Below are 41,223 nucleotides of genomic sequence, written 5' to 3' on the forward strand. Positions count from 1 at the left end.
CTAAAACCATGTAAGCTTGTAATTTTGCTGCCAATGGTGGAAGTTTATAAGTTTGCTCCAAAAACGCACTATAGCAACAAAAAAGATCTGCATTATTTTCATGATTTTTCGTCTTCATTATACCATTAATCCTCATTTTACACAAATGTAACTTATTATAGTTCGTTTAATACAGAACTAAATAGCTTTTGTTTATTTATTTATAAATAGAATTTATAATTTAACGTATATTGCATTATTTAATGAGGTTAATATTTCGTTTATTTATGTTTCCTATTAAAAGAAGTTTATTAATAAGTTTAAGAATTATTAATGTTATTTTTTTTTAGCTAAAATTCTAGTTTTAAAAACATTCAAAAGTTTTATCATAATTTCTTCTAGTCATAAATTGATCACATAACTGATAAAAATATCCTTTATCACCAAGCTGTAAAATCTTGTGAATAATGAATATTATAAATGAATCCAAAAGATAAATCAAAACTTTAAAAAATCGATTTATAAAACAAACATTGTGTAATTTATAACTATAAAAGTGAAAATTTTGAGAAGTAAAAAAACCTTTTTTTGTGTAACATAATAGACTTTTACAGATTTTACTTCTAGATAAACGAATCTTTTTAAAGACTTCTAAAAGCATACAATCGACCGTTAGAAAGTTTTCAAATTCATGTAATTTATTTATTATGAATTAGAAGATATTAAAAGTAATGATGAATGGTTATAAATGTTTTTATATTAATTATTTAAGTTATTTATTTTAGTTTTTATAAATGTCCTTAATTCATTTTTGTCTAAATTTAATTCTTCTATAATCTCATTAACTGAAAGAACATACATTTTTTCACTAATCAATTTATTCAAAATAGTTTGATCAAGTATTTTCTCAGACTTAAATACAGCATTTACAAATAAAGCTCTAATAAAATATTCATACTTATTATTATTTTCACTATTGTCATCCGAAAGAAAATTATCTATTATTATATCTATTTCAGAATTTGATTTTCCTTCAAGTGATTTCTTTAAAAACTGATTGTAAGAATATTTCGTAGAACCACCTAGCCAAGTCGCAAGTCCTTCATCAATTATTGGATTAATTTTATCTTTGGTCTTAAAATTTAGTAAATAGTGAATAATTTCATGTTTATAAAATAATGAATGGTTTCCTGCAAAAATTTTATTATTAGAATAATTATTAACATAATTTATATACTTATTTATACCATAATAAAAGTATCCATCATTTAAATTGCTAGATGCTAAAATTGTTAGATTACCATTTTTCAAAGTTTTATTAGATATTGATAAAGCTTTAGATTTTTGACGAATATATTTTTTTATTTCTAAAATTTCACCTTTATTATTACTGAGAATATGGTTACTAATTATACTAATACCTTCATAATTTCTTTTATTGATATTTGGAAGTAAATCTATATTTTGTTCATCCAATAAAATTAAATTATTTTTAAAATCTACTGGAATATAAGTGTTTACATAAACGATATTTATAATTTTATTATTGATTTCAACAGATTCAATTACATCCATTTCAAATACAATTACATTATTCTTTATATAATATGTAGTAGGTATATAACTATAAAAATTTTGAGACAAATAAGGATTAAATACTATACTTATAAATTTTTCGAAATAATCATTACTTGAATTCTTTACAAATGCTGACTTATCTTTTTCCAAAATAAATTTTCTTAAAACTTCCAAAGCATTATAAGCTTTAGAATCTTTCTCTTCATAAAAACCTAATTGTTGTTTAATATAAAAATCATTGAAATATTGAGCTTTAATTTCATAATTAGCTAAAAAAAATAGAAAAAATAATGATAAAAAATATTTGATAATCATATATAATGTTTCTTCAATACTTGGTTTAAGTAAAAGTAAAAACAAATATAAACATCTGAAATTCAAATCAAACAATTTAACATTAAAATAAAATATTTTTATTTTTTATATTATTTTTTTTACTAATTTGCATTATAGCATTTTAACACTTAATCATTATGACAAAATTTACATTACCACTTACAATGTTTATCATTGCATTATCAATTTCTACAAATTTAAATGCACAAGACACGAATACAGATAATCATACTATAACAATTTCAATCCCTGAAGTTGCTATATTAGATATCGAACCAGCCGCTACAAAAAATATTACTTTAGGTTTTATAGCTCCAACAGAAGCTGGAAATCCTATTGTTCCTAGTTCACCAAATAATTCATTGTGGCTAAATTATTCTTCTATAAAATCAACAGATAATCCTACAAGAAATGTTTCTGTGAAATTAGGATCTGTTATACCTGGAATAGATATTAATGTAACTGCTGGAGCTGCAACAGGATTAGGCGGTGGAACATTAGGAACCCCTTCTGCTCTACTAACGTTAAGTGCCGCAGATCAAACTATTATTTCAGGGATAGGAAGTGCATATACTGGAGATGGAGCTACAAATGGTCACAACCTAACTTATGCATTAGTTGCTGGTGGAAGTGCTTCAAATTATGAAGATATTGAAGCTTCTGCTTCTACAGTAGCAATGGTAACTTATACTATATCTGACAATTAAAAAATAATATTTTAAACACAATTAAGAGAAGATTTTATTTAAAATAATCTTCTCTTTTTATTATATAATTTTTATCTAAAAGTAATTATGAAAAAATATTTATACTTTTTTATAGTATTATTTTTCACGTTTACATCTTTAAATGCAGGAATCGTTGTATTAAACGGACTTACACATACTTATAAGGTAGAAAACGGTAAGGTCTATAAAGGAAAAATAGAAATAGAAAATACAAGTAATAACACACAAAATGTAAAACTATTTTTACAAGATTTTTCTTATAAATCAGACGGATCTATAACATATACTAATCTACATACAAATAAAAGATCCAATGCAGAATGGATCAAATTAAATACCAATCTCCTTACATTAAAAGGTAAAGAAAAAACAGAAATTTTATATGAAATTAATATCTCGGATAAATTAATAAATGTAGGTAGTTATTGGAGTGTAATTATTGTAGAGCCTGTAGAAGATATCAAACCTAATAATGATAAGTTTGGCGTAAACATTACTTCTATCGTAAGATATGCAATACAAATTATAACAGATTATAAAACAGATAATGCTAATACTGATCTTAAATTTGAAAACATAAAGGTAGAAAAAGAAGAAGGTAGAAAAATATTAAAAATTGGAGTGATCAATAATGGAGACCTATACTGCAAACCAATTGCGTCCATTGAACTATATAATAATAAAGGAGAAAAAGTTGGTACTTATTCTAGCTTAGCAATGGGATTATTGCCTAATAATTCAAAATCCTTTTACATAGATATAGATAAAGTTTTACCTGAAAAATATAATGCTGTAATTATAGCAACTGATGAAGAAGAAAATTCTTTTGCTATAAATGTAGAATTAGAAATAAAAAATGATTAAAAAGTGGATAATTTTTATAATTAATATTCTATTTCCGGTAATAATATTTTCTCAAGAATTAATTGATAATTCTAACCAAAAAGATAATGTATTATTACCTGGAACATCTACATCTATTTCACTTATATTAGAAAATATAACCACTGAAGATAATTTTTACGATATCAAAATTAGTTCATCTACTCAAAATATTTCTCCTATTTTAAAAAGTGATAAACTGAGAATTGTATCAAAAGAAAAAAAAGTTTATGTTGTTCCATTAAAAATTTCAACTGAAACTACTGAAGGAAAATATAAAATAAAACTAGAAGCTATTAGTCAATTAGATCAATCTAAAATTATAAAAGAAACTGATATATATATTTCAGAGAAAAGAGATATTTCTTTATTAGTAGTAGAATCGCCTGATTATGTAAAGGCTGGAGAAAAAATTAGTATTAATTTTTTGGTTAAAAATTTAGGTAACATAGATGAACATCTTTCTTTAGAAAGTAAAAATGCTATTATTGATAAAGATACTTCTATTGTTTTAAAACCCAAAGAATCTAGAGTCATTACAATTTACAAAACAACTGATTCTGAATTAAAACAAAATGAAATACAAAATATTAATTTATCAGTTTTATCAAAAGATAATCCTAATAAAAATACTACAGTTTATTCAAGTGTAAAAATTATTTCTACTAAACCTGAACAAAAAGATATATATCATAGATTGCCAATATCAGCATCAATATCACAAATAACTATGGAAAATATGAATAGATATAGTGATGGTTTTCAAGGAGAAATATACGGAAGGGGTTCTCTGGATGAAAAAAATAAAAATCGAATTGAATTTCGTGCTTTAACTGCTAATCCTGTTGAATTTAACTCTTTTGTTCAATATGAAGAATATTTTTTAAATTATAAAAATGATCATTTTTTTGCCCATATAGGAGATAAAACTTACTCAGCTTCCTACCTAACAGAATATGCAAGATATGGTCGTGGTATAGAGATACAATATAATTTCAAAAAATTTGAAATCGGAGGATTTTACAATCGTCCAAGATTCTTTCGTGATATAAAAGACGAATTTAATATATATTCTTCTTTCAAAATTCGTAAAAATTCTGAAATAAAAATTGGATATCTTTATAAAACACCAAAAATAGAAGATGATAACTTTAGTAACATTCCTTTAAACTCAGATGCAAACATTCCATACATAACAGGAAAACTAAAAGCTTCAGAGAATATAACTTTACTTGGAGAAATTGCTTATAGTAAAACAAAAGAACTAGTAGGTAATGCTTATATGCTTCAAGGACAAGCAAGATTCAAAAAAATTGATGGATCAATTATATATATGAGATCTAACCCAAAATTTGCTGGTTATTTTACAAATACAAATTCTGTAAATGGTAATTTAAATTATAAAATAGCTGAAAAAATAAATTTTTTCGCTAATTATATAAAAGATGCAAAAAACTTTGAAAGAGATACTTTGCTTTTAGCAGCGCCATACAGAGATTTTTTTCAATATGGTATACAATATAATTATCATTCAAGTGGTTCAATTTTATTTTATAATGGTTTTCAGAAATATCAAGATCGTTTAGAACCAAAGCAATTTGATTATAATGAAAAATATTTTAAAGTAAGTATTAATCAACAATTGGGGATTTTTAAAATAAATATTGATGCTCAAATTGGTCAAACTGATAATTATTTAACTGGTTTTAAGGGAAAATCAAGCTTTTACACTAGCACTATTACATTTGATAAATTTAGAACTTCATTTAATTTATTTGCTAGTTATGCAAATACATCTAGATATTTACTAGAAAGTCAAAAACAATTTTTTTATGGAGCAAGAGTTATAAGTCATTTATCTGATAAAACTAATTTTAGTTTATTTTATCAAAATAATTATTTACCAGAAGAATACTACCAATCAAGAAATCTTTTTGAAATTATATTTCATCAACAATTATTTCCGGGGCATGAAGTTGATCTTTCTGGAAGATATGCACTACATCGAGGTCAATTAGGAAATAAAGATTATATTTTCTCTTTAAAATATACAATGCGTATAAATATTCCTATTAAAAAAATAGCAGAATATGTTACATTATCAGGTAATATTAATAGACAAAATATTCAAAAAATTGATGGAATAAAACTTACTCTTGGTAATTATATTTCAATCACTGATAAGAATGGAAATTATACATTTAAAAATATTATTCCTGGTGATTATTTTTTGGAAATAGATCGATCTACATTAAATATTAATGATATTACAACTATTCCATTACCAATATTATTATCACTAAATAGTAGAGATAATATTTTTAATTTCGGACTTACAACAGCTGCAACTATTTATGGAGATTTAGAATTTTTTGACAAAAAAAATAATAGTAGCGATAAAAAAGAAAGTGTTATCGTTGAAGCATCTCATAACGAAGAAATTTTTAGAAAAATAGTAGTACTTGGAGAAAAATTTAATTTTACTTATTTACGTCCTGGAGATTGGAAAGTTACAATATATAGAAATGGTTTAGATAAACGATATAAAATAGCAGTTGATACATTTCAATTCAACCTGAAAGCTTCCGAAGAAAAAGAAATTAAAATTAAAATATCAAAACAACAAAATGAAATAAAGTATCAACAAGAAACTATTAAAATAAATTATAATACTCATAAGAAATAGATAATGAAAATATTAAGCCATTTCATACATATAATTTGTTTGTATTCATGTCCTATTTTTTCTCAAACAACAACAAATCTAACTGCTTCTGTAACTTTACCTGTCGTAAGTTTATTAGATATAGAACCAAGTGGAGCTATAACAATGAATTTTTCTGCTCCATCTGAAGCTGGTTCTCCTTTAATAATTCCTCCTAGTAATACAACAAAATGGATTAATTATACTTCAGCTATTAAATCTGGTGGGCTTACAAGAAGAATTACAGCATCTATTAATCATACAATTCCTGGAATAGATATTAAATTAAAAGTTAATTCTGCGATTGGCTTAGGAGGAGGTGTATTAGGAAATCCGACATCTCAGATTACACTTAATACAGTTGCTACTAACATTATAACTGGAATTGGTGGAGCATTTACTGGAAATGGAGTAAATAATGGCCATCAACTAATACTTAGTCTTACTGTCAATAATTATTCTAGTCTTACTAAGATTACTAATACACCTATTATTTTAACCTATACAATTACAGAATAACAAATGAAAACAATATATTTATTATATCAAAAAAAGATATTTTTAATAATAATTCTATTAATATCTAATTTTTATTGTTATGCTCAATCTTTAACAGCTACAGGAAGCTGGACAGGAACTTTACCAACTATTACAGAAGCGGGAAGCAACTATTCAGGAACCTATGAAAGTGCTACAAATCAAATAATACTATCTACAAGTGTTCCTTTATTATTAGGGAACGCAAAAGTCTCTGTTCGATATGAAGCCAACCCTAAATGGGATAATTCATTAATTCTATCCGCAAGACGAACAAGTAACGGTACAACTTTATGTGTTTTATGTACAATTACAGGTGGTACAAGCTATCAACCAATTGCATTAACAGATATTGAACTTTATAGAATTAGAGCTGTGCTAGCTCTTGCATCATATTCAAATATTAACATTCAACTACAATTAAGTGGAGTTTCTGTTACATTACCAGCTGATACTTATCAAAGTCGAATTGTTTTCACTGTAAGTGCTATCTAAAATAGATGAAATAAAAATATATAGTATTTGTTTTTTCTTTTTATATCATAACTTTGTAAAGATTTTAAGCAATACAATGTCTGATTATTTTCAATACTTCAAACAATCAATTTCTGAGATAGAAATCCCTAAAAAATTTGATTATCCATTTTATTATGAGCCGACTAATTTAGCAAAATTAGCAGCTGAAGAATTACAAAATTATTTAGAAAACCAAGTCGATTTTGATCATAATTTTGGTTTATCAACTATAGAAAATTCTATTCCAATTGGTAAAATGTTTGGTGTTTTAGTTGTAAAAAATAAATTCAATGAAATTGGATATATTGCTGCAGTTTCTGGAAAATTAGCAAACACAAATCATCATAAAATATTTGTTCCTCCTGTATTTGATATGTTAAATACACAAGGTTTTTTTCTTGAACAAGAGGAACGTTTAAATGAGATTAATGCTATTTTAGAGAAATTAGAAAATAATACTGAATTCATTCAATTAAAGAATTATTTAGAAAATTTTGAATCTGAATCTAAAGAAAGAATTACTGTAGGAAAGCAACTTTTGAAATCAAACAAAAATGATCGAAAAAAACAAAGAGAATCCTTTAGCTTATCCTCTGATACAAATGCTTTCAAAGAATTTGAAGAAGATTTGATCAAACAAAGTTTAAGAGATAAATATGAGTTTCGAAAATTAAATGAAGAAATTGAATCGACTAGAAATGAAATTTTAGAAAAAATAAACAATTATAAAATTGAAATTGAATCTCTAAAAGAAGAACGAAAAAATAAATCAAACGCTCTTCAAAATCAACTATTTGATCAATATCAATTTCTTAATCAATTTAAAGAAAAAAAAGGATTAAGAACTATTTTTGAACAAACAGCTTTTCAAAAACCTCCAGCTGCTGCAGGTGAATGTGCAGCACCAAAATTATTGCAATATGCTTTTCTTAATGACTTACAACCTATTTGTATGGCAGAATTTTGGTGGGGAGATTCTCCAAAATCTGAAGTAAGAAAACATAAACATTTTTATCCTGCTTGTACAGGAAAATGTGAGCCTATTTTAGGACATATGTTGAAAGGACTTGAATTGAATGAAAATTTACTTTTGACTCAAAATTCTAATATTAAAGAATTAGAAATTTTATACGAAGACAATGATATTGTTGTAATTAATAAACCAGAAGAATTTTTATCTGTTCCTGGGATTGAAATCAAAGATTCAGTTTATTTAAGAATAAAACATAAATATCCTAATGCGACAGGACCAATTATTATTCATCGATTAGATATGTCTACTTCAGGAATTTTAATTTTAGCATTAAATAAAGAAAGCCATAAACTTCTACAACAACAATTTATAAAAAGAAAAGTAACTAAAAGATATATTGCCCTATTAGATGGGAATGTTACTAATGATGAAGGAATTATAGATTTACCTTTACGTGTTGATTTAGAAGATAGACCAAGACAAATGGTTTGTTATGAATATGGGAAGGCGGCAAAAACTCGTTATGAAGTAATTAAAAGAAAAAATAATAAAACATTAATCTATTTTTATCCCATCACAGGTAGAACGCATCAACTACGTATGCATTCATCACATCAACTAGGGCTTAATACACCAATTATTGGTGATGATTTATATGGAACAAAAGATAAACGATTACATTTACATGCTGAATATTTAGAAATAATGCATCCAACAACAAAAGAAATTATGAAATTTCAGGTTGATGCTAATTTTAATCTCTAATTTTGTGACAGAAAAATTAAAATGGAAGAAAAAGAATTAACAATAAGAGATGTAATTTTTCGTGATATGGACACATTAATTATGTCTAAACTAAAAGATGGAGATAATATCTCTATCAACGATTTGATTGACATTTCATCTTATTTAGCAGCAAGTTTATTTCGTCAACGTTGGAAACAAAAAGGAGAATTAAACCAAGAAGAAGTTAATGTAGTTTTAGGAAATATCGGAGATTTTTGTAGTAATAATTTTGGTGAATATTTTACTCAAGAAGATTTTGATAAAATTGTAAAAATTTCTCAATTACTTTTACAAAAACCAACTTTTGATGATGATTCTAAAAGCTTTTTTGAAGATATACTGAAGAATAATAAATAGATATAAAGTTTAAAAAATATCCATGAACTAATTCATGGATATTTTTTAAACTTTTAATTTCTTACTTTAAATGTCCACATAAATTGAAATTCAGAAACTAAATCTCCAGCTTCATCTACACCCCTACTTGTAACATTTAACGTTACTCCTTCATTCGTTTCTATTGCTTTAGTTATAGCATCTTCTATTGCTAATCCATCAGTACATGTGAAAACTATTTTGCCTACAGCTTTTTTTACAAACTTGGATTGCATACCTAAAACAAGCATTGAAATATTTTTTCCTGATTTTGTAATCTTATCTTGAGCCATCAAGCCAGAAGAAAATTCTGCAGCCATTCCTTGTACAGCCCAAAACATACTTTTAAATGGATTTTGGTTAAGAAAACCTAATTTTACTCGAATTGACAATTCATTTTCTTGCCACGATTCTAATCTTACTCCAGCTATCCAAGCTATTGGTATTTGGGAAGTAAGAATGTTTTTAAACAATTTTTTATTCATTATAAATAAAAATAATTAATGATTCTATGATTTTGAATACCTAATATAACAAATCTAAACGTTATATTTGCTAAAATTTTTTATTAGTAATGACAGCAGTAATCATTATCTTCGTCATACATTGGTATGCGTCTTTATTTTTCCAAACTTTTTTTCATCATAGATATGCATCTCATGCTATGTTTACAATGTCTAGAGCTTGGGAAAAAACATTTCATGTTTTATCTTGGATTTTTCAAGGGTCATCTTACTTAAGTCCATATACTTATGGCGTTATGCATAGACACCATCATGCGTACGCTGACACAGAGAAAGATCCTCATTCTCCTCAATTCGATAGTAATTTCTTTTCTATGATGTGGAGAACAAGAATTGTATATAATCAAATTGATTTAGATAAAGTAAATGTACTCGCTAAATTTAAAAAAGGTGTTCCTTCTTGGAGAGCTTGGGATAAATTTGCTGGAAATAATGCTGTAAGATTAGCATGGGTATTAATTTACATTTTAATCTATGTGGCTGTTGATGCTCCATTATGGACATATTTTGTTTTTATTCCATTACAAGTTTTAATGAGTCCTCTTCATGGTGTTGTTATAAATTGGTTTTCTCATAAATTAGGATATCGTAATTTTGATGTTGGTGATACATCTACTAACTTAATGCCGATAGATTGGTTAATGTGGGGAGAATGTTTACATAACAATCATCATAAATTTGGTGGAAGACCTAATTTTGCAGTTAAAAAATGGGAATTTGATCCTATGTATCCTTGTATTTGGGCTATGAGTAAACTTAATATTATTCAGTTCAAAAAAGGTAAATTAGACACAGACTATATGTAAAATAAAAAAGATTCACTTCTAGAAGTGAATCTTTTTTATTTAAAGAATAATTTAGTTTTTTTTCTATAAACTACACTTTCTATATATTTTCTAAAAAATAATTTACGTGTCTTAATTTCATAATTTTTATTAAAAATTGAATTCATTTTAGGTAAATTAGATATATCTAAACCTATTATTAATTTGAAAAATAAAATCATTAATTTGGTAATATTTTTTTGCCATTTAGATTGATTTTGTATAAAATCAACATAAAACCAAATTCCATTATTTTTAAGCGAATTATTAATTTTATAAAACAAATTTTCTGCGATATTTTGAGAAAAATGATCAAATAAAAATGTTGTCATAATTACATCATATTTTTCTACTAATGGATAATCTAGAATATCTGCTACGATATAATTTATTTTTAAATTTGAGCATGATTGTTTTTTAGCTAGTTCAATCATTTTAGGAGAAAAATCAATATAATCAATTATTATATTTTTATTCAAATTATCAATCTCAGGAATAAATTTACCAGCTCCTCCTCCTATCCAAAGTATTCTATCATTTTCTTTTATAAAGTCTAAAATTGTAAAATGAGCAAGATGTTGTCTGTTCATAAAAAACAAACTGCTAAGAAAATGATAATATGGTGCGATAAAATTATAATTCATTATTCAAATAAAACAACACTTAGTATACCACAGATAGCTTTTAGGAAAATCATTCCATCAATTGCAATTAAATAATAAAGAATTGGCTTTGGTCTATTAAGTTTAAAAGAAAAAATTGCTAAACCTATGATTGGAATTAACATAAATAATATTCTATGTAAATATAAATTATACAATATTCCAAATAATAAAAAACTAAGAAAGCCAATAAAAATTAATGGTAATATAATTTTATTTAATGTAAAATGATAACCATATTTCACCACAAATGTTTTCAAATTTCTATTGCTATCATCTTCATAATCTTTTAAGTCAAATAATATGGCATTAACTAAACAATACATAAAAGTCTGTATAAAAAGAAAATAAAATTTTGCATCTAATGGATAATGTCTATTATTTTCTAACATTAAAAATAATACAGGTAAAAATACAGTTGTAATTGCCCATGTCCAACCAATTAAAAATGGTTTTAACCACATTGTTTTCCTTAAAGAAATTCCTATATTAAAATCATAATATCCAAAAGCAAAAATACCTGTAAGTATTAAGACTAATATCCACTTCCATGACATTATATCTACATGATCTATACTTTTATTAAAAAGTTTAATCCCAGAATATGTAAAGCATATTATTAAAAAACATGCAAAAAAATCTATTTTTTTTCTATTATCAATATAGAATTGAATTCTAATATTACTAGAATATTTAAATTTTTTAGGAACTCTGTAAGCATATAAATAAAATAACACTGTAGCAGAAGTAACAAATAAATAATATTCTAAAGAATTGATTGGTAAACCTATTTTTATTACAGTTTCTATATTAAGAGCTAAGGATAAAAAAATCAAGAAAATATTAGAAAAATAAATACTTGCTATTGTTTTACTCCACACTTTTGCATTCATTCTTATATTTTCTATATAATTTTTTCGTTTACTTTAATCTTTATAATAATTTCAATAATTAAAGGTTGTTAAAATTAATGGTATTTTAATAATTTTAAAAACAACCTTATTACTTTATATTTTCTTATTTTATGAATAAAAACTATCAATTCGAACTAAAATTTTAATTCAAATTACATCACGTATTTTTTTTAATTTTTATAAGTTCTTTTGACTGATTGTACTCCATCAATATTTTTCAAATCAAGCATTACTTTCTCTAATTCAGATTTATTTTTTACTGAAACTGTTATTTTTCCATCAAAAATACCTGCATCTTCTGATAAATTTATACTATGAATATTCAGAGAATTATTCTTAGAAATAACCAAAGTAATATCACTTACCATTCCAGCTCTGTCTAATCCTTCCATCTCAATCAAAGCCTTAAATTCCCTTTGTGAAGAATCAATCCATTTAGCTTTTATAATTCTATAGGCATAATTAGCTTGTAAAGAAACCGAATTTGGGCAATCAACTTTATGCACTTTAATCCCTTTGGATACAGTTATAAAACCAAAAACTTTATCTCCTGGAATTGGATTACAACAACTTGCCAATTCATAATCTAAACGTTCTTCATCATTCCCAAAAACTAAACTATCTAATTTTGATTTATCTACTACATTAACCTCTTCTTTTTTAGCTGTTGAAAATGTTGATTTTCTGAAACGATTTATTAATCCTGTAAATCCAGAGTTTCTTTCAGCAAATTTTCTTAAATCATTGTTGTTAATGATTCCCATTGCAACATTATAAAATATATCTTGACTAGAACTTAATTTAAAATATTGTTGCATTTGGTTGACTGTATTCTCATTAAAATCAACTTTAAGATGTCTTAATTTTCTTAAAATAATTTCTTTTCCTTCATCTGCAATTTTACGTTTATCAGAATTAAGAGAAGCTTTTATTTTACTTCTAGCCTTACTTGTAACAACATATTCTAACCATTCTAATTTTGGTTTCTGCTGTGTTGATGTTATAATTTCTACTTGATCTCCACTTTGTAATTTATGAGAAAGGGGAAATAATTTTCCATTCACTTTTGCCCCCAAACAATGATCTCCTACATTGGAATGTATTGAGTAAGCAAAATCAAGAGAACTTGCTCCTTTTGGTAAAGAATGTAAATCTCCTTTAGGCGTAAATACATAAATTTCTTTAGAATACAAATTAAATTTAAAATTATCCATAAATTCTATTGCATCCTTTGTATCTTCTTGTTCTAACATCTCACGCACTTGATGAATCCATTCATCAACTTTTGTGTCATCATCAGATACATTTTCTTTGTATTTATAATGAGCCGCTATTCCCATTTCAGCAACCTCATCCATTCTTTCAGAACGTATTTGTACTTCTACCCAGCGAGCTTGTGGTCCCATTACAGTAACGTGTAAAGATTCATAACCAGTTGTTTTAGGTTGAGAAATCCAATCTCGCATACGTTTAGGATTTGGTATAAATAAATCCGTAATCATTGAATATATTTTCCAAGCTAAAAATTTTTCATTCTTTTTATCAGAACGATAAATAACTCTAATAGCAAATAAATCAAAAACTTCTTCAAAAGGAATTCCTTGATTAACTATTTTCTTATATATGGAATTAATTGATTTAGAACGGCCTTTTATCTCAAACTCTAATCCTTCAGCCTTTAACTTTTCAGAAATTATTTCACAAAAATTATTAATATAGGCTTCACGTTCTATTTTTGTTTCTGTTAATTTATGTTCTATATTAAAAAAAGCATCTGGTTTAGTATATTTTAAACTAAGATCTTCTAATTCAGATTTGATATTGTATAATCCCATTCTATGAGCCAATGGAGCATATATAAAAACTGTTTCAGAAGCAATTTTTAATTGCTTATCTTCTCGCATACTATCTAGTGTACGCATATTATGAAGTCGATCAGCAATTTTTATTAAAATAACACGTACATCCTCAGAAAGAGTTAATAATAATTTTTTATAATTTTCGGATTGAATTGAAATATCTTGACGATTCAATACAGATATTTTTGTTAATCCATCTATAATTTTAGCGATCTTAGGTCCAAAAAGTTTTTCTAAATCCTCTATCGTGTAATCAGTATCTTCAACAACATCATGCATCAATGCTGATGCAATAGAAGTAGCTCCTAGACCAATTTCATCTGCAACAATTTTAGCAACAGCTATCGGATGATAAATATATGGTTCTCCCGTTTTTCTTCTTTGATCTTTATGGGCTTCAACAGCTAAATCAAATGCTTTACGGATTAATTTTTTATCATCATCTGATAATGTGACATACGTATTTTTTAACATCTCCTTGTAACGTCTAGCGATCTCGATGTTTTCTCTTTCTAATTGTTCTTCAGTAATTACGTGAGGAGTATTCATTTTCTTCGTTTTATGGTAATAGTAAAAAAATAAAATGAGCCAAGTAAAACTAGCCTCATTACTAGAACTAAATATACAATTTTTCTTACTATTTAACAAAAAAAACAATCTCTTTGTTACAAGGTAAAATAAGCAAAAAAATATACCTTATTGATTAACTAAATTCATTGATTATAAAACTGGTATATAAAATTAAATAAACATAATAAAAAAATATGATTGTCTAATTTTTGAATACATTTTGTTTTAAAAATAAAAAAAAGGTATAAATTTGTCAAACTAATGAAGTTTTTACAACACATATTACGTTTACCATTTTTTAGCACTTATTATTATACAATTTTTGCTCGGGTAGACTATGTGTATACTTCGTATTAAAATTGTACGTAAAAATTTAATCATAATCTACAAGCCCGAGCAAAATGCTCGGGCTTTTTTTATTTAAAAAATAATGAAAAACTTAAAATTATTAAAAGAGAATACATCTATTATTCTACCTGAAAATGGCTTAATTCAAAAATTAGAATTAGCAACACAAGAAAAAAGAAAACTTAGAATTAAACTTGGTTTTGACCCTACTGCACCTGATTTACATTTAGGGCATGCAGTTGTACTAAAAAAACTAAAAGAATTTCAAGATTTAGGACATCAAATTGTAATTTTAGTCGGTAGTTTTACAGCACAAATAGGCGATCCTACAGGTAAAAATAAGAGTAGAAAACCTCTAAATCTAAATCAAGTTCAAGAAAATGCTGAAACATACATCAAACAACTTTCAAAAATAATTGATGTTGAACAAGCTGAAATTATGTTTAATTCAGATTGGTTGAATCAACTTCCCTTTTCTGATGTTTTACAGTTATTATCTAAAGTTACTGTAGCACAATTAATGCATAGGAATGATTTTAATAAACGTTTTACAGAAAATACACCAATTGCTATGCATGAACTTGTTTACCCTATATTACAAGCTTATGATTCGGTTCATATAAAGGCTGATATAGAAATGGGAGGAACTGATCAATTATTTAATTGTACGATGGGAAGACAGTTACAAGAAATTTATAACGAAAATCCTCAAATTGTAATTTGTATGCCTTTATTAAGAGGAATTGATGGTAAAGAAAAAATGAGTAAGTCATTAAATAATATTATTGGTTTGACTGATGAGCCTAATGATATGTTTGGTAAAACGATGTCTATTCCTGATGATTTATTAAATGAATACATCAATTTGGCAACTGATTTTAGCATTGAAGAAAAAGAAAACTTAATTCAACGATTGGAATATGAAAATCCTATGTTAATTAAAAAAATTATTGCTAAGAATATTATCTCTCAATATCATTCAATAATTGATGCAGAAGAAGCAGAACAATATTTTAATAATCAATTTCAGAAAAGAAATAATGAAAACAGGATATTTGAGTCAATAAAAATTTCTGATTTATTAATAAACGAATCAACGCTTCTAGAAATATGTCATCAATTAAAAAATGATGTATCAAAAACTGCTATACGTCGATTAATAGAAAGTGGAGCAGTTCAAATTAATGGAATAAAAATAACTGATCCTACAAGTGTTATCGACTTAATCAAAAGTACAAAAGTAAAAATTGGTAAAAGAAATTTTTACGAATTAGTATAAAAAAAAGATCCATTTTATTTTAATAAAATGGATCTTTTTCTTTTTAGCTAACTTTATTAGGATAACTAGAAACTCCTTCTAAAACTATTCGAGGATTATTTTTCAATAAAACTATCAATTGTCTTAATTTTTCGGCATTCTGATCTGTATTAAACATGTCATCATGCATTAAAATTACTAAATGATTTTTTTCAAATGTTCTATTATGATCTAATCGATGAACTATACCTTCATAAATTTTTTCTGGGTTATCTAACTGATGAATATTTCTACTCCATTCATAATCCCATCCAAAAATATAATAATTATTTTTAGCTAATAAATCTGCTGCAGGATCAGCATCTTTTAAAATATCTCCTTTCTTTTTAGCATCTACTCTCCAAACATTACGAGCTGGTAAACGAACATATTTTGTATGAATATCTAATGTTGTTTCATTTTTTAAAATATCATTATAAACTCCTTCTGCACTACTATAAAAATGTTTATATTTATTATTTGCATGAGAAAAAGTATGATTTGCTATATCAACATTTGGATTTTGTTTATAATCTTCTACATGTTGTTTTAACTCTTTTGTAAAAGCATTATACCCTACTAAAAATACAGTTCCTCTGACATTTTCTTCAGTTAAAATTTTATTGATATTCTTACTTCCTTTAAAAGGTCCATCATCAAACGTTAAATAAACATATTGTTTTGTAGAATCTAATTCAACCTTCTTTAGAGTTTCAATTTCTTCTTTTGGTTCTGTAATTGTATCTTCATTGTTGGAATTAGAAGATAATGTATCTGTTTTAACTTTATAAACAGAATCTTTATGATCTTGTAAAATTTCATTAACTTCTACAGTAGGTTTTTCTTCTAATCCTTGTTTCTGGTTAGAACTTTCATTTTTACAAGAAAAAATAAAAAGTAAAAAGCTTAATAAATAAATGCTTTTTAGACGATTATTGATAGTAAACATTTTTTAATATTAGGTTCGAGATTAATTATTTTGTTTTATTTTTTTTAAAATTGATCAATATATCCTTGTATAATTTTCAATACTCCATCTTCATCATTAGAAGGAGCAATAAAATTAGCTTCTTCTTTTACTAAAGGATGAGCATTTTTCATAGCAAAGCTATATTTTGCCAAATGTAGCATTTCTATATCATTCATAAAATCCCCAAAAACCATTATTTCTTCTGGCAAAATATCTAATTTTTTTATTAAAGCATTTAATGCAACACCTTTGTTAGATTTTGTATTCATAATATCTAACCAAACTTCTCCAGAAACAACTACTTTAACCCCATTTTCTTCGAATTCTAAAAGTTTTGGATATACATTTTTTTCTGAACCTTCAGGATGATTTATAGCTATTTTAATAAATTTTTCATTTTCTATTTTTGTTAAATCATCAACTTGAATACTTTTATTGTAATAGTTTTTAAAAAATTCTAAAAAAACAGGATCCGTAGATTCTACATAAGCTGCATTTTTACTTGCTAAAACTATATTTGCTCCTTCTATTTTTCTAACTCTTTCTATAATTTTATTAACTAAAATAGAGTCTAATTCATCAACAAATATTTCTTCGCCTTTGTATGTAACATAAGTTCCATTTTCAGCAATAATTGCCAATTCATTCTTTATATCTTCAAAATAACTAATAATACTATAATATTGTCTTCCACTTGCCGGTACAAAAAGAATATTAAGTTCCTTTAGTTTATTATATATTTCTTTAAATTTTGGACTAAGAGTATGATCTGAACGCAACAAAGTTCCGTCCATATCTGTCACAATCATTTTTATATTTTGCATAATAGGTTTATATATGTAGACTAGTCTAAATAAGTTTTTAAAGGTAATTAAATTTCAATTTTATATTAGTATATTTTCTATTAATCTTAGTTATTTCATGAATTCTAATTTATTTTTAATTTATAGTTTTCTTTTTTTAGTTTCATTAAGCATTTTTATGACTGATAGATAATAATTTACAAGAAATTATAAATTTTATAAAATGAATGAAATTAAAGTATATTTTTGTTAAAAAAATGGATGTTATCAAAAGTTCAATTTAGACTACAATTTCTTGTATTGCTTTGGGGATTTACAGGAGTTTTTGGAAAATTAGTCACTATGAGCGCTTTACCAATGGTTTGGTATCGTTTACTTATTGCTGCAATTGCTGTTTTTGTATTTATGAAATTTCAAAAACAACAATTTAAAGTATCAAAAAAAGAGTTATTTACTCTTATGGGAATTGGTGGAATTGTAGGATTGCATTGGTTTACCTTCTATTTATCCATTAAATTATCTAATGTTTCTGTTGCATTGAGTACACTTTCAATGGGAGCATTGTTCAGTGCAATATTAGAACCTATTTTTTTTAGACGAAAAATAAACTTACTTGAAATCATATTAGCGATTGTTGTATCAATCTGTGTCATCGTTATATTTAATGCAACACCAGAATATAAAATGGGAATTATAATTGGTGTTTTATGTAGTTTTTTATCTGCTTTATTTGCTGTTTTAAACTCTAAATTGGCTAAGTCTATAAAACCTACCAAAGTAACTTTTTACGAAATGATTGGCGGCTTATTTACATTATCAATTATCATATTATTATTCCAAAATGATGCAATCTCAGAAATAATAAACATTAGTTGGTCTAATCTTGGTTGGCTAGTTTTACTTGGGGTTATTTTTACTGCCTATGCTCAAATAGAATCTGTTGATCTTTTAAAACATGTTAGTGCTTTTACTTTAATGCTAAATGTTAATTTAGAACCTATTTATGGTATTATATTAGCTAGTATCATATTTGGAGATGCAGAGCATATGAATATTGTTTTTTATATTGCAACTGCAGTTATGTTATCATCTATAATTATTAATGGCTTACTAAAAGCAAAATTTGCAAAACCTGCCCAATTAAAAAACTAAGAATTAAGAATTAAAACTTTATTTTTAATCTATATTAATCTTAATAAAAACAATGCCATAAAAAGATTAAAAAACTAACAAAATTCATTGTCAAAAATTAATGTTTGTATTAATGAGTTTCGTTATATTTGTGAGATATAAAATAAATATTAAATCAAAATAAAAACGATATGAGTTCTTATGATGTAGCCGTAATAGGTGCTGGACCTGGAGGATATGTTGCTGCAATCCGTTGTGCGCAATTAGGATTTAAAACTGCAATTATAGAAAAAGAAAATTTAGGTGGTACATGTCTTAATGTTGGATGTATCCCTTCTAAAGCTTTATTAGATTCTTCTCACCACTATTACGACGCTGTTAATCACTTTAAAGAGCATGGAATTGAAATTGATGCTCCTAAAGTTAATTTTGCTCAAATGATTGCTCGCAAAGCTGGAGTTGTTGATACAAACGTAGCTGGTATTAAATACTTAATGAGCAAAAATAATATTGATGTATTAGAAGGTACTGGTGCTTTTAAAGATGCTACTCATATTGTTGTTACAGCTAAAGATGGTTCTACACAAGAAATTGAAGCTAAAAATACAATTATAGCTACTGGATCTGTTTCTTCTGAATTACCATTTGCTCCAACAGATGGAAAAAGAATTATTACGTCTACTGAGGCTTTAGCTTTACCAGAAGTTCCTAAACATTTAATTGTTATTGGTGGTGGAGTTATTGGATTAGAATTAGGTTCTGTTTATTTACGTTTAGGTTCTGATGTTACTGTTGTTGAGTATGCAGATCGTGTTATTCCAGGAATGGATGGTGCTTTATCTAAAGAATTAACTAAAGTATTGAAAAAACAAGGAATGAAATTCCATACTTCTACTGGAGTTACTTCTGTTGTAAATAATGGAGATGATGTAACATTAAAAGCTACATCTAAAAAAGGTGAAGAATTAGAAATTACAGGAGATTATGCATTAGTTGCTGTTGGTCGTCGTGCATTTACTGGTTCTTTAGGTTTAGATACTGTTGGTGTTGAAGTTGACGAAAGAGGTCGTATCAAAACAAACAATCACTTACAAACTAATGTTGCAAATATTTATGCTATTGGTGATGTTGTTGCTGGTGCAATGTTAGCTCACAAAGCTGAAGAAGAAGGTGTTTTAGTTGCTGAGCAATTGGCAGGGCAAAAACCACACATTAACTATAACTTAATTCCTGGTGTTGTTTATACATGGCCAGAGGTTGCTGGAGTTGGAAAAACTGAAGAGCAATTAAAAGAAGAAGGTGTAGAATATAAAGTTGGTTCTTTCCCATTCAAAGCTTTAGGACGTGCTCGTGCTTCTATGGATACTGATGGTTTTGCTAAAATTTTAGCTGATAAAAATACTGACGAAATTTTAGGTATGCATATTATTGGTGCTCGTGCTGCAGATTTAATCGCAGAAGGTGTTACAGCAATGGAATTCCGTGCATCAGCAGAAGACTTAACAAGAATGTCTCATGCTCACCCAACATTCTCTGAAGCTATTAAAGAAGCTGCTTTAGCTGCTACAGATAATAGAGCTATCCACTCTTAATAGAAAAAAATCTATATATTAAAACCCAGTAAATAATGTTTACTGGGTTTTTATCTTTAAGTTATTTTAAACTTTTTAAAAATTATATTTATTTTTTTGGCAATCACTTCGAGGTGTGCTTTTTGCTATATTTTTTACAAACAATAAAATCTATTTTTTTAAAGAAAAAATTGTTTATAAAAGGATGCCGCGCCACTAATTTAAAAGATTTAAAAAAAGCTATATATTTTATTTATTTTTAGTTTTAGAATTAATCTCCTTAAATAAATTCAAAAAATCATATAATATTAAAGCTAAAATTTCATAATGTGCAATATTTTGAGGAGAGTTATGTACAAAATTGATTTCATAATTATGATAAAATAAAATTCTATCTTCTGAAATATGAATTCCATTATTATGAATTGTATTGCGGATATTAGATAAAACCATCATTGCAGTCCAATTTTCATTTTTTTTGAGTTCTAATTTTTTAAAAATTTTGACTTAATATATCATAAAGACTTTTTTTTTCTATATTTTTCTCAGGAAATAATTCTTTATGAACTTCCCTAAAAAATGTTTCAATCATTGAAGATAAATTATAAATAAAAGAAGTTTTAGTTTGCAAAAAATAATTATTTAAAACTTCATTATAATCATATTCTGAAGCTGTTGGTAAAATTTTATCAAATTTTAATTTATCTGTAAGATTATCATGAAAATTTTGAAGATTTAAATTCAATAAAATTATTGTTTTATCAATTCTATTTAACACATGTCCTTTATAATCAGTTTCACTTAAATTATTTTTAAAATAAACATTTTTAAAATCAAATCTTATTTTCTCAAATTGATTAATTACATGTAATGAGTGTTGCTTCACAGAATTATTTATAATTAATTTATCAATCATAAATGTTATGTACTTTTTTAATTATTTGACACATATTTTCAATAATAATAGTAATGAAAATTCCGACCATAGGGAACGCGCTAAAATTATAGATATAATAAAATATTATCTTCTCGAAAATTCTTTCATTCTCTTTTTATTTCTACTATCAAGTAACGATGCAACAGCCCAAATAGCAGCTGGTAACCAAGCAATAACTGTTATTTGTAAAATTAAGCAACAAATAGCTTGTATTATTTTTCCTCTCAAGAAAAAAGACAAACATGGAAATAAAACAGCTATTAAAATCATAATTTTTTTGTATTTTTAAGTATATCATTATATGTAAAAACCTGAACTCCTTTAATATTCATTTGCTCATCTACATTTACTATTCCTTTTGCTAATTCACTTGCTTTTATAGCTTTATATTTAGCCAAAGCACCTATTAAAAAAATATTAATAAAAGGATATATTTTTGCTCCTACATCTTCTGCTAATCTTTTTTCTTTTCTATTTCCTATCAATAAAGAAGGCTGATATATATTCAGAATAGGAATAGGTAATTGGGTTAAAACAACTTCAGCTTCTCCCTTCATTTTTAAATAGAAATTAGATGAATTTTCATTAGCACCAATCGCAGAAATGTAATGAAATTTCTCTAAACCTTTACTTAAACATTGTTTTGCTATAGCAAGAGGAATATCAACTTCAATTTTTTTATATAATTGCAAATCTGGTGTTTTTTTTCTAGTCGTACCCAAACAAGAAAAAATACTATCTATCTTATTAAAAGAACTTAAATCAATCGGAGATTTAAAATCAGTTATAATTTCAACAATTTTTGAATGTTGAATTCCTTGAGGTTTTCTTACTAAAATTATCACTTTTGAATAAACTGAATCATTCAATAATCTATCTAATACAATAGAACCTATTAAACCTGTACTCCCTAATAATAAGACTGTTTTTTTCATTATAATTCCATTAATAACCAAAACCAAGCTCCATTAACATCTCCTTGGTCTAACAATTTAGCTGCAATTTGATGCCTTACTTCAATTGGTTTAAATTTTTCTATTTCTAATCGTTGCTTTAATTGTTCCTTAAAATTTTCAACCATCTCCTTTGTTGGTGTTTTTTCTTGATTCCCTAACTGACCAAGATGATTACCAGTCAAATAATTAGAAAATTTTATTTCTTCTGGTAAATTATCTACTCCTATTCCTATTGTTCGTGTTGGTTTAGCCACCTCAAAAATAGATTCAGGAATAACTCGACAATAATAATCATCTCCCAAACGAGCAACTAAATCTAAAGTAAAAGGAGATACATTATTCTCATCATCCAAAAAATTTTCCTCGACATGAATTTTAATAATCTCAGCTATCACTAAATTTGCTGCACCAGGTTCATTAGAAATAGAAACAACCTCTCGTACTTTACATTCCATTTGTATTGGACTTTCTTTCACTCGAGGAGGTTTTACAAGATCTGATGGAATTGGTGTTAAACCAGCCTTTTCAAATTCATTTACTCCTTTCTTATACTCTACACTTGTTAAAGATTGTTGTTGAACAATATCATAGTTTATTATATTAATTACACATTCTGGATGCTCTAAGACATTATCAAGTGTATGTTTTTTTGCTCCATCTCTCATTTTATTTACAGGAGAAAATACACAAATTGGTGGTGTTTGCCCCATTAAATTAAAAAAGGAAAAAGGACTTAAATTTACATTTCCTTGTTTATCTATAGTACTTGCAAAACATATAGGGCGTGGTGAAATGGCATGTTTTAGTAATCGATTAAACGATTCAGTATTGGGATCAAAAGATTTAGTCATTTTTTTATAAATGAATTGTGTTATTATTTCTAAAGATAAAAAAAAATATTAAATCAATCATTTATATGGCAATCCCTTCGGGCACGCTACCTGTTACAATCTTTTGTAATTAGTCATTAAGCTAAAGTCGAGATGCATCTAATTACAAAAGGATTTTCACTACTATCGTTATTGCTAAATGGGGTTTTATAAGGGAATGAGGATAAAAATTTATATTTCCATACAGACTTTTTTTAATGATAATATATGATCTGAATCAATTTGAAAATGTCTTGTTTCCATATTTCTAAGAAAACATTTTGCTTTTAAATAGGTATAACAAACATATTTATTTTTTTCTTTACTCTTCTTTTGAAAATCAGATACCGTCATCTGTTTATATTGTTCATCGAAATAAATAATATCTTCTAAATAAATAATTCGATCTGTAATTCTTCCAAAATTATCTTTGTACTTAATTTTATATAATTCGTTTTTTGAGAATAACTGTGGCTCTAGTCGTGTATAACCTGATTCATGAATTCCAAGTAATTCGTTACTATATAACTCAGATTCAAATTTTTCAATTTCTTTAAATAATTTAAGATCAATGAAATCTACTTTTTGCGTAAGTAAACTTTTAACTTCTACTTTATAGATATATGTATTAAAATAAATATTCTTTACCTCAATAATATCATCAATTTTTTTATCACTGGTAATTTTTATTATGTCAAATTTATATTTTTCTTCATTCTTTATATTTTCTAGTAAAGACTCATGATTTTCGACTTCTTTTACAACACAAAGTGGTAAAATATCTTCAGAAAATTTATCTTTTATAGAATTATACCATTTTACTTTAAAATAATATTTTGGTTTTACTTGTTCGCCAGTTTTTTTAGAATATAATTTTTTATCTTCATTTTCTTCAATACCTATAACCTCAAGTAAGGGTGGTAAAAAATCTAAATGATGATTCTTTTTTTGAGATAATGTGTTGTCTATTTCTAAATTTGATTTTCTTTTATTTAGTTCTAAATCAACTGATTTTAAGATGACTTGTTTACCAATCCATTCTTTTAAATTAGATTCTGAAAATTCAATTACTTTTTCTTCTTTTTTAATTAGTTTTAGCTCTTTATGTTTAAACCATTTTTTCTCGAATATTCCAGATTTCGTATTATAATAAATGCATTGATATTGAATATCTTTTTCACCTGTTTCTTCCTTATATTCACTAGAAATTAAAACTTCAAAAACATTTAAAATTGGAGGTGTATATTCTGCTTTAGCTTGGATGTATATATCAGTACATTTTTCTGTGAAGGGATGTGTTTTTAAGGTAACAAGATTTCCTACTTTATAGGTGATGTCACTTTGTCTCATATAGTTTATTTTATATGTAAATATAATACTATATTTGTAAACTTGTTCTATGAATGGGGAACTACAATTAGTCAGGATAGCAAGTTATTTTCGATAACTACTTTGCCAAATAAAGTTGGAAAGGAAAAGGATTTTCATCCCGATAATTGTAACCTGATACAGGATACCATACAAAAGATTTATTTCTGGAGAGATAACTTCAGATTCTTCTAATGTACAAAGAATTATTGAAATAAACAAATGCATTAACTTTATAATTAAACTTTGCTTCATTGCTTTAGGGTTTGCAGTTGATTTATTAATTTTAGGAAAAAATACAATGACTCAGTTAATGGGTACTTATCCGACGTTTGTGTATGTAGTTCAATTCCATTTATTGTTTAATTCATAGAACAAGTATTTTATAATTTAAATGTGGAAAAACCAGACTGGCTTAAATCAAAAGGATATTTACATATTACTCCATCACTTTCTGTCGAAAATGACTGGAAAAAATATTATGCATTAATTACAGATGAAAAATTAGTTGAGAAGTATGCCTTTTATCCATTAATGTATAATGAGATTAAAGAGAGAAAATACAAAAAAATAGATCCGTCAAAACATAAGAATAATCAAAAAACTGGAAGAACTCATCGATTTATAAATAATGATGGTACATTTCAACAGACTGCTAAAAAGAGGCCAATTCATTATGCTTCTCATTTCGATGCTTTAATATACGCTTACTACTCTTCAGTTCTTTACAATAAATATGAGAAAATTTTAAAAAATGACACATTTCTAAATGAAAGTATTATTGCTTATCGTCGTATAAAACTACCTAATTCCGAGAAAGGAAAAGGAACAATCCACTTTGCAAAAGAAGCTTTTGATGAAATTATAAGTAGAGCTGAAAAAGAAAGTGTAGCTGCTCTAACTTTTGATATTGAAAATTTCTTTTCGGGTCTTGATCATTTATTACTCAAACAAAAATGGTGTGATGTTTTAAATGAAAAAGAACTACCTAAACATCATTATAAAGTATTTAAAGCGTGTACTAAATTTAGATATGTACATCGTGATGATTTGAGAGTTCATAAAAATAGAGGAAAGAGGAGAGCTGGTTTTGATGAAAAAAAACTAAGTGAGATTAGACGTCATAAGGGATATAAATCATTCTTCTATGATAATAAAGATTTCAGAAATGCTATAAAGAATAAAGAAATCACGGTTTATAAAAACTCATTTTATAAAATTTTAGATAATGAAAAAAAAGTGAATATCGGTATTCCACAAGGTTTACCAATAAGTGCAACTTTAGCCAATATTTATCTGTTAGATTTTGATCAATTCATAATTAATGAATTAGTTAAGAAGCTTAATATTTATTACAGAAGATATTCTGATGATATATTAATTATCTGTAAACAAGATGAAGTAGAATTAATTAAAAAGAGTATCATTCAAAAAATTGAAGAATCATTTTTGAAAATCAGTGAAAGTAAAACAGAACAATTTATTTTTAAAAAATTAGCATTTAATAAAAAAAAGGAAACACGCTTAACTTCGATTAAGATTGATAATCTTAAAGAAAAAATTAATAAACCTTTAATTTATTTAGGGTTCGAATTTAGAGGGTATAATACAACTATAAAATCTACTAATCTTGCTAAATATTACAGAAGAATTATTTCTATTGTAAAAAGAAGAGCAAATAGAGCGAATAAATTAGAAAATACTAATCCTTTCAATAAGAAAGCAGTATTTAAAAATCAAATTAAAAAATTATATAATAGCCCATTAGATGATATTGATTCAGAAACTCATGAAATAAAACAGAAGTTTAGAAGTAGAAGTAAATTCTATTTAAAAAATAATGGAGAATTCGATCTTGAACTTTGTCAACTACCAATAAAAAATCAATCTAATTATATCAGTTATCTTAGAAGATGTGATAAAATTTTTAAAAATTCAAGAGATCAATCATTTTTAAAACAAGTTAAGAAAAGACACTATATTGTAAACTTAGCAATAAAAAAACATCTAAATGATAAGCTTTAAAAAACCTCCTAACTTTAAAGATTAAGAGGTTAATATATAATTTATAGAATTAATCTTGAAAATACTCAGCTTGTTTAAAATGAAGTAACTGAAGTAATGTTTTCATTTTTTTCATTTCAAAACCAGCAGCTTTTGCATGCTCAATTGGTTTTTCATAAATATACTTCAATTCCATTTCTCTTTTATTATCATAATCTAATTTCATACTTGGGTTATATGGTTTCATACGATCAGTTGTTTCAACAATTTTATCTACCTCATCATCAGGAAGATTTACACCACAAGCTTTGGCTGCACTAACAGTTTCTCTCATTAATTCGTAAATCATTTCTCTTGTATGGATATTAGAAAGTAATTTATCTGTCGTACAATTTAAAATAACACAAGTTCCATTAAATGCCATATTCCATATAAGTTTCTGCCAACGTATATACTTTAACTCATCTGTATATATAGCATCAATATCAGAAGTTTTGAAAACCTTAATTAAATCATCAACCAAAGGAGTTTTTTGATGATTAAAACTTCCTAATTTTAATCTTCCCAATTCTAAATGATGAATATGACCTGGTCCTATTTTATTTGAAGCAATAAATGCCAAAGCACCAATAATATTATTTTTTGGAAATAGTTGAGCAATTTCTTCCTCTACTCCTAGTCCATTTTGAATAATAACTATTAATGAATAATCATTGATTATTTTCTTTATATTTTTAATAAAACTATTTTTAGTCGATTTCAGACAAATAAGAACTACATCACAAATTGGCATTTCATTTATATCCTTATAAACATGTATATCTTTTAGATTAAAAGTTCCATGTATATCTGATTCTATTGTTAAACCGTTTTTTGCAACATAATCATAATCGCTATTTAATAAAAAATGTACATCATTTCCATTCTTCGCTAACATTCCTCCGTAAAAACCACCCAATGCACCAGTTCCAATTACTGCAATTTTCATTTTTTTATTATTTAGTATTCTATGATTTTAAAGGTAACTAATAATAGCTTAGAGCACAAAATACTATAGTGAAATTTATCAATTTATTTAGAAAATAATGCAATAAAGATTTTGTCTACTAAAATTTAAAATGTATATTTATACATCTAAATCTCTGATAAAATGGTGGATACAGTTCGTCAGTTTAATCAATTATTTCAATTATATCAAAAAGGAGATCGTTTTAATTTATACATTAATGATTATCCTAAAGGAGATTTTGTGCGTTTATTTTTTAGTGATGAAATCGAAAATTTAAACTTTTCTTTCATTAACTCATCAACAGAAAAAGCTCAATTAGTAAAGAACAATCATTCATCTACATTTCAAAACTATATTGATTTGATTGATTTAAATATTATAAAAATTAATGAATTTTCTGGTTATTTTATTAAATATGATTTCTATTTTTATTTAAAAGAAAATACACTTGTTTTAAACTACATTCATCGTGATTTTCTTTCTCAACTAATCGATATTCTTTTATATGAGTTGGATTGTAATTTTATTAGTCGATTAAAAACGGAGTTGTTAATTAATCTTGAATACGATTAAGTTAATTTTTTAATCACGACACTTTATGGCTTAATTCATCTTTTTATTTGCCTAAAAGCAAAAAGATGAACTTCGATAGAATTAATGAAAAATTAAGTATTCTTGCTGATGCAGCTAAATATGATGTATCATGTTCTTCTAGTGGAAGTAAAAGGCAAAACACAAAAAATGGTTTAGGAAATGGTCATTATTCTGGAATTTGTCATTCTTTTACAGAAGACGGAAGGTGCGTTTCTTTACTCAAAATTCTTTTAACAAATCACTGTATTTATGACTGTGCTTTTTGTGTATCTCGAAAAAGTAATGATATAAAAAGAGCTGCTTTTACAGTACAAGAAGTTGTCGACTTAACAATTAATTTCTACAAACGTAATTATATCGAAGGTTTATTTCTTAGTTCAGGAATTTTCAAAAATGCAGATTTTACAATGGAACGTTTGCTTTTGATTGCTAAGAAGTTACGTTTAGAAGAAAATTACAATGGTTATATTCATCTAAAAACTATTCCTGGTGCAAGCCCTGAATTATTGAGAGAAGCTGGTTTGTATGCAGATAGAATGTCGATTAATTTAGAAATGCCGACAGAAAAAGGATTGAAATTAGTTGCACCAGAAAAATCTCACGATGATGTAAAAAAACCTTTGGGGTTCATTAACCAACAAATGACAGAATTTAACACTGAACGAAAATTAATTAAATCTACTCCTATTTTTGTACCAGCAGGACAATCAACACAAATGGTAATTGGTGCAACACCAGAAAATGATATGGAGATAATGCACACTGCTAATCAATATTACAACGATTATAACCTGAAACGTGTATATTATTCTGGGTTTATTCCCATTAATCATAATGATACAATGTTGCCATCTATTGGTACACAACCGCCATTGCTTCGAGAAAACAGATTGTACCAAACAGATTGGTTAATGCGATTCTATCAATTTAATGTCAATGAGATTTTGAATGTGAATAATCCTCATTTAGATACTGATATTGATCCAAAATTGAGTTATGCTTTAAGAAATTTACATCTTTATCCTATAGATATTAATAAGGCTGATTATCATCTTATTCTTAGAATTCCTGGTATTGGTGTAGGTTCAGCAAAAAAAATTATGCAAGCCAGAAAATTTGGAAACATATATGCCTATCAACTTAAAAAATTTGGAATTGCATACAATAGAGCGCGATATTTTATGAAATGTGCAGATGATAATTACCATATCAAAGATTATTTACCATCACAAATAAAAAATAAAATATTGAGTACAAGTAAAAGCAAATATTTGAAAAACATTCCGAATCAATTAAACTTATTTGATTAATGGAAAATTATGTTTTTGATGGTAGTTTTGAAGGATTCCTAACTTTAATTTTTGATTTTTATACTAGAAAACCTAAAGCTATTAAAGTATTTCCTGAATATATGTATCAAGCAACGATGTTTGATGAAAAATATAGTGTCATTTCTGATAATGAAAAAGCTAAGCGAGTTAATAAAGCTTTAAAAAACAAATTAAAACCTGCTAATTATCGTGCAATTCAAGCTGTATTTTTATCAGAAGAATTAGAAGCTTTTCAACAATTATTTTGTTATTGCTGCCTTATTTTAAATAGCAACTCAGATGTACAAAATAATTATGGGAACGAACATGTATTGTATGTCATACAAATGAATCGCTCTGTGAATAGAGAAAAACATCATCATGAAGCTTTTATTCGTTTTGAAGAAATTAGTAAGGATATGTTTTTTGCTAAAATTGAACCTAAATACAATGTTATTCCATTAATTATTAGTCATTTTAAAAATAGATATGCCAATATGAATTGGATTATTTACGATTTAACAAGAAAATATGGAATTATACATGATCGAGAATTAAAAAACATTCAAGAAATAAAAATTGATTTTATTCCAAAAACATCTAATTTACCAACAGAATACACCAATATTGATGAACATTTGTACCAAGAGTTATGGAAATCATATTTTAAATCAACCAATATTGAGGCACGTAAAAACACACGATTACATGTTCAACTTTTACCGAAACGTTTTTGGAAATATTTGACTGAAAAATAGTTTTATTTTAAAGTTGATATAAATTTTTAATTAATTATTGATATATCTATTTATTAAAAAAAACATCAAATAAATTTGATGTTTTTTTTTAATATTTTACTTTAAAATTTGTTTAAATTTAGATTTAAACTTTGCAATTTTTGGTCCCACTACAGTAGAACAATATTGCGTTTCAGGATTTTCATTGTAGTATCCTTGATGGTAATCTTCTGCTGGCCAAAATTTATCTAAAGGCTCTATTGTTGTTACAAATTTATCTTCATACAATTCTCCATTATCAAATTGTAAAAATGATTCCTCAGCTTGAATTTTTTGTTCTTCTGATGTATAAAAAATACTAGATCTGTATTGTGTTCCAATATCTTCACCTTGTCTATTTAGTTGAGTTGGATTATGAATATTCCAAAAAATCTCTAACAAATCTTTGTATGATAATACCGTAGGATCAAATGTTATTTCTACTACTTCTGCATGATTTGTATCTGTATCACAAACTTGTCTATAAGTTGGATTTTCTACATTTCCGCCTGCAAAGCCAGAAATTGCTTTTTCAACTCCATTAATTGAATTATATATTCCTTCGACACACCAAAAACAACCTGCGCCTAAAACTGCTACTTCAAATGCCATAAATAGTGACTTTTATTAATTTTTAAAACTAGAATAATTTAGTATATACAAAATTTGTACAAAACAAAAGCGCCCAGAATTTCTTCTGAACGCTTAACAAATATATAATATTTTTACTTTTTAAATAATATTGCTGTAAAAAATATTTTTAGGATCTTGAGGATCGATTAAAATATCAACCTCATTTCCTTTTTTCAACATATCATTTGTATTTACATCTCCAGAATATTCAAATTCTGTATAATAAATCTTTTTACTATCTGGGTGTGTATAAAAAACTTCAACCACATAATCTGGAAGATTATTCACACCAAGTAATGTTCTTTTTATGTCTATAACCTGAGCTTTTACTTTTAAACCTTGTTTTACTAATCTATTATAATTTCTATAATCAAAAATAAACTTAAATCCTAGATGTATTATTGCTAAACTAGTAATAAGCAAAAAGAGACCTAATATTTGATAAATAATCATATCAAAATTTAATAGATAGCAAAGGATAAATAATCCTAACCCAAATGTGACACATGCTATTCCTATTAAAAGTTTCATTTTATATTGATTTATTATGCGTTTTTCATAAATCGTACCAAATGAATATTTTAAACAAAAAATATTAAATGAAACTTTATTTTTAATTAATAAGCAGCAGTAAATCTTTGCTTAATAAATTTTGCATTCTCAACTTCATCAACAATTACTAAAGCAAGATCTTCTACGGATAAAATACTACGTCCGTCTTTATCAAAAACAGGAACATCTTTTCCTAAACGATATAATCCTTTTCTCACTCCAGAAGTACCTTGATGCATTTCTGGTGCAGGAGAAAACATTGTCCAATCTAATTGATTATCTTCTTTTAAAATATTGTAATAATCTCTAGCAGCCAAAGCTCCTGGCTTTATTTCTTCAGGAAATCCTGGAGCATCTACAATTTGTAATTTTTTTTCATCATTTACATACAAACTACCAGCTCCACCTATTACAATCAAACGTTTTACTCCTGCTAATTTTGTTGCTTCTTCTATTGCCTTTGCCCCTTTTAAAAAATCATCATATAAATTAGGATTTTGCCAACCAGCATTAAATGCACTTACAACAACGTCAGCGCCTTTTAAATCTGTAGCTAATGCTTGTACATTATTTACATCCAAAGCTACTTTTGCTACATTTTTATGATCTGTAATTTTATCTACACTTCTTGCAAATGCTTTGATTGAAAAATTACGATTAATTAATTCTTGTAATATATGTGAACCTACAAAACCTGTTGCTCCGATTAACGCTACTCTCATTTTTCTATAATTTTTATATTATTCGTCTATAAATTGATCTGAAAACTGTTTTAATGTTCTATGGTTTAATTCTTGAATCAAATTTGATTCAGCAGCATCAAATAAACTTTCAAGATTTTCATTCATCATTTTTCCAACTGGACAAGCAGGATTGGTTTGATTCATTTTTCCGAAAACATTTTCATGATTTACTAATTTATAAACATCACCAAGTAAAATACTTTCTGGATTTTTTGACAAAAAACATCCTCCATCTTTTCCTTTTTTAGAATCTATATAGCCTGCCTCTTTCAATAATTTTATTTCACGACGAACTACTACTGGATTTACATTTATACTTCCTGCAATAAAGTCAGAAGTAATTAATTGTCCCTGAAATTTCTCTGCTAAAACCAATATATGTATTGCTGTAGCAAATCTTAGATTATTCATTACTATATTATTATATAACAAAGATAAGTATATTAATATTGTAACAAAAATTATTACATTATTTATTTACATTTTTTACCTAAATTTGTAATAGACTTTCTTATTAAATGGAGAATTATAAAAAAAATCTGAAGAGCCTTATAGAACTTAACGACATTGAATGGTCGAAAATAGAGGATAAATTAGTTGAAAAACATTATAAAAAAAATGAATTTATATTAGTTCCAGGCGAATATTCCGAAGATTATTATTTTGTAGAATGTGGAGTTATTCGTTCCTATACAATTGATGATAATGGTAAAGAACATGTTATACAATTCGGAACAGAAAATTGGTTTGTAAGCGATAGAAATAGTGCTATTTGTAAACAACAATCAAAATTTTATATTCAGGCTATTGAAGATTCTACATTAATTATTTTAAACAATGAAATTAATAAATTAATCACAAGTATTAATCCTAATTTTTTAGTTGAACAAAATAAATTAATTCAAAATCATGTACGAAGTCTACAAGATAGAATAAACTTACTTTTGAGTGCTACAGCAAAAACAAGGTATTTAGAATTTATACGACTTTATCCCAACCAAGTAAATAGAATTCCACAATGGATGATTGCATCTTATCTTGGAATTACACCAGAAAGTTTAAGTAGAGTAAGAAAAGATATTGCAAATGGATAATTATAGTTTCGAAATTTTTGTTCCAGAGAAAAAGAAAAAAAGTTCCAAAGGAATAGCAAAAGTGATTATCTCTTTTCTAATTGTAACAGTAGTTAGTTTTATTTGTTTAGAATTAGAAATCTTTAAAAATCAAACGTATTATTATATTTTTATTGGAATTTTAGCAACATTAGTTGCTTATTTTAATGGATATTTCAAAAAACCATCTACAGAACTACTTGGTACTTCTGATGGAAAAATAACTTTTGAAAAAAAAGGAATTACTATAAAAGATGAGTTTTTTCCTATTAAGGATATTTATTCTATTATTATAGATAATGATGACTACAAAGGTAAAAAGATAAAAGAATTCGGAGAATTTGAAACTGAAAAAGGTTCTAATGGAGTAAGTAATTTGTTTACACTAAAAACAAAAAATAATAAATTTATTGAAGCTTATTTTAAACAAAATTCACTGAACGAATTTCAAAAAATTGAAAACATATTAATTGATTACTATAAATCTAATTTATTGTCGGAAGATGATCTTATTAGTATTTTAAACTATAAAAGTGATATTGATAAAATAGAATTAAAAAAGAAATTGAAATAATAAATTTTAATATTCTTCAATAGATTTAGAACAAACATAAAAAAATGATTTAAGTAAAACTTAAATCATTTTTTTATTATTTAAAAATATTGAATACTAAAATTATTTAGCTATCATTATTAGTTTTTTATTGACAAATTCTAAAATTCCTGCTTTAGATAATTCTCGCCCATAACCAGAATTTTTAACTCCTCCAAAAGGCAATTCAGGACTAGAAGAAACTTGTTTATTTATGAATACCATTCCTGAGTCTATTTTTCTTGCTATTTTTTCAGCATTTGCAACGTCTTCCGTGTAAATTGATGCTCCCAATCCATAAGGAGTATCATTAGCAATTTGTAAAGCTTCATCAATATCTTTGACTTTCCAAATACAAACTACTGGTCCAAAAATTTCTTCATCATAACCTTTCATTCCTGGTTTTAAATCAGTCAAAATTGTTGGTTGTAAAAAGAATCCATCTCTATCTAATCTTTTTCCTCCAGAAACTAGAGTTGCTCCTTTTTCTACTGAATCATTAATTTGATCTAATAGCCCATTCATTGCATTTTCAGAGCTTACAGGTCCCATATCTGTATCAGGGAGAGTTGGATCATCAACTTTCATTTGATTTACATAAGCTGTGATACGCTCTAAATATTCATTATAAATACCTTCCTGAACTATTATACGTTTAGATGATGTACAAGCTTGTCCAGCATTACGTAAACGACCATTAATAGTACCATTCATAACTTTTTCTATATCAGCATCATTTAAAACAATCATAGGATCTGAACCTCCTAATTCCAATACTGATGGTTTTACATGTTTACCTGCAATACTTGCAACTTGTGCTCCAGCAGCCTCTGAACCTGTTAATGAAACACCAACAATTTTAGGATTCTCTATTATTTTATCCGTGTCTTTACCAGACATCAATAAATTTTTATATAATCCTTTTGGAGCTCCAGCATCTATAAAAAGTTGTTCCAAAGCAATACCACATTGCGGAATGTTGGAAGCTGTTTTTAAAACAACTGTATTTCCTGCCATAATATGTGGCCCTGCGAAACGAGCTATCTGCGAAAATGGAAAATTCCAAGGCATAACACCTAATAAAACTCCTATTGGTTCTGATACTACATATGCTGTACCTTTTTGAGTTTCTAGTGTTGTATTAGCCAAAAATTCTTCTGCATTATCAGCATAATATTCTATAATATTTGCACTATAATCTATTTCTATTTCACTTTCACGCAATGGTTTTCCCATTTCTGTTGTGATTAACGAAGCTAAATGAGATTTTTGTTTACGCATTTCATTTGCAACACGTTTCATAATAACCTTTCTTTCTTCATAAGAAACAAATCGCCATTGTTTATATAATTCGTTTGCCTCGTCTATATATTTGTTTATTTCTTCGCTTGTGTAGGCTTGAAATTCTTTTTCTACTTTTCCTGTTGCAGGATTTAATGTTCTAATTGAACTTGCCATATCACTATAATTTATATCTACAAATTTGTGTCAATTCTTGTTCTAAAAAAAGGATTTAAGATAAATAAAATTAATAATCATTAATAAACTATAAATTTTGATTACAAACTAATTTTATAAAATGAAAAAACGTTCAAAATATATTTTGAACGTTTTTTTATATACTTTTTCAGAGATTTATTCTTCGTCTTCGTCGTCTTCTTTCATTGTATGATAAACGTTATTCACGTCCTCATCCTCATCAAATTTTTCCAATAACTTTTCGATATCAGCTTTTTGTTCCTCTGTTAATTCTTTTGTAGTTTGAGGAATACGCTCAAATTCAGAAGAAATAATTTCATATCCACCTTCTTCTAAAGATTTGAATATTGTTCCATAGTTTTCAAAAGGTGCTATCAAAACAATTCCATCTTCATCTTCAAAGACTTCTTCTACTCCAAAATCAATCATTTCGAATTCTAATTCTTCCATATCAACTCCTTCTGGTTTTTGAATCTTAAAGTTACTGATATGGTCAAACATAAATTCCACAGAACCTTGTGTTCCTAATTGTCCATTACATTTATTAAAATAAGAACGAACATTAGCTACCGTACGATTGTTATTATTTGTAGAAGTTTCAACTAAAACAGCTATTCCATGAGGACCATATCCTTCGAAAATTACTTCTTTATAGTTTTCTGTATTTTTATCTGATGCTTTTTTTATTGCACGCTCAATATTATCTTTCGGCATATTTGCCGCTTTAGCGTTCTGAATTACAGCACGAAGATGAGAATTTGAATGCGGGTCAGGTCCACCAGCTTTAACTGCCATTACGATATCCTTACCAATCTTAGTAAATGCTTTAGACATTGCTGCCCAACGTTTCATTTTACGTCCTTTTCTAAATTCAAATGCTCTTCCCATTTCTAATTTCTTTTAAAGTTGCAAATTTATTCATAAAACAAAAAAAATCCAAGTATATACTTGGATTTTCATTCACTATATTCAAGATTTATTTCAATCCGTGATATTTTAACATTGGTTCTATAGATGGAGCCTTCCCTCTAAAGTTTTTATAAATTACATTTAAATCGTCAGAATTCCCTTGAGAAAATACTTTCTCACGTAAAATTTGACCATTCTTTCTTGTCATTCCTCCATTTTCTAATGTCCATTCATAGGCATCGTGATCTAACATTTCTGCCCAGATATATGCAAAATATCCAGCTGCATACCCTCCTCCAAAAATATGACTAAAATAAGATGAGCGATAACGTGGTGGAACTTGTGCTAAATTTGTTTTATTATCAATTAAAGCTTGTTCTTCAAATTTATCTACATCAGTTATTGTAGCATCAGTATTAACTGTATGCCAAGATAAATCTAAAGCAGCAGCAGATAATAATTCTGTTAATGTATAACCTTTGTTAAAGTTAGAGGCCTTTTTCATTTTTGCAACCAATTCATCTGGAATCACTTCATTTGTTTGATAATGTTTTGCATAATTCTTTAAGATTGTTGGCTCCGTTGCATAATGTTCATGAAACTGAGATGGGAATTCAACAAAATCTCTCGAAACACTTGTTCCTGATAAAGTTGGGTATTTTTGATTTGCAAAAAATCCATGTATAGCATGCCCAAATTCATGAAAAGTAGTAATTACATCATCATAAGAAATTAAAGCAGGTTGTCCATTTGCAGGCTTTGTATAATTTCCTACATTATAAATCACCGGTTTTGTTCCAAATAAATGAGATTGTTCTACAAGATTGCTCATCCAAGCACCTCCTTGTTTAGAATCTCTTTTAAAATAATCCGTATAGAATAACCCTAATTGCGAACCATCTTCATTAAACAATTCATATACTTTTACATCTTCGTGCCAAACAGGAATATCTGTTCTTTTCTTAAATGTGATTCCGTACAATTTATTTGCCATAAAGAAAATTCCATTTTCTACAACTGAATCTAGAACAAAATAAGGTTTCATTTCATTCTCATCAATATCATATTTTTCTTTACGCACTTTTTCAGCATAATAATTCCAATCTGCAGCAGTTAATGTATTTTTTGCATTTTCTCTTTTTGCTAATGCCTCAAATTCTGTTGCATCCTTTTTTGCCATAGCAGTTGCAGCAGGAATCATTTGGTTCAATATACCTTTTGCTGCTGTAGGATTCTGCGCCATTTGATCTTGCAAATTCCATTCAGCATAATTATTAAAACCTAAGAGCTTTGCTTTTTCTGCACGTTTTTTAACCAAGCTAAGAATTGTAGCACGTGTATCATTTTCATCTTTCTTTTCTGTTCTAATCCAAGCTGCATCAAATAATTTTTTACGCGAAGCAGAATTAGTCATATTTTGTAATTCTGGTTGTTGTGTCGTATTTAATAAGCTAATTAAATAAGTTCCATCCGCTTGTTTAAAAGATTCTAAATCAGCATCACTTAAACCTGCTAATTCAGCTTTTGTAAAAGTAACCCCACCAGCTTTTGTACCTTTTAATAATTGATTAGAAAATTTAGTTTCAAGAGAAGCTATTTCTCCATTCAATTTCTTTAACTGATCTTTTTGAGCTGACGACAAATTTGCCCCAGCCAATTCGAATTTCTGATAATATACATCCAACAAACGAGCCGATTCCTTATCCAAATTCAATTCAGCTTTTTTATCATGCAATGATTTTACACGTTTAAAAAGTTTATCATTTAAATAAATTGCATCACTATGTGCTGCAAATTTTGGAGATAACTCCTCCTCTACTGCTTGCAAAGTTTCATTTGTATTTGCACCAGTCAGTAATCCAAAAACATGACTAACTCTTGCTAACAATTGACCTGATTTCTCCATTTCGACCAATGTATTTTCAAAAGTAGGTTCAGCAGAATTGTTTGCAATTTTTTCTATCTCTGCCAATTGCTCTATCATTCCTTGTAATAAAGCAGGTTTAAAATCTTCATTTTTTATTTTAGAAAAATCGGGTGTATGATAAGGCAATTGACTTTCTTTGAAAAATGGATTCTCGCTATTCCACATTGTATTTGTTGTTTTTTGACTACATGAATTTGCTAAAATCGATGATCCAAGCACCATTCCGTAGAAGATTTTTTTGTTAAACATTTAGTACATTTTTATATAAAAACGAAGTTAAGGTTAATCTTCAAAAAATTCAAACCAAAACAACTATTCACATTATAAACTTTTATACAGCTACTTTTATAAAAACGCAACAATTGTTATTCTTTTTTCAATAAATTAAATTGGGCGTTCGAGCGGGCTTTTTGTTACAATCTTTTTAGATTGGAACGGAAAACCCGATCGAAGGGAACGTCATTATAATATTTAGATGTTAGAAATGTAAGTCTATTAGACGTATTTATAAATTATATAAAAAATTGCCAGCAAGTTATTGCTGGCAAAATGTAGTTAGTTTTAGTTAGTAACACCCACAACCTTTTCCTCTGTATCGTTGTCCAAATTCTAATTTTAGTTGAATTCCATAAGCCATTAATTTTGCTGATTCCGAAATTCTATTTGTTTTTAAAATACTATTCAGTTGTCTATCACTATAGCCATTATCATTGTAATTAATTAATGGAACATCTTTTTTTATTTGTTCTTTCTTTTGCATATCATTTAGACCATAATCTATATATATGCCTGTATAAAGTCTTATGTTATCATCCAATTCAAAGCTAAGTCCTGTCTCTGCACTTAAAGCAAAGGCGGTATTTAGTTTTGTTTTGGAAGTACTCTTCCAATTATCAAAGGTTTCAAATCCATGATTGGGTATATCAGATAATTCAGCATTTACATCTGCATAATAACCTGTTAACTGTAATTGATTGATATTTATATTAGATTTTTGTCCAAATGGTAAGAAAACTCTTCCTCCTCCATTAAAATAAAATTGAGTATCTCCCATTGTTCTGTATTGTAGCATTAAAGGAATACTAATTGCGTTAAATTTATTTTCTTCTTTGTATCCTTTTGTTTTTACTCTAAATTCAAATAATTCTCCTTCAGTATCTATTTCATCAGTTGTATATACTGCATCATTCAATGTTGTTTTGTTGCTATAAGCTCCTAGTTCTAATCCTGTGATAATTGCTAAATGATAATTAAGAAAATAAGTATAACCAACTCCTATTCTTTCTCCTATTTTCAGCTTATTATTACCGTCATTTATTTTATAAGATAAACCTTGCATTCCTGCATTAGCCAGAATACTTATCTGTTGAGCATTACAGAATATAATTCCTAAAAATATAAAACTTAGAACTAAACTATTTTTTATCGTTTTCATGTTTTCTTATTTTACTTAACCAATAATTTAGTACTAGATTTTTTACCATTATTTAGAAATAGATGAACAACATAAACTCCAGCTGTTAATGGTGCTTGTATTTTTGTTTCTACATCTACTTTATTAATTTCATTGTACTGTTTCCCAGTTATGTCTGTTACAATTATTTTTGCACCTACTAAATCTTGTAATTCATAATCGGCAAATAAACTAAAGTATTCTCCCTGTCTAGCTGGATTAGGAACTATTCTTAAACCTCCTTTATGTATTTGTGTTGCTGTTATATTGATGGGGCATGTTTCTATTTCATTCCCATTTACATCAGTAACTACAACATAATATTCTCCTGAAAGCGGTGATGAGGAATTATAAACTTGTTTTGTTGCTCCTACTATTTGTTTACCATCTTTGTACCATTGCCATTTTGTATATAGATTTGAACTGTTATCGAATATTAAAACATCATTCCATTTTTGTTTAATCATTCCATTTAATTTATTCGTAAGACCTCTTTTTAATGGACTTGCAGCAGTATAATTATTATTACCTAATTGTATTGCTATTATTTCTACATATCCTCCAACAACTAAGATTGCTTGATTTCCACTTATTCGAACAATAGATTCATTAGAAGATTGATAAATAATAGGTAGTCCACTAGATGATGTAGCTGTTAATTCTATTGAAGACTCTCCTCCACAACCAACAACTAAGCTTTGATTCCATGAAATTGTTTGATTTGCTTTCGTTATTTCTAGATTGGCTGTTAATGTAAAACCTTCGTAATTTATTCCGCCATCTATGCTTGCTGTTACTAAATATGTTCCTGCATTTGTTTGGTTATTATTTGTGTAACTTACTGTTGCTCCCGATGGTAAATTACCTACTATTGATAATGATTTTGGGCTTCCATCGTACACAAAACTATTGTCTGAAAAACTAATTCCTGAGATAGTTGCTTTCGTTATTTCTAGATTGGCTGTTAATGTAAAATCTTCATAATTTGCTCCACCATCTATACTTGCTGTTACTAAATATCTTCCTGCATTTGTTTGGTTATTATTTGTGTAACTTACTGTTGCTCCATATGGTAAAATACCTACTATTGATAATGATTTTGGGCTTCCATCGTACACAAAACTATTGTCTGA

At 26.7% G+C, this 41,223-nt stretch carries 40 protein-coding genes; 17 read left to right on the top strand and 23 right to left on the bottom strand.

Annotation, left to right across the window (positions count from 1 at the left end; all coding sequences use genetic code 11):
* Positions 1-738: 738 nt before the first annotated feature.
* On the bottom strand, positions 739-1,872 hold the full coding sequence (locus tag RT575_RS10805) for a hypothetical protein (protein WP_313580789.1): 1,134 nt from the start codon (positions 1,870-1,872) through the stop codon (positions 739-741).
* A 158-nt stretch (positions 1,873-2,030) separates the two neighbouring features.
* Here RT575_RS10805 and RT575_RS10810 point away from each other — a divergent pair, with 158 nt between their 5' ends.
* The 7 genes from RT575_RS10810 to RT575_RS10840 all read left to right on the top strand — a co-directional run bounded on the left by RT575_RS10810 (position 2,031) and on the right by RT575_RS10840 (position 9,376).
* Entirely contained in the window at positions 2,031-2,600 is a 570-nt protein-coding gene (locus RT575_RS10810) for a hypothetical protein (RefSeq protein ID WP_313386722.1), read from the top strand.
* A gap of 87 nt (positions 2,601-2,687) precedes the next feature.
* Complete coding sequence (locus tag RT575_RS10815; protein ID WP_313580791.1) at positions 2,688-3,485, top strand: hypothetical protein; 798 nt, start codon at positions 2,688-2,690, stop codon at positions 3,483-3,485.
* The gene (locus RT575_RS10820) at positions 3,478-6,189 is read left to right on the top strand and encodes a hypothetical protein (protein ID WP_313580793.1); all 2,712 of its coding nucleotides are present in this window, start codon (positions 3,478-3,480) and stop codon (positions 6,187-6,189) included. The genes RT575_RS10815 and RT575_RS10820 overlap by 8 nt, the downstream gene beginning before the upstream one ends.
* 3 nt (positions 6,190-6,192) lie before the next feature.
* A complete protein-coding gene (locus RT575_RS10825; RefSeq protein ID WP_313386719.1) occupies positions 6,193-6,726 on the top strand; it encodes a hypothetical protein in 534 nt (177 codons plus the stop codon).
* A gap of 3 nt (positions 6,727-6,729) precedes the next feature.
* The gene (locus RT575_RS10830) at positions 6,730-7,239 is read left to right on the top strand and encodes a hypothetical protein (RefSeq protein WP_313386718.1); all 510 of its coding nucleotides are present in this window, start codon (positions 6,730-6,732) and stop codon (positions 7,237-7,239) included.
* A gap of 76 nt (positions 7,240-7,315) precedes the next feature.
* Complete coding sequence (locus RT575_RS10835) at positions 7,316-8,998, top strand: pseudouridine synthase (RefSeq protein ID WP_313580795.1); 1,683 nt, start codon at positions 7,316-7,318, stop codon at positions 8,996-8,998.
* A 21-nt stretch (positions 8,999-9,019) separates the two neighbouring features.
* The gene (locus RT575_RS10840) at positions 9,020-9,376 is read left to right on the top strand and encodes a hypothetical protein (protein ID WP_313580797.1); all 357 of its coding nucleotides are present in this window, start codon (positions 9,020-9,022) and stop codon (positions 9,374-9,376) included.
* Positions 9,377-9,429: 53 nt separating this feature from the next.
* On the opposite strand, the gene RT575_RS10845 is transcribed toward RT575_RS10840, so the two are convergent.
* Positions 9,430-9,879: a DUF4442 domain-containing protein gene (locus tag RT575_RS10845; RefSeq protein WP_313580799.1), complete on the bottom strand. Its 450-nt coding sequence runs from the start codon at positions 9,877-9,879 to the stop codon at positions 9,430-9,432.
* 89 nt (positions 9,880-9,968) lie between these two features.
* Here RT575_RS10845 and RT575_RS10850 point away from each other — a divergent pair, with 89 nt between their 5' ends.
* Positions 9,969-10,724: an acyl-CoA desaturase gene (locus RT575_RS10850; RefSeq protein WP_313386714.1), complete on the top strand. Its 756-nt coding sequence runs from the start codon at positions 9,969-9,971 to the stop codon at positions 10,722-10,724.
* 35 nt (positions 10,725-10,759) lie between these two features.
* On the opposite strand, the gene RT575_RS10855 is transcribed toward RT575_RS10850, so the two are convergent.
* From RT575_RS10855 to RT575_RS10865, 3 genes are all read right to left on the bottom strand, one after another.
* Positions 10,760-11,332 carry a class I SAM-dependent methyltransferase gene (locus tag RT575_RS10855; RefSeq protein ID WP_313580801.1) on the bottom strand — a complete coding sequence of 191 codons (573 nt, stop codon included), beginning with the start codon at positions 11,330-11,332 and terminating at the stop codon, positions 10,760-10,762.
* Between the two features lie 53 nt (positions 11,333-11,385).
* Positions 11,386-12,297: a hypothetical protein gene (locus RT575_RS10860; protein WP_313580802.1), complete on the bottom strand. Its 912-nt coding sequence runs from the start codon at positions 12,295-12,297 to the stop codon at positions 11,386-11,388.
* A gap of 191 nt (positions 12,298-12,488) precedes the next feature.
* A complete protein-coding gene (locus RT575_RS10865) occupies positions 12,489-14,726 on the bottom strand; it encodes a RelA/SpoT family protein (protein ID WP_313386683.1) in 2,238 nt (745 codons plus the stop codon).
* A gap of 451 nt (positions 14,727-15,177) precedes the next feature.
* Here RT575_RS10865 and tyrS point away from each other — a divergent pair, with 451 nt between their 5' ends.
* Positions 15,178-16,374: a tyrosine--tRNA ligase gene (gene tyrS, locus RT575_RS10870; protein ID WP_313580804.1), complete on the top strand. Its 1,197-nt coding sequence runs from the start codon at positions 15,178-15,180 to the stop codon at positions 16,372-16,374.
* A 43-nt stretch (positions 16,375-16,417) separates the two neighbouring features.
* On the opposite strand, the gene RT575_RS10875 is transcribed toward tyrS, so the two are convergent.
* Both RT575_RS10875 and RT575_RS10880 read right to left on the bottom strand, forming a co-directional pair.
* Positions 16,418-17,341: a polysaccharide deacetylase family protein gene (locus RT575_RS10875; RefSeq protein WP_313580806.1), complete on the bottom strand. Its 924-nt coding sequence runs from the start codon at positions 17,339-17,341 to the stop codon at positions 16,418-16,420.
* A gap of 44 nt (positions 17,342-17,385) precedes the next feature.
* Positions 17,386-18,186 (bottom strand): HAD family hydrolase, encoded by an 801-nt coding sequence (locus RT575_RS10880; protein ID WP_313580808.1) that lies wholly within the window; start codon positions 18,184-18,186, stop codon positions 17,386-17,388.
* 240 nt (positions 18,187-18,426) lie between these two features.
* On the opposite strand from RT575_RS10880, the gene RT575_RS10885 reads away from it, so the two are divergent.
* Both RT575_RS10885 and lpdA read left to right on the top strand, forming a co-directional pair.
* Positions 18,427-19,317 (top strand): EamA family transporter, encoded by an 891-nt coding sequence (locus RT575_RS10885; RefSeq protein WP_313386679.1) that lies wholly within the window; start codon positions 18,427-18,429, stop codon positions 19,315-19,317.
* A 170-nt stretch (positions 19,318-19,487) separates the two neighbouring features.
* Entirely contained in the window at positions 19,488-20,888 is a 1,401-nt protein-coding gene (gene lpdA, locus RT575_RS10890) for a dihydrolipoyl dehydrogenase (protein WP_313580810.1), read from the top strand.
* Positions 20,889-21,116: 228 nt separating this feature from the next.
* Here the strand turns inward: lpdA and RT575_RS10895 are convergent, their stop codons facing one another.
* The 6 genes from RT575_RS10895 to RT575_RS10920 form a co-directional block, all read right to left on the bottom strand.
* Complete coding sequence (locus RT575_RS10895; protein WP_313580812.1) at positions 21,117-21,323, bottom strand: hypothetical protein; 207 nt, start codon at positions 21,321-21,323, stop codon at positions 21,117-21,119.
* A 37-nt stretch (positions 21,324-21,360) separates the two neighbouring features.
* Positions 21,361-21,783 carry a hypothetical protein gene (locus tag RT575_RS10900; protein ID WP_313580814.1) on the bottom strand — a complete coding sequence of 141 codons (423 nt, stop codon included), beginning with the start codon at positions 21,781-21,783 and terminating at the stop codon, positions 21,361-21,363.
* Between the two features lie 105 nt (positions 21,784-21,888).
* Complete coding sequence (locus RT575_RS10905) at positions 21,889-22,074, bottom strand: YqaE/Pmp3 family membrane protein (RefSeq protein WP_313580816.1); 186 nt, start codon at positions 22,072-22,074, stop codon at positions 21,889-21,891.
* Entirely contained in the window at positions 22,071-22,739 is a 669-nt protein-coding gene (locus RT575_RS10910; protein WP_313580818.1) for an NAD(P)H-binding protein, read from the bottom strand. The genes RT575_RS10905 and RT575_RS10910 overlap by 4 nt, the downstream gene beginning before the upstream one ends.
* Complete coding sequence (locus RT575_RS10915; RefSeq protein ID WP_313580820.1) at positions 22,739-23,611, bottom strand: flavin reductase family protein; 873 nt, start codon at positions 23,609-23,611, stop codon at positions 22,739-22,741. Before RT575_RS10915 ends, RT575_RS10910 begins: the two co-directional genes overlap by 1 nt.
* Positions 23,612-23,821: 210 nt before the next feature.
* Positions 23,822-24,979: a hypothetical protein gene (locus RT575_RS10920; protein ID WP_313580822.1), complete on the bottom strand. Its 1,158-nt coding sequence runs from the start codon at positions 24,977-24,979 to the stop codon at positions 23,822-23,824.
* A 414-nt stretch (positions 24,980-25,393) separates the two neighbouring features.
* Here RT575_RS10920 and RT575_RS10925 point away from each other — a divergent pair, with 414 nt between their 5' ends.
* A complete protein-coding gene (locus RT575_RS10925; RefSeq protein ID WP_313580823.1) occupies positions 25,394-27,022 on the top strand; it encodes a reverse transcriptase domain-containing protein in 1,629 nt (542 codons plus the stop codon).
* Positions 27,023-27,071: 49 nt separating this feature from the next.
* Here RT575_RS10925 and RT575_RS10930 read toward each other — a convergent pair whose 3' ends face one another.
* A complete protein-coding gene (locus RT575_RS10930) occupies positions 27,072-27,989 on the bottom strand; it encodes a putative 2-dehydropantoate 2-reductase (protein ID WP_313580825.1) in 918 nt (305 codons plus the stop codon).
* 162 nt (positions 27,990-28,151) lie between these two features.
* Between RT575_RS10930 and RT575_RS10935 the strand changes: the two genes are divergently transcribed.
* From RT575_RS10935 to RT575_RS10945, 3 genes are all read left to right on the top strand, one after another.
* Positions 28,152-28,583, top strand: coding sequence for a hypothetical protein (locus RT575_RS10935; protein ID WP_313580827.1), 432 nt, complete (start codon positions 28,152-28,154; stop codon positions 28,581-28,583).
* A gap of 65 nt (positions 28,584-28,648) precedes the next feature.
* Positions 28,649-29,914 (top strand): putative DNA modification/repair radical SAM protein, encoded by a 1,266-nt coding sequence (locus RT575_RS10940; RefSeq protein WP_313580829.1) that lies wholly within the window; start codon positions 28,649-28,651, stop codon positions 29,912-29,914.
* Positions 29,914-30,672, top strand: a complete 759-nt coding sequence (locus RT575_RS10945) for a TIGR03915 family putative DNA repair protein (protein ID WP_313580831.1) — start codon at positions 29,914-29,916, stop codon at positions 30,670-30,672. The genes RT575_RS10940 and RT575_RS10945 overlap by 1 nt, the downstream gene beginning before the upstream one ends.
* Positions 30,673-30,768: 96 nt before the next feature.
* Here the strand turns inward: RT575_RS10945 and msrA are convergent, their stop codons facing one another.
* The 4 genes from msrA to RT575_RS10965 all read right to left on the bottom strand — a co-directional run bounded on the left by msrA (position 30,769) and on the right by RT575_RS10965 (position 33,029).
* Entirely contained in the window at positions 30,769-31,302 is a 534-nt protein-coding gene (gene msrA, locus RT575_RS10950; RefSeq protein WP_313386667.1) for a peptide-methionine (S)-S-oxide reductase MsrA, read from the bottom strand.
* A 120-nt stretch (positions 31,303-31,422) separates the two neighbouring features.
* Positions 31,423-31,854, bottom strand: a complete 432-nt coding sequence (locus RT575_RS10955) for a hypothetical protein (protein ID WP_313386666.1) — start codon at positions 31,852-31,854, stop codon at positions 31,423-31,425.
* An 86-nt stretch (positions 31,855-31,940) separates the two neighbouring features.
* Positions 31,941-32,597: an NAD(P)H-binding protein gene (locus RT575_RS10960; RefSeq protein WP_313580832.1), complete on the bottom strand. Its 657-nt coding sequence runs from the start codon at positions 32,595-32,597 to the stop codon at positions 31,941-31,943.
* A gap of 18 nt (positions 32,598-32,615) precedes the next feature.
* Complete coding sequence (locus tag RT575_RS10965) at positions 32,616-33,029, bottom strand: Rrf2 family transcriptional regulator (RefSeq protein WP_313386664.1); 414 nt, start codon at positions 33,027-33,029, stop codon at positions 32,616-32,618.
* A gap of 107 nt (positions 33,030-33,136) precedes the next feature.
* On the opposite strand from RT575_RS10965, the gene RT575_RS10970 reads away from it, so the two are divergent.
* Both RT575_RS10970 and RT575_RS10975 read left to right on the top strand, forming a co-directional pair.
* A complete protein-coding gene (locus RT575_RS10970) occupies positions 33,137-33,712 on the top strand; it encodes a Crp/Fnr family transcriptional regulator (protein ID WP_313580833.1) in 576 nt (191 codons plus the stop codon).
* On the top strand, positions 33,705-34,304 hold the full coding sequence (locus RT575_RS10975) for a hypothetical protein (RefSeq protein ID WP_313386662.1): 600 nt from the start codon (positions 33,705-33,707) through the stop codon (positions 34,302-34,304). The genes RT575_RS10970 and RT575_RS10975 overlap by 8 nt, the downstream gene beginning before the upstream one ends.
* 102 nt (positions 34,305-34,406) lie before the next feature.
* Here the strand turns inward: RT575_RS10975 and RT575_RS10980 are convergent, their stop codons facing one another.
* The 5 genes from RT575_RS10980 to RT575_RS11000 form a co-directional block, all read right to left on the bottom strand.
* The gene (locus RT575_RS10980) at positions 34,407-35,780 is read right to left on the bottom strand and encodes an NAD-dependent succinate-semialdehyde dehydrogenase (RefSeq protein WP_313580834.1); all 1,374 of its coding nucleotides are present in this window, start codon (positions 35,778-35,780) and stop codon (positions 34,407-34,409) included.
* Between the two features lie 177 nt (positions 35,781-35,957).
* A complete protein-coding gene (locus RT575_RS10985) occupies positions 35,958-36,689 on the bottom strand; it encodes a YebC/PmpR family DNA-binding transcriptional regulator (RefSeq protein ID WP_313580835.1) in 732 nt (243 codons plus the stop codon).
* Positions 36,690-36,777: 88 nt separating this feature from the next.
* Positions 36,778-38,886: a M3 family metallopeptidase gene (locus RT575_RS10990; RefSeq protein WP_313386659.1), complete on the bottom strand. Its 2,109-nt coding sequence runs from the start codon at positions 38,884-38,886 to the stop codon at positions 36,778-36,780.
* A gap of 316 nt (positions 38,887-39,202) precedes the next feature.
* Positions 39,203-40,072: an outer membrane beta-barrel protein gene (locus RT575_RS10995; RefSeq protein WP_313580837.1), complete on the bottom strand. Its 870-nt coding sequence runs from the start codon at positions 40,070-40,072 to the stop codon at positions 39,203-39,205.
* An 11-nt stretch (positions 40,073-40,083) separates the two neighbouring features.
* Positions 40,084-41,223 (bottom strand): T9SS type A sorting domain-containing protein (locus RT575_RS11000; protein WP_313580839.1); only part of this gene is annotated, 1,140 nt, incomplete at its 5' end.

It is taken from the genome of Chishuiella sp. (genome assembly GCF_032109125.1).
Taxonomy (GTDB): domain Bacteria; phylum Bacteroidota; class Bacteroidia; order Flavobacteriales; family Weeksellaceae; genus Empedobacter.

Bases quoted from the DNA above. Each gene is read 5' to 3' on its own strand.
- RT575_RS10935 (WP_313580827.1), top strand. From the start codon at position 28,152: ATGGTGGATACAGTTCGTCAGTTTAATCAATTATTTCAATTATATCAA.
- RT575_RS10985 (WP_313580835.1), bottom strand. From the start codon at position 36,689: ATGGGAAGAGCATTTGAATTTAGAAAAGGACGTAAAATGAAACGTTGG.
- RT575_RS10860 (WP_313580802.1), bottom strand. From the start codon at position 12,297: ATGAATGCAAAAGTGTGGAGTAAAACAATAGCAAGTATTTATTTTTCT.
- RT575_RS10810 (WP_313386722.1), top strand. From the start codon at position 2,031: ATGACAAAATTTACATTACCACTTACAATGTTTATCATTGCATTATCA.
- RT575_RS10865 (WP_313386683.1), bottom strand. From the start codon at position 14,726: ATGAATACTCCTCACGTAATTACTGAAGAACAATTAGAAAGAGAAAAC.
- RT575_RS10895 (WP_313580812.1), bottom strand. From the start codon at position 21,323: ATGATGGTTTTATCTAATATCCGCAATACAATTCATAATAATGGAATT.
- RT575_RS10990 (WP_313386659.1), bottom strand. From the start codon at position 38,886: ATGTTTAACAAAAAAATCTTCTACGGAATGGTGCTTGGATCATCGATT.
- RT575_RS10855 (WP_313580801.1), bottom strand. From the start codon at position 11,332: ATGAACAGACAACATCTTGCTCATTTTACAATTTTAGACTTTATAAAA.
- lpdA (WP_313580810.1), top strand. From the start codon at position 19,488: ATGAGTTCTTATGATGTAGCCGTAATAGGTGCTGGACCTGGAGGATAT.
- RT575_RS10805 (WP_313580789.1), bottom strand. From the start codon at position 1,872: ATGATTATCAAATATTTTTTATCATTATTTTTTCTATTTTTTTTAGCT.
- RT575_RS10900 (WP_313580814.1), bottom strand. From the start codon at position 21,783: ATGATTGATAAATTAATTATAAATAATTCTGTGAAGCAACACTCATTA.
- RT575_RS10965 (WP_313386664.1), bottom strand. From the start codon at position 33,029: ATGAATAATCTAAGATTTGCTACAGCAATACATATATTGGTTTTAGCA.
- RT575_RS10850 (WP_313386714.1), top strand. From the start codon at position 9,969: ATGACAGCAGTAATCATTATCTTCGTCATACATTGGTATGCGTCTTTA.
- RT575_RS10945 (WP_313580831.1), top strand. From the start codon at position 29,914: ATGGAAAATTATGTTTTTGATGGTAGTTTTGAAGGATTCCTAACTTTA.
- RT575_RS10830 (WP_313386718.1), top strand. From the start codon at position 6,730: ATGAAAACAATATATTTATTATATCAAAAAAAGATATTTTTAATAATA.
- RT575_RS10815 (WP_313580791.1), top strand. From the start codon at position 2,688: ATGAAAAAATATTTATACTTTTTTATAGTATTATTTTTCACGTTTACA.
- RT575_RS10905 (WP_313580816.1), bottom strand. From the start codon at position 22,074: ATGATTTTAATAGCTGTTTTATTTCCATGTTTGTCTTTTTTCTTGAGA.
- tyrS (WP_313580804.1), top strand. From the start codon at position 15,178: ATGAAAAACTTAAAATTATTAAAAGAGAATACATCTATTATTCTACCT.
- RT575_RS10910 (WP_313580818.1), bottom strand. From the start codon at position 22,739: ATGAAAAAAACAGTCTTATTATTAGGGAGTACAGGTTTAATAGGTTCT.
- RT575_RS10930 (WP_313580825.1), bottom strand. From the start codon at position 27,989: ATGAAAATTGCAGTAATTGGAACTGGTGCATTGGGTGGTTTTTACGGA.
- RT575_RS10975 (WP_313386662.1), top strand. From the start codon at position 33,705: ATGGATAATTATAGTTTCGAAATTTTTGTTCCAGAGAAAAAGAAAAAA.
- RT575_RS10995 (WP_313580837.1), bottom strand. From the start codon at position 40,072: ATGAAAACGATAAAAAATAGTTTAGTTCTAAGTTTTATATTTTTAGGA.
- msrA (WP_313386667.1), bottom strand. From the start codon at position 31,302: ATGGCATTTGAAGTAGCAGTTTTAGGCGCAGGTTGTTTTTGGTGTGTC.
- RT575_RS10885 (WP_313386679.1), top strand. From the start codon at position 18,427: ATGTTATCAAAAGTTCAATTTAGACTACAATTTCTTGTATTGCTTTGG.
- RT575_RS10955 (WP_313386666.1), bottom strand. From the start codon at position 31,854: ATGAAACTTTTAATAGGAATAGCATGTGTCACATTTGGGTTAGGATTA.
- RT575_RS10980 (WP_313580834.1), bottom strand. From the start codon at position 35,780: ATGGCAAGTTCAATTAGAACATTAAATCCTGCAACAGGAAAAGTAGAA.
- RT575_RS10875 (WP_313580806.1), bottom strand. From the start codon at position 17,341: ATGTTTACTATCAATAATCGTCTAAAAAGCATTTATTTATTAAGCTTT.
- RT575_RS10840 (WP_313580797.1), top strand. From the start codon at position 9,020: ATGGAAGAAAAAGAATTAACAATAAGAGATGTAATTTTTCGTGATATG.
- RT575_RS10820 (WP_313580793.1), top strand. From the start codon at position 3,478: ATGATTAAAAAGTGGATAATTTTTATAATTAATATTCTATTTCCGGTA.
- RT575_RS10915 (WP_313580820.1), bottom strand. From the start codon at position 23,611: ATGACTAAATCTTTTGATCCCAATACTGAATCGTTTAATCGATTACTA.
- RT575_RS10960 (WP_313580832.1), bottom strand. From the start codon at position 32,597: ATGAGAGTAGCGTTAATCGGAGCAACAGGTTTTGTAGGTTCACATATA.
- RT575_RS10835 (WP_313580795.1), top strand. From the start codon at position 7,316: ATGTCTGATTATTTTCAATACTTCAAACAATCAATTTCTGAGATAGAA.
- RT575_RS10825 (WP_313386719.1), top strand. From the start codon at position 6,193: ATGAAAATATTAAGCCATTTCATACATATAATTTGTTTGTATTCATGT.
- RT575_RS10880 (WP_313580808.1), bottom strand. From the start codon at position 18,186: ATGCAAAATATAAAAATGATTGTGACAGATATGGACGGAACTTTGTTG.
- RT575_RS10845 (WP_313580799.1), bottom strand. From the start codon at position 9,879: ATGAATAAAAAATTGTTTAAAAACATTCTTACTTCCCAAATACCAATA.
- RT575_RS10940 (WP_313580829.1), top strand. From the start codon at position 28,649: ATGAACTTCGATAGAATTAATGAAAAATTAAGTATTCTTGCTGATGCA.
- RT575_RS10920 (WP_313580822.1), bottom strand. From the start codon at position 24,979: ATGAGACAAAGTGACATCACCTATAAAGTAGGAAATCTTGTTACCTTA.
- RT575_RS10970 (WP_313580833.1), top strand. From the start codon at position 33,137: ATGGAGAATTATAAAAAAAATCTGAAGAGCCTTATAGAACTTAACGAC.